This is a genomic window from Sanguibacter antarcticus (genome assembly GCF_002564005.1).
Classification (GTDB): Bacteria; Actinomycetota; Actinomycetes; order Actinomycetales; family Cellulomonadaceae; genus Sanguibacter; species Sanguibacter antarcticus.
The window spans coordinates 3093468-3149221 of sequence record NZ_PDJG01000001.1; the positions used below are offsets into that span (position 1 = coordinate 3093468).

Consider the following 55754-nt stretch of genomic DNA (forward strand, 5'->3'; position numbering starts at 1 on the left):
CTGATGCAGAGAGGCACGACCGCTCATGACCCGTACCGAGCACAGCCCCGCCACCCCCGAGCCCGGGTGCACCGTCCTCGTCACCGGTGCGGGCGGCCCTGCGGGCGTGAGCATCGTCCGCTCGCTCCTCGCGGTCCCTGACGTGACGGTCCTCGCCTCCGACATGGACGCGTTCGCGAGCGGTCTCTACCTCGTCCCCGCAGGCCGCCGCCACCTCGTGCGCCCCGGGCTGGCCCCGGACTTCGTCGACCATCTCCTGGCGCTGTGCCGCGACACCGGCGTCGACGTCCTCTTCCCGACGGTCGACGTCGAGCTCGTGCCGGTCGCTCGTCGGCGCGACGAGTTCGCCGCGATCGGGGTCGCGGTCGCCAGCCCGTCGCTCGACACCCTGGAGCACACGCTCGACAAGTACCTCCTGGCCCAGCGGTGCGCGGGACCCGACCTCCCCGTGCCCCGCACCGAGCTGCTCGGCGTCGCGTACGACTGGGAGTACCCCGTCATCGTCAAGCCACGCTCCGGGAGCGGCTCGCGCGGCGTGCACCTCGTCGAGGACGAGGCCGCGCTGCGGGCGCTCGGCACGGACGCGAGCCAGATCGTCCAGGAGAACCTGCCCGGCGAGGAGTATTCCGTCGACGTCCTCGCGGACCTCGACGGGCGCGTCCTCGCGGCGGTCCCGAGGTCCCGGCTCCGGGTCGACTCGGGGGTCTCGGTCGCCGGCCGCACGATCAAGGACGACGAGCTCCAGCGGACAGCGACCGCGGTCGCGGCGCGCGTGGGCCTGACGACGGTCGCGAACGTCCAGCTGCGCCGCCGGGCCGACGGCACGGCCGCGCTCCTCGAGGTGAACCCCCGCTTCCCGGGGGCGATGCCGCTGACGATCGCTGCCGGTGTCGACATGCCGCGGCTCTGCCTCGACATGGTCCTCGGCAGACCGCTCCCTGCGTCCCTGCCGTTCCGGGAGCTGGCGAACGTCCGCTACCTCGAGGACGTCTTCCTCGACCCGGCCGAGATCCTTCCGGACCTCGCCCCCAGCGACGTCCTCGACCTCGCATGACCAGCGAGGGCACAAGGGTGGACGAGCGCCAGGACCACCACGTCCACTCGACCTTCTCCGACGACGCGGTGAGCACGCTCGACGAGAACGTCGCGGCGGCGTCCGACCGCGGTCTGCGCGTGCTCCGGCTCGTCGACCACGTGCGGCTCAGCACCACGTGGGTGCCCGACTTCCTCGCGGCCGTCGCCGCGCTCGACGTGCCCGACGGTCTCGAGGTCTGCACGGGAGTCGAGGCGAAGATCCTCGACTCCGCAGGCCGTCTCGACCTCCCCGACGGACTGGGGACGCACCCGGGCGTGGACCGCGTGCTCGTCGCCGACCACCAGTTCCCCGGAGCCGACGGCCCGGTGAGCCCGCGCGTCGTCCGGGACGGCATCCTCACACCCCAGGACGCGGCCGACGCTCTCGACGTCGTGGTCACCGCGACCGTCGCCGCGATGCACCAGGTGGACCGTGCCCAGATCGCGCACCTCTTCTCCCTGCTGCCGAAGATCGGTGTGAGCGAGGACCAGGTCACCGACGAGCACGTCGCCGCGCTCGGCGCCGCGGCGGCCGCGACCGGCACGACCATCGAGGTGAACGAGAAGTGGGCCTGCCCGGGCCCCCGCGTCGTCCGCGCGCTCCTCGCAGCAGGTGTCGAGCTCGTCGTCAGCACCGACAGCCACGTCGCCTCAGACGTGGGTCGCTACGCACGCGTGAGCGAGATCCTCCGGGTGGCGGACAGCTCCTGATGGACACCCTCGAGACCATCGTGACCTGGCTGTGCGTCGTCTTCGTGGCGACCGGCGCGGTCCCTGTCGTCGCGGGGGCCTACCAGTTTCTCGTCATCCCGTTCCACGGGCTCCGCAACCACTACGGGCGCACCGCCCCCTACTTCCCGCGCGTGGCCGTCGTGGTGCCCGCCTGGAACGAGGGGGCCGTCATCGCGGCGTCGATCGACCGGCTCATGCGCCTGGAGTACCCGCCCGAGTCGTTGCGCGTGTATCTCGTGGACGACGCGAGCACCGACGACACCCCGGACGTCGCCCGGGCCAAGGAGGTCGAGTACCCCGGCCGGGTCGTGCACCTGCGACGCGAGAAGGGCGGCGAGGGCAAGGCGCACACGCTCAACCACGGCCTGCGGACGATCCTCGCGGACGACTGGATGCAGGCGCTGCTCATCATGGACGCCGACGTCATCTACCAGCCAGACTCGTTGCGCCTCATGACGCGGCACCTGGCGGACCCCGAGGTGGGCGCGGTGACCGCGTACATCACCGAGGGCAGCGACGACCCCAACTACATGACGCGGTTCATCGGCTACGAGTACATCGCCGCGCAGGCGGCCGCACGCCGTGCGCAGAACGTCATGGGCGCGGTCGCGTGCCTCGCCGGCGGCGCACAGCTCCACTCGCGGGAGAACCTCCTCGCGATCGGCGGCGAGATCGACACGACCTCCCTCGCCGAGGACACCTTCACCACCCTGCGCACCCAGATCGCCGGCCGCCGGGTCGTCTTCGAGCCGCACGCGATCGTCCTGGCGGAAGAACCCGGGACCGTCGGCGCCCTGTGGAAGCAGCGGCTGCGATGGTCGCGCGGCAACGTCCAGATCAGCCGCGTGTTCAAGCACCTGTGGTTCCGTCCACGTCGCCAGCACAACCTCGGGTCGATCCCCTTCGGCCTCATCTGGTTCGCCATCCTCCTGCTCCCGGCGACGATGGTGCTCAACACCGCCGGGCTCGTCGGCCTCTACCTGCTCGACAGCGACTACGCGAGGACCGCGTTCCAGGCGACGTGGTTCCTCGCCGGGTCCACGTACGTCTTCCTGACGGCCTTCACGATCATGATCGACCCGGCGACCGGGCGTCGGGCATGGCGCGAGGCGGTCGTCTTCCCCGGGCTCGTGTCCCTGCTCGTCATGACGGTCGCGTTCGCCCCGGAGGTCATCGACACCTACGCGGTGGGCCTGCTGGGGTTCGACCCGTTCACGACGACCCTGTGGACGCTCTTCGTGTACTCGTGGATCTCGTTGTCCATGGTCGGCGCATGGATCGCCAAGCGCGTCGAGACCACCCGCCTCGGCCGGTGGCTCACGCCGCCGCTCGTCTACCTCGTCGGGTACGGCCCGATCCTCTGCGCGATCACGTTCGACGCCTACATCAAGGAGTACCGCGGAGCCGCGCAGGTGTGGGACAAGACAGAGAAGACAGGGCGGGTGCGGACTACATGAGCGTGCAGAAGACGACTCCTCGACGTCGGGAGAAGCGGTACCGCCCGGTCCGCCGGTCCGCCTCAGGGCTGGAGCGCCGCCCGCTGAGGTCTGACCTCGTGGCGCCCACGCGCGAGGCCGAGCGCGAGCTGCGCCGAGACGCCCACGCCGAGCGGATGCTGATGCTCAAGGCCTTGGCGTCGCTCGCGCTCGCCGTCGTGCTCGTCCTCCTCCGGCAGGCCTACTTCGTCTAGCCGTCGGCTGACCGTGCTGCCACCGCGCGTCGCGCCGATCGGTGGGATCCTTCAGAGATGGTCGTCGACGCGAGCCAGGCCTCGTCCCTCCCGACGTGGGTGGAGTGGGTCTCCGCCCTCGCACCGTTCTTCACGCTCCTCGCCGCAGCCGTCGCGGGGACGATCGCCGTCCTCAGCCTGCGCCAGCGTCGGGTCGCCGACGCGAAGTCCGAGTGGTGGACGAGGTTCGCCTGGGCGAGCGACCTGCTCCTCGACCCGCGTGCGGAGCGGCAGGAGATCGGTGTCCGCACCCTCACGCTCCTCGCCCGCAGCGGCCTCGCGCACGCTGAGGAGCTCGAGATCGTCGACGCGGCATGGGGCGAGGTGCTCGTCGAGCCGGGTGTCGTCCCGCTGGGGACAGCGGTACCCGTCTCGCGCGTCCAGGTCCTCGCGGCGCGCGGACGGCAGGTGACCGACGCACGGCTGGGGCGCCCGACAGAGCCGTGGGTGGCCGAGATCGCCGGAAACATCGCAGTCACACGCGCCTGACACCCCGGTCACACAGCGGTGGCAGCATGCGCAGATGACGCTTCGCCTCACAGACTCCCAGTACGGCAAGGCCGAGAGCCGTGTCGTCCGGATCACGCGCGACACACCTCGCCACGAGATCACCGACCTCAACGTGACGACGGCCCTGCGTGGTGACTTCTCTGCCGCATACCTCGTCGGGGACCAGTCCGACGTGCTGCCGACCGACACCCAGAAGAACACCGCCTTCGCGTACGCCAAAGAGGTCGGGATCTCGTCGATCGAGGCCTACGGTCTCGCGCTCGCCCGCCACTTCGTCGACGACGTCGGGCCGGTGCAGGCCGCGCGGATCGAGATCGAGCAGTACGCGTGGGACCGCGTCGTCGTCGATGGCGTGGAGCACGACCACACGTGGGTGAGGTCAGGGGCCGAGGTCCGGACCGCCGCCGTCACGGTGGAGTCGGACGAGGCCGGGCAGCGCGCGCACGTCGTGGCTGGCCTCAAGGATCTCGTGGTGCTCAAGTCGACCGGATCCGAGTTCCACGGGTTCCTCACGGACCCGTACACGACGCTCCAGGAGACGACAGACCGCGTGATGGCGACGTCGCTCGTCGCGCAGTGGAGGATGTCGTCGACGGACGTCGACTGGGACGCGACCTATGCGGGCGTCAAGGCGATCCTCCTGCGCGAGTTCGCGACCGTGCACTCGCTCGCGCTCCAGCAGACCCTGTGGCACATGGGGACCGCGGTCCTCGAGGCGTTCGAGGACATCGCCGAGATCCGCCTGACCGCGCCCAACAAGCACCACTTCCTCGTCGATCTGTCCCCGTTCGGTCTCGAGAACCCCGGCGAGGTCTTCATCGCTGCCGACCGTCCGTACGGCCTCATCGAGGCGACGATCGCCCGTGACGGAGCCCCCGACGCGGGCTCGGCGTGGCGTCCGTCCGGAGGTGTCGCATGACCGACCTCGTCGCGTCCCGTGCCGCGCTGTCCGTGCCGGTCGCACTGTCCACGCCACCCGGCTCGGTTCCGGACCCGCTCCGGGCCGACGAGCGGTGGCTCGCGTGGACCATCAAGCTCGCCGTCGCCAACGTGGCGCAGGGCGGCGGACCGTTCGGCGCGGTCATCGTGCGCGAGGACGAGCTCGTCGCGTCGGGCCAGAACCGCGTCACGCGGGACAACGACCCGACCGCGCACGCCGAGGTCACCGCGATCCGCACGGCGTGCCGTGAGCTCGACACCTACTCCCTCGCGGGCGCGACCCTCTACACGTCCTGCGAGCCGTGCCCGCTGTGCCTGTCTGCCGCCCTGTGGGCCCGGCTGGACCGTGTCGTCTTCAGCGCCGACCGTCACGACGCGGCTCGCGGCGGGTTCGACGACCTGGAGTTCTACGAGCTCTTCGCGCGTGACCGCAGCACGTGGCCGGCGCCCGTCGAGGGCCTGCGGGTCGAGCACTCGGCTGCCCCGTTCGACGCGTGGCTCGCGTCGAGCACCCGCACCGACTACTGACGCGCCCGAGCCCGTCGCGCTGGCGCGTCAGGACGCGTCGCGCTGCCAGTCGGCCACGAGCGAGACGACTCTCTCGACGACGGCCGTGTCGTGGTCGCTGCCCGAGCCGATGAGCGCGTGCAGGTAGAAGCCGTCGCCGACGAGCTGGACCATCCGCGCGAGCACGGGGTCGTCGATGCGGCGCGCGATGGTCTCGTACCAGAAGCTGAACGACTCGGCGAGAGCCGCCTCGACGTCGACCTCGGGGACGCCGGCGAGCCGTAGTGCTGCGAGCACGGTTCGGGTCGAGGGGTCGTCGGCGACCGACGACGCATCGAGGTAGGCGGCGACGACGCCCTGCGGTGCGTCGAGGATCTGCGCTGCCTCGGCGCGGGAGCGGACGACCATCCGGTCGAGGAACCCCTGGTAGAGGGCCTCTTTGGAGCCGAAGTGGTAGAGCAGGCCGCCCTTGGAGACCCCGGCGGTCGAGGCGACGGCCTCGAGCGTGGCTGCGGAGGACCCGCCGCTCAGGAGGAGCGTCTCGAGGGAGTCGAGGAGGAGCTCCCGGGTGGGCTGGGCGTGAGCGGGCCGGGTCGACATGATCACACCCTACCGTCTCTATACCGTCCAGCCGGTACAGTACGTCAGGAAGTACTGACGAGAGAGCGAGACCATGACCGACGACCTGTACCGCGACACCACGACTCGACCGGGTCGTGGCGGCGTGACGACCGCACCGACCGCACCGCCCGCAGCACTGGCACCCCCGCGAGCCGGCCGTCGTGCCTGGCTCGGGCTCGTCGCCCTCATGCTCCCCGTCCTGCTCGTGAGCATCGACAACACCGTGCTGTCCTTCGCGATCCCGCAGCTGAGCGTCGCGCTCTCACCGAGCGCCGCCCAGATGCTCTGGATCGTCGACATCTACCCGCTCGTGCTCGCCGGGCTGCTCGTCACCATGGGGACCCTCGGCGACCGCGTCGGGCGGCGCTGGCTCCTGCTCGTCGGGGCGACCGGGTTCGGGATCGTCAGCGTCCTCGCGTCCTTCGCGACAGACGCCTCGCACCTCATCCTCGCCCGGGCCCTCCTCGGGCTCTTCGGTGCCACGCTCATGCCCTCGACCCTCGCGCTGCTGCGCAACCTCTTCCTCGACGGCAACCAGCGCCGGCTCGCGATCGCCGTCTGGGCGTCCGGGTTCTCGGCAGGCACCGCGCTCGGCCCGATCGTCGGCGGCTGGCTGCTCGAGCACTTCTGGTGGGGCTCCATCTTCCTCATCAACGTCCCCGTGCTCCTCGTCCTGCTCGTCGCCGCGCCCGTCCTCCTCCCCGAGTCGCGCAACCCTCGTGCCGTGCGGCTCGACGCGCTGAGCGTGGGGCTCTCCGTCGTCGCGATGCTGCCGTTCGTGCTCGGCATCAAGCGGCTCGCGAGCGAAGGTGCCGACACGCTCGGCGTCGTCTCCCTCGCGGTCGGGATCGTGCTCGGCGTCGTGTTCGTCCGCCGCCAGATGCGCCTGAAAGACCCTCTGCTCGACGTCGGGCTGTTCCGGAGCCGGACGTTCTCGGCATCGGTGCTCGCCAACTTCATGGCGGTGTTCTCGCTCGCCGGCCTCGTCTTCTTCGTCTCGCAGTACCTGCAGCTCGTCCTGGAGATCTCCCCGCTCGACGCCGGCGCCTACCTCCTGCCGGGGGCGGTCGCCTCGGTGCTCATGGGGCTGCTGGCCGTCGCGCTCGCCCGGGTGGCGCCCATCTGGCTGCTCGTCCCGGCGGGCCTGCTCCTCGCGTCCGCGGGCTACGTCGTCGGCACGACGCTCAGCGGGACCTCGTCCGTCGGGGTCATCGTCGTCGTCTTCGTGCTCGTCGGCAGCGGCGCGGGCCTGGCGGAGACTCTCACCAACGACGCGATCCTCTCCTCCGTGCCTCCTGAGCGTGCCGGGGCGGCGTCAGGGATCTCGGAGACCGCCTACGAGCTCGGTGCGTCCCTCGGGGTGGCGGTGCTCGGCAGCGTCCTCGCGGCGGTCTACCGCACGAGCCTCGTGCTCCCCGCTGGTCTGGACCCGGCGCTGGTCGAGCAGTCGCGAGCGACGCTCGGAGGAGCCGTCGACGCAGCGTCGTCCCTGCCATCGGCGGAGGGCGAGGTCCTCGTCGAGGCGGCCCGTGCGGCGTTCGCCGACGGGGTCGACGTCACGTCGACGATCGGGGCGGTGCTCGCCTTCTTCACCGCGGTCGGGGTCGGGCTGGCGCTGTGGTCGGCCCAGCGGGCCGACCACAGGCGTGCGGCACTGCAGCCCGAGACGGATCAGTCCGTGGTCTCGTCGTAGACGTCGGGGACGCCGTCGCCGTCGGCGTCGCGCTCTTCCATGGCCTCGATGCGCCGGTAGGCGCGGTTGCGAGAACGCAGCAGGACTGCTGCGAGGACGCTCGCGATGACCGAGCCGGCGAGCACACCGACCTTGACGTGCTCGTCGCGCAGCTCGTCGCTGAACGCCAGGTCGCCGATGAGGAGCGACACCGTGAAGCCGATCCCACCGAGCACGGCGACCGCGAGGACGTCGAGCCATCGGAGGTCTGAGTCGAGCTGGGCCTTGGTGAAGCGTGCGACGAGGTACGTGAACCCGAAGATCCCGACAGCCTTGCCGACGACGAGGCCGCTGACGATCCCGAGCGCGATCGGGTCGCTCAGCGCCTCGACGAAACCGTCCAGGCCACCGACGGTGACGCCCGCAGCGAAGAACGCGAAGACCGGGACGGCGAAGCCTGCAGAGATCGGCCGGATGCGGTGCTCGAAGTGCTCGGCGAGACCAGGACCCGCTTCCGGGCCGCCCGCGGCGAGGCTCCGGACGACCGGGACCGCGAAGCCGAGGAGCACACCGGCGACCGTCGCGTGGATGCCCGACGCGTGCACGAGGGCCCACGTCGTGACGGCGAGCGGCACGAGGATCCACCACGAGCTGATCCGTCGCTGGACAGCGACGGTGAACAGCGCGAAGGGGATCGCCGCGAGGAGCAGCGGGCCGACCTGGAGGTCAGCCGTGTAGAAGAGCGCGATGATCGTCACCGCGAGGAGGTCGTCGACCACCGCGAGCGTGAGCAGGAACGTCCGCAGCGCGATCGGCAGGTGCGTGCTCACGACCGCGAGGACGGCGAGCGCGAACGCGATGTCGGTCGCGGTGGGGATCGCCCAGCCGTCGAGCGCGCCGTCGCCGGTGGTGAAGTTCACCGCGACGTAGACGAGCGCGGGGACGATCATGCCGCCGACGGCGGCGAGGATCGGCAGGGCGGCGCGGCGTGGGTCGCGGAGGTCGCCGGCGACGAACTCGCGCTTGAGCTCGAGCCCGACGACGAAGAAGAAGATCGCGAGGAGCCCGTCGGCTGCCCAGGTGCCGAGCGTGAGGTGCAGGTGCAGCGCCTCCGGCCCGATCTCGACGTCGCGCAAGGCGTCGTAGGAGTCCGACCACGGTGAGTTGGCCCAGGTGAGAGCGAGGACCGTCGCGACGAGCAGAAGGATCCCGCCGACGGTCTCCTTGCGGAGGATCTCGGCGATGCGCGCAGTCTCGGGCCATGTGCCCCGGCTGAGCAGGGTCGTCGTTCGTCGTGCAGAGGTCATGTGGGTCCATTTTCGTCGAGGGTCGACAACATTGTTGCCGACCAGACTTCCCGGCGCACCGGTGCCCATCATAGTGACGCGATGTGGGAGCTGCGCGCTAGCGTGGTCTGTCTGGGGATCACCACGAGGAGACCACGCTCAGATCACGGGCACGCTACGAGCAGGGAGCCGAGAGATGTCGACGGTCGCTGGCCTTCCTGGCACGGTTCTCGGGCGGACCGTCCGACGGCCGCTCGTCGTGAGCGCTGCATGAGCGTCGTCGGCCTCGTGCTCGCCGCGGGCGGCGGGCGGCGGATGGGGCGCCCGAAGGCGTTGCTCGACTCCGACGGCGAGAGCTGGCTCGGTCTCGCCGTCTCGCTGCTCGAGAGGGCCGGCTGCGGGCCGGTGCTCGTCACGCTCGGCGCCGAGGCGGACGCGGCGCGCCTGCTCGTGCCGCCTACGGCTCGCGTCGTGGAGGTGGCCGGGTGGGAGCGCGGGATGAGCGAGTCTTTGCGCCAGGGGCTCGACGCCGCAGAGCGGCTCGGCCCGGAGACCGACGCCGTGGTCATCACGCTCGTCGACCTGCCTGCGCTGCGCGACGGCGCGGTCGCGCGCGTCCTGGGCTCCGCCGAGGGCCGTCGCGATGCGCTGCGCCAGGCCTCCTACGACGGCAGGCCCGGACACCCTGTCCTCGTCGGCCGTGCGCACTGGGCGCGGCTGCGTGCCACCCTCGGCGGTGACACGGGCGCGCGCGACTACCTCCGGGCCCACGGTGCGGACGTGATCGACTGCACTGATCTCGGTGGGGGCGAAGACATCGACAGTCGTGAATAATCCACGCATGGCCTCCTCACGTTTTCCGTCCACGGTCGACGACATCACCGTCCGTCTCATCGCCGGTGTCGTCCTCGTCGTCGCGCTGGTGACCCTCGGCACCCAGCAGTGGTGGCTCTACGCCCTCCTCGCCGTCGACTTCACCCTCCGCGCGGTCCTCGGTCCACGGTGGAGCCCGGTCGCGCGCCTGGTCCAGCGCTGGGTCCGGCCACGGGTGCGGGCGCTGCCCGTCCCGACCGCAGGGGCGCCCAAGCGTTTCGCGGCGAGCATCGGCGCCGTCCTCACGGTGGCTGCGACGGCGCTGTGGGTCGTGTCCCTCGCGACCGGCTCGTCCGGGGCGCTCACGGCCGTGGTCGTCATCGGCGTCATCATGGTCGCGTTCCCGGCGCTCGAGTCGATCGTCGGGTACTGCGTCGGGTGCGCCCTGTTCTCGGTCCTCATGCGCGCCGGGCTCGTGCCCGAGGAGGTCTGCCTCGACTGCGCGGACATCTCGCGCCGGATCCCCAAGCCTGCACAGGTATGACCACCGTCGCGTCGTACCCGGTCGAGCAGGTCACGGACGCCGTCGCGTACCACGCCGAAGGACCGGTGTGGTCTGAGACGTGGGGCGGCCTGCGCTGGGTCGACATGCTCGCCGGCGACCTCCTCACCCTCCGGGACGACGCGAGCATCGACCGCCTCCACGTCGGGGACGTGGCCGCGTTCGTGCGCCCACGCACACGCGGCGGGTACGTCGTCGGTGTCGAGCGCGGGATCGCCCTCGCGGACTCTGCGGACGCGGTCCCGGTGCCGTCGGCTCCGCTGTGGACGGACCCGGGCGTGCGCATGAACGAGGGCGGGTGCGACCCGTCGGGCGTCCTGTATGCGGGCTCGATGGGCTACGAGAAGGTCGCCGGCGCCGCGTCGCTCTACCGGATAGACGCCGACGGCGCGGTGAGCGTCGTCCTGGACGACGTGACCGTCTCCAACGGCATCGACTTCTCCCCTGACGGGCGCCTCGCCTACTACAACGACACCCGCACGGGCGGCACCGACGTGTTCGACGTCGTCGACGGCGTCCTCACCGGCCGTCGTCCGTTCCGTTCTGCGGACGGCGCCAACGCGGACGGGCTCACGGTGGACTCGGCCGGCAACGTCTGGGTCGCGCTCAACCACGGCGGGCGCGTCCGGTGCTGCTCGCCCGACGGGGTGGTCCTCGCTGAGGTCGAGCTGCCCGTCCGCCTCGTCACCGCGTGCACGCTCGGCGGCCCGGACCTGCGCGACCTCTACATCACGACGTCGCGGGAGAACCTCGACGACCCCGAGCCTGAGGCCGGCGCCCTCTTCCGCGCGCGCGTCGAGGTCCCGGGCAAGCCGGTCCTGCCCTACGCGGGTTGAACGGCCCGCGCGCCGCGCGGCTCGGTGCCGCGCAGGTCAGTGCCCGCCGCCGAGCTTTCCGGCGAGGCGGGTGTGCCGCTCGGCGCTCTGCTCGTTGAGCCCGATGATCCGCACGGTCTTGCCCTTGCGGGCGTACTTGGTCGTGATCGCGTCGAGGGTCGCGACGGTGGAGGCGTCCCAGATGTGTGCGCCCGACATGTCGATGACGACGTTCTCGGGGTCTCCCGTGTAGTCGAACTGGTAGACGAGGTCGTTGGACGACGCGAAGAACAGCGCCCCGGTCACGGCGTAGACGCGCTCGTTGTCGGAGTCGGACGAGTCCAGGCGGGTGACCTCGGTGAGGTGCGCGACGCGTCGGGCGAAGAGCAGCGTGGCGACGATGACGCCGACGACGACCCCGATGGCGAGGTTGTGCGTGATGACGACGACGGCGACCGTGCCGACCATGACGGTCGTCTCGCTCTTGGGCATGCGGCGCAGGGTATCGATGCGCACGGAGTGCCAGTCGAAGGTCGAGACGGCCACGATGATCATGACGGCCACGAGGGCGGCCATGGGGATGAGTGCGACGACGTCGCCGAGGCCGACCACGAGGGCGAGGAGGAATACCCCGGCGAGGAACGTCGAGATGCGGGTGCGGGCACCGGACGCCTTGACGTTGATCATCGTCTGGCCGATCATCGCGCAGCCACCCATGCCGCCGAAGAACCCGGTGATGATGTTCGCGGCGCCCTGTCCCCAGGCCTCACGGCTCTTGTTCGAGTGGGTGTCGGTGACGTCGTCGACGAGCTTGGCGGTCATGAGGGACTCGAGCAGCCCGACGAAGGCCATCGCGAGCGCGTAGGGCGCGATGATCTGCAGCGTCTCGAGGGTGAGCGGGACGTCGGGGAAGAGGAGCGACGGCAGGGACTCGGGAAGCTCGCCCTCGTCGCCGACGGTCGGGACGTTGAGCGCGAAGGTCACCGTGACGATGGTGAGGAGCACGATCGCGACGAGCGGGGCAGGCACGACGCTCGTCAGCCGTGGCAGGTAGACCATGATCGCGAGGCCGACGGCGATGAGCGGGTAGACGAGCATCGGGACGCCGGTCATGTGCGGGACCTGGGCGAGGAAGATGAGGATGGCGAGGGCGTTGACGAACCCGACCATGACGGAGCGCGGGATGAACCGCATGAGCTTGGCGACGCCGATGACGCCGAGGACGACCTGGAAGAACCCGGCGAGGATGACGGTGGCGAGGAAGTACTCGATGCCGTAGTCGCGGGCCACGGGCGCGATGACGAGGGCGACCGCGCCGGTGGCGGCGGAGATCATGGCGGGGCGTCCGCCGAGGAAGGCGATGGAGACGGCCATCGTGAAGGAGGCGAAGAGCCCCAGGCGGGGGTCGACGCCCGCGATGATCGAGAAGGAGATCGCCTCGGGGATGAGGGCGAGGGCGACGACGAGACCTGCGAGAACCTCGGTGCGCAGCCGTTTGGGGGAGCGCAGCGCGGCCATGACGGAGTTCACCTCGTCGGCTTCCGGCGGTGAGACGTGCACGGGCGGTGGGGTGGTCATGGGGGCTCCATCTGTGGCGTGGTGCGAGTGAAGGGGGAGGGGCCGCGTGGTCACGCGCCGCGCTCGACTCCGACCAACCCTACCCTAACGTGAGGGTAGGGTTACGGGCATGTCTCAGTCACACCTGCACATCGGCGCGGTCGCGGAGGCCACCGGGCTCTCCTTGCGGACCTTGCGCCACTACGACGAGATCGGCCTCGTCTCCCCGTCGATGCGCTCCGAGGGCGGCTTCCGCCTCTACTCCGAGGCGGACCTGTCGCGGCTGCTCCTCGTGCGCCGGATGAAGCCGCTGGGCTTCGCCCTCGAGGAGATGGACGACCTGCTCGCCGTCATCGACGGCCTCGCAGCGACGGCCTCGCCGTCGCCGGAGCTGCACGCGAGGCTCGATGCGTACGTCACGAGCGCGCACGAGCGTCGCGCAGGACTGGCGCGCACGCTCGAGATGGCGGACGAGTTCATCACGCAGCTGCACGCGCGCCAGCAGGTGCCGAGCGTCTCGTAGGCCGCACCGCCTGCTCGCGGCGCCCGGCGCTAGACGAAGTCGGCTGCGCCGAGCGTGAGGAGGTGGTCCGCGATGTCGGTGCCGAGCCGGCGGGCCTCGTCGCGAGAGTTGAGCGTGACCTCGGTCTCGGCAGAGTGGGTCAGCTGCTCCGAGCCGTCGGGACGCGCGACGATCACCTGGAGGGTGAGGACGTCGTCGACGACGCGCGCGTAGGTGCCGACCGGCGCGGCGCACCCGGCCTCGAGCCGGGCGAGCAGCGCACGTTCGGCGGCGACGGCGAGGTGGGTACCGGCGTCGTCCAGCTCGGTGAAGGCCGCGTGGAGGTTCGTCTCGGCGTCCTCCGGTGCGAGGTCGGCGGTACGGCACTCGACGGCGAGGGCGCCCTGCCCGGGAGCCGGTGCCATGACCGACATGTCGATGAGCTCGGTGATGGCGGCGGAGCGCCCCATCCGGTTGAGCCCTGCCGCGGCGAGCACGACGGCGTCGAGGTCGCCGGCGTCGGTCGTCGCCGACGCAGCGGCCACGCGGCCGAGGCGGGTGTCGACGTTCCCGCGGATGTCGACGATCTCGAGGTCGGGGCGGACGAGGCGCAGCTGTGCGGCACGGCGTGGCGACCCGGTGCCGACCTTGGCTCCGTGGGGCAGGTCCGCGAGCCGGTGACCGTCCCGGGAGCAGAGCGCGTCCCGGGGGTCCTCGCGGACGGGCGTGACGTACGTGAGCCCGTCGACGTCGGCTGTCGGGAGGTCCTTGAGCGAGTGGACGGCCACGTCGCAGCGACCGTCGAGGAGCGCGTCGCGCAGCGCGGTGACGAACACGCCGGTGCCGCCCATCTGGGACAAGGAACCGGTGAGGACGTCACCGTCCGTCTTGATGGGGACGATCTCGATGTCGCGACCGGTCAGCTCTCGCAGCCTGTCGGCGACCATGCGGGTCTGGGTGAGCGCCAGGGGGCTGGATCGGGTGCCGATGCGCAGTGCGGGTGTGGTGGCCACGACGTCACGTGTCCTCTCAGGTCAGTTTCTCCGAAAGTAGCACGAAAGAAAGATGTCCGATCTTTTGACCTGACCATCGTTCTGACAGCCGGTCACCTAGGGCGCGGGAATGCATCCAGGCAATGTGTTTCTCATGCCACGTCGGTGCTTTCCCTGTGAATTCGAGTGACGCGCGTCGCACTTTCTTGCGCGTGGGGCACCACCGCTGCCAGCCCTGTGCCCGCGACCCACGCGCCCGTGAGCGCGAGGCCGTCGAGCTGCTCCGTCTCGGCGAGCAGCGCCGCGACCTGCAGCCGGTGCTCCGGTGTCGGCGGCGGCAGCGCGTCGTCCCAGCGCGTGACGAGCGAGGACACGAGCCCTGAGTGCTCGAGCGCAACACCGTAGAGCGCCTGGACGTCCTGCAGCGCCTGCTCGACGAGGGCGTCGTCCGACGCGGGGACGGGGTCGCTCCCGCCGCGTCCGTAGCTGAGACGGACCACGTGGTGACCGTCACCGAACGCCTCGTCGACAGCGTCCTGCAGCCACGGCCACTTCGCCGTCGCGTGCGTCGAGGCCTTCGCGACCGCGGCCGAGCCCGGTGCCACGAGGATGCCCGTGCCGCGGGGAGCGCCGTCGAGCGCAGCCGTGCGCAGGAGCAGCGTGACGAGCCGGATGTCTGTGCCGCGCGGCAGTTCGACGGTGGCGCCGAGGCCGAGGATGCGCAGGGCGTCGTGCGCCGTCGTGGCGACGACGACCCGTCGCGTGCGCACGACGTCGCCGGACGAGGTCCGGACCACCCAGGTGCCAGCGTCTGCGCCGGTGCCTGCGGTGACGGACTCGACTCCGGTCCCCGTCCGCACCTCGCCGTGAGCTGCGACAGCGTCGTGGAGCGCGCCGACGAGCCGGTTCATGCCGCCGGTGATCCCGCGCACGGCGGAGCCGGCCGGAGCCTGCGACCGCAGTGCCCGGACGGCTGCTGTGAGCGACCCGGTGCGCTCGAACGCTGCCCGGAGGCCCGGGGCGACCGCGTCGACCGAGAGCAGCGCGGGGTCGCTCGAGTGGACACCACCTGCGACCGGGGTGACGAGGCGGTCGAGCACCCGGCTGCCGAGGCGCGAGCGGACGAACGTCGCAAGGTTCGTCGTGTCGGTCCAGCCGCGGGGGAGCAGGGCGTCGGCGCCAGCGCGCAGCGCGCCGACCAGCCCGATCGCACGCCTCGTGTCTGGCGCCCACGGGTGGCCCGGGATCCCCAGGACCCCGGTGGCCGGCAGCGGGAACACGCCCGCGGGTCCGCCGGCCCAGGCGCTCCGGCCGCTCGGCTCGGCCGTCTCGAGCCCGAGGTCCGCGACGAGGTCGATCACCGGACGGCTGCGCACGGCGAACGACTCGGCGCCGACGTCGACCGTCACCGAGGCGTCCCCGGACCGCAGCACCCCGGGGACGAGGTAGCCGCCGCACCGGTCGGACGCCTCCAGCACGAGGGGGTGCAGCCCGTGCTGGACGAGGGTGTGCGCCGCGGTGAGGCCGGCGACCCCGCCGCCCACGACGACAGCGTCACGGACCGCGGAGCCCGCATCCTCCCCGGGCACGGCGCCGGTCCGGACGTCGGTCATCAGGAGATGGAGTGCACGAGCTCGACGATGCGGGTGAGGACCGTCGGGTCCGTCTCCGGCGGGACGCCATGACCGAGGTTGACCACGTGGGCGGGCGCGCTGCGTCCGCGCTCGACCACGTCACGGACGTGGGCCTCGAGCACCGGCCACGGAGCGCCGAGGTAGGCAGGGTCGATGTTGCCCTGGAGCGGCGTGGTCCCGCCGAGGAGGGTGTTCGCCTCGTCGAGGGGCGTCCGGTAGTCGACGCCGATGACGTCCGCTCCGACACTGCGCATCGCCGGCAGGAGGTGGACGGTGCCGGTGCCGAAGTGGACGACAGACACGGGCAGGCCGTGCACGTGGGAGAGCGCGCGCGCAGACGACGGTCCGACGTGCGTCTCGTAGTCCGCGAGGCTCAGGCTCCCTGCCCAGGAGTCGAAGAGCTGGGTCGCGCTCGCGCCGGCGAGGACCTGACCGCGTAGGAACCGGCCGGTGACGTCGGCGGCCCAGCCCGTCAGGCGCGACCACGACTCGGGGTCTGCGTGCATCATCGTGCGAGCGGCGAGGTGGTCGCGGGACGGACGCCCTTCGACCATGTAGGCCGCGAGCGTGAACGGTGCACCGGCGAAGCCGATGAGCGGCGTGGTCCCGAGCTGGTCCACCGTGAGCGCGACGGCCTCGCGGACGGGCGCCATCGCTTCGTCCGTGAGCTCCTTCTCGAGGAGTCTGTCAACGTCCTGCGACGTGCGGACCGCAGCACCGAGGACGGGGCCCACGCCAGGCGCGATGTCGACGTCGACACCGGCGAGCCGGAGCGGCACGACGATGTCGGAGAAGAAGATCCCGGCGTCGACGCCGTGCCTGCGCACCGGCTGGAGTGTGATCTCGCTCGCAAGATCAGGCCTCAGGCAGGACTCCAGCATGCCGACGCCCTGGCGCAGGTCGCGGTACTCCGGGAGCGACCGGCCGGCCTGGCGCATAAACCAGATCGGCGTGATCCCGGGGCGTTCGCCTCGAAAAGCCTGGATCAACGGAGCATTTGTGGTGCGGCCGTCGACGAGCGGGTGGGTGTCGGGGAGATTCACCCCTCGATTCTGCCTTTCGAACCCGGAAATGATTAAATCGAACCGCTGTGGTTCTCATGTCGATGACCGCCAGCCACCATGAGCTTGACCTCGAGGCGCTTGAGCAGCTGTCAACCGGCGCGCACTCGATGGGTCGGTCGGCCGTGCAGGCTTGCGAGATGATCACCGGTGCCGTCGTGCTCGCGACGTGCAACCGGTTCGAGGTGTACCTGGATGTTGCTGACCCGCCGAACAGCATCCCGCCGGTGACCGAGCGCGACCTCCAGCACGCTGCCCTCGAGATCGCCAACCTCATCGCGGAGCGTTCCGGTGCCAACCAAGAGGCAGCGCGGTCGGCCTTCACGGTCCGCAGCGGCGCTGACGTCGCCACGCACCTGTTCTCTGTTGCAGCGGGCCTCGACTCGATGGTCGTGGGCGAGCGCGAGATCGCCGGCCAGGTGCGCAGGGCCCTCGACGCGGCCCACGCCGAGCACACCACCAGCGCGCGGCTCGAGCGACTCTTCCAGCGGGCGTCGCGCACGTCGAAGCGGACCAGCCACGAGACGCAGCTCGGTGCCGACGGCCGGTCTGTCGTGTCGGTAGGGCTGGACCTCGCAGAACCGAGCATCCCGCCGTGGCGCCAGACGAGCGCCGTCATCGTCGGCACCGGTGCGTACGCCGGCGCGAGCATCGCTGCCTTGCGAGCGCGCGGCTGCACCGACGTCTCCGTCTACTCCGCATCCGGGCGCGCACCCCAGTTCGCCACCGATCGCGGCGTCGCTGCCGTTACCGACCTCGTCGAGGCGCTGGGCGCGGCCGATCTCGTGGTCTCGTGCAGCGGCGCCGGCGGCCGTCGGGCGGGGCAGGCCGGCGCGGGGCCGCACGCCGTCACGCACTCAGGTGACGCAGCCGACCCGCACGCGAGCGCCTCGACCGACTCGTCCGCGATCGACTACGTCTTGCAGAGCGTCGCCGTGGTCACCGCCCGCGAACAGGCGAGCGAGAGGGCCGGAGAAGAAGGCGCGCAGCGTCCCCTGGTCGTGCTCGACCTCGCTCTCCACCACGACGTGGACCCGCGTGTCGGCGACATCGACAACGTCCTGCTCATGGACCTCGCCACGATCCGTGCGCACGCGCCATCGACCTCCTCGGAGCCCGTGCAGAAGGCGCGCGAGATCGTCCGTGACGCTGTCGTGGACTACATGGACCGCGAGGCGATGCGCTCGGCGGACGCGGTCGTCGTGGCGCTGCGGACGCGGATCGAGTCGGAGCTGGAGCTGGAGCTGGAACGCTCGGCCAAGGAGTTCTCCACGCCGGCGGACCTCGCTGCGCACGCACGCTCTCTGCGACGGCTGGCCGGGGCCCTCTTGCACCGAGGTATCGTCCGGATCCGTGAGGCGGCACGCAGCGGGGAGTCGCTCGACGAGGTCGTCACCGACCTGTCGGAGCTCTCCCGCGCCGGCTGACGTCGCTCCAGACGGCGACGTCGTTCCAGACAGCACAGCGGGCCGCACACGTCGTCGTGTGCGGCCCGCTGCGGGCGTGCTGGTGCGTGCTGTGCTCGGTCAGTCCTGGCTGACGCTGGCGTCGACGCCCTCGAGCAGGTGCTGCACCTCCTCCGGGGTGCTTGCTGCCCGCAGCTGTTCGACCTGCGCCGGGTCGACGAAGATCTGGGCCAGCCGTGAGAGCACCTCGAGGTGGTCGTTGCCCTTCCCGGCGATCCCGACCACGAACTCGGTGGGCTTGCCGTTCCAGCTCACGCCGTCGGGGTAGCGGATGAACGAGATCGCGGTCCGGCGGACGAGGTCCTTCGCCTCGTTGGTGCCGTGCGGGATCGCGAGGCCGCTGCCGATGTGGGTGGAGACGGACAGCTCGCGCTCGTGCATGAAGTCCACGTAGGACCGGGGGACCGCACCAGAGGAGACGAGGAGCTGTCCGGCCTGGGAGATCGCCTCGTCCCGTGACGACGCACGCCCGGAGAGCACGATGGACCCGATGTCGAGGATCGAACCGGTGTGGGCCTGAGCCGTTTCGCTCGGGGCTGCAGTCCCTCCGGCACCCGGGGTGTTCGACTGCTGGAGCATCTCGACGACCTCGTCATAGCGCGGGCTGGCCATGAAGTTGTCCACCGAGACGTGCACGGCGCCGGGCGTCTTCTGCTTGGCGCGCTCGGTGAGGTCCTGGTGCGTGACGACGACGTCGTACGTGTCCGTGAGGCTGGAGATGGCCTTGTTCACGACGGTGACGTCGGCGAACCCGGCTGCCCGGACCTTCTTGCGCAGGACGGACGCGCCCATGGCGGACGATCCCATGCCGGCGTCGCAGGCGAACACGATGCTGGTGATCGGACCGGCCTGGCGACGGTCGCCGGCGAGTGCGGATGAGGCGAGCGAGCGCTTGCCCTTCATCTTCTCCATGTCCGAGGTGGCACCGGCGAGGTCGCCGGTGTCGGACTTGTCGAACCGGAGCAGGACCGCTGCCACGACGAACGTCACCGCAGCAGAGAAGACGACCGAGAGGATGACGCCGACGAGGCTCGAGATCGGAGCCTGGATGAGGACCGCGATGATCGATCCGGGTGCGGCCGGGGCGCGCAGACCGGAGTCGAAGACGAGGTTCGTGGCGACGCCGGTCATGCCTCCGAGGATGACCGCGAGGATCATCTTCGGCTTCATGAGCACGTACGGGAAGTAGATCTCGTGGATACCGCCGACGAACTGGATGAGGATGGCACCGGGTGCGGAGGCCCGGGCGATGCCGACTCCGAAGACGGCGAACGCGAGGAGCAGCCCGAGGCCGGGGCCAGGGTTGGCCTCGATGAGGAAGAGGATCGACTTCCCGTTGGTCGTGGCCTCTGCGGCGCCGAGCGGCGTGAAGACGCCGTGGTTGATCGCGTTGTTGAGGAAGAGGATCTTCGCCGGCTCGACGAAGATCGAGGTGAGGGGAAGGAGGCTGTTCGAGACGAGGAAGTCGACGACCTTCTCGGCGGTCGCGGAGAACGCGGTCACGAACGGACCGGCGACCACGAAGCCGACGATGGCGAGGATCATTCCCCAGATCCCGGCGGAGAAGTTGTTGACGAGCATCTCGAACCCGGGGCGGATCTTGTGCTCCCACAGGGCGTCGAGGCGCTTCATCGACCAGCCGCCGAGCGGGCCCATGACCATGGCGCCGAGGAACATCGGCACGGAGGCGCCGGTGATGGCACCGATCGTGGCGATCGCTCCGACGACGCCGCCGCGGACGGTGTCGTCGTACATCATCCGACCGCCGGTGTAGCCGATGAGGATCGGCAGGAGGTAGGTGATCATCGGTCCGACGATGCCGGTGCCGTCTGCTCCTGCTCCCCAGGCGCCGAACTGCTCGACCATGCCGTAGCTGCCCTCGTACCCGAACCAGCCGCCGACGAGCGTGATCCATCCAGCCTCGATGAAGAGGGCGGTGATCAGACCCCAGGCGATGAATGCGCCGATGTTGGGCAGCACCATGTTCGACAGCGCGGTTCCGAGCTTCTGCACAGCGACGCGCAGGCCCCCCCGAGCCGGGCGCGCATCGGTGGCTTCTGACATATCTCCTCCTTGAGATGGGTGACCGGCCCTGCTCTCACCTGTGAGCTCAGTGACCGACATCACGACTGGCTCTAGTAAACCTCAGATACGGGTCGGTTGCCAACTACTTCCAACTTCGTATCTGCCCGATGATGTGGTTATGATGCAAGAGTCGACGGCGACGCACGTCGTGACACCTACACGAGGAGGACCAATGAAGGTTCTGCGTTTCTATGCGCCCGAGGACGTCCGTCTAGAAGACCGACCGGAGCCCGAGTGTGGCCCGAACGAGGTCAAGCTGCGCGTCCGCAACTGCTCCACCTGCGGTACCGACGTGAAGATCTTCCACAACGGCCACCAGAACCTCAGCCCTCCTCGCACCATCGGCCACGAGATCGCCGGCGAGGTCGTCGAGGTCGGTGCCGACGTCTCCAGCACGTACAACCAGGAGTGGTCCGTCGGCGACCGCGTCCAGGTCATCGCCGCCGTGCCGTGCGGAGAGTGCTACGAGTGCCGCAAGGGCTGGATGGCCGTCTGCGAGAACCAGACCTCGGTCGGCTACCAGTACGAGGGCGGGTTCGCCGAGTACATGATCGTCCCGAGCCAGGTGCTCAAGGTCGACGGCCTCAACCGCGTCCCCGACAACGTCGGCTTCGACGAGGCCTCCGCCGCTGAGCCGCTCGCCTGCGCGATCAACGCCCAGGAGCAGCTCGGGATCGAGGAGGGCGACGTCGTCGTCGTCTTCGGCGCCGGCCCCATCGGGTGCATGCACATCCGCGTCGCCCGCGGCGTCCACAAGGTCGGCGCCGTCTACCTCGTCGACGTCAACGCCGACCGCCTGAAGATGTCCGCTGACGTCGCCAAGCCCGACGCCGTCATCGACGGCTCCAAGGAAGACGTGGTCGCCCGCGTCATGGAGCTCACCGGCGGCCGCGGAGCGGACGTCATCATCACGGCCACCGCAGCCAAGGTCGCTCAGGAGCAGGCGATCGCCATGGCCGCCCGCAACGGTCGCATCTCGTTCTTCGGCGGACTGCCCAAGACCGACCCGGTCATCGCGTGCGACTCCAACGTCGTGCACTACCGCCAGCTCCACATCCACGGTGCCAACGGCTCAGCACCGGAGCACAACAAGCGCGCTCTCCAGTACATCTCGACAGGACAGGTGCCGGTCAAGGACCTCATCACGCACCACATCCCGCTCAGCGACGTGCTCAGCGCCTTCGACCTCGTCCGCAGCGGCGAGGCCATCAAGGTGACTGTCGAACCCTGACCAGCAGCGACGCGTAGCATCGCTTGTCGACAGCAGAACAGCGTGGGGGAGCGAGCGAGGGAACAGGGTGTACGCAGAAGAGCGCCAGCAGGCGATCGCGGAGCTCGTGCAAGCACGAGGCCGAGCGTCCGTCAACGAGCTGGCGAAGGACTTCGCCGTCACGACGGAGACCGTTCGACGGGACCTCAGCGTCCTCGAGGTGGCACGGATCGTGCGCCGTGTGCACGGTGGCGCGGTCCGAGCCGCCTCGGTGGTCGTCACGGAGCGCGGTCTGGACGAGCGTGACGCCACGCAGGCCCGGGAGAAGGAACGCATCGCGCGTGCCGCCCTGGGCCTGCTGCCGGCCGACGGGGGCAGCGTCCTCATCGACGCCGGCAGCAGCACAGGGCGGTTCGCCGACCTGCTGCCCCTCGACACGCGGCTGGCCGCGTTCACGCACGGTGTCCCGATCGCGTCCCGCCTCGCGGCCCTCCCCGGGGTCGAGCTCCACCTGCTGCCGGGGCGGGTCCGCACTACCACGCAGGCCGCCGTCGGCTCCGAGACCGTCCAGGCGGTCGAGAACCTCCGGGTCGACGTCGCCTTCCTCGGCGCCAACGGCATCAGCGTCGAGCACGGGTTCTCGACCCCGGACCCCGAAGAGGCGGCCGTGAAGCGCGCGATCGTGCGCGCTGCACGGCGCGTCGTGGTGCTCGCGGACTCGACGAAGTTCGGCCTCGACGCGACGGTGAGCTTCGCCCTGCTCGAGGACGTCGACGTCGTGGTGACCGACGCCGTGACGGCGGACCTGCCCCTCAACGTCCTCCGGGACGCAGGTATCGAGGTCGTCATCGTCTGACGTCGACGTTCCGCGCTAGTCTTCGGACCGTGCGTCTGGGCGTCATCGACATCGGTTCCAACACCATCCACCTCGCGGTCGTGGATGCGGTCCGTGGCGCCCGCCCGGTGCCGGCCGCCTCGCAGCGCACTGTCGTGCGCCTCATGCGCTATCTCGACGACGACGGAGCGATCAGCCCCGAGGGCGTCGAGGCGCTCACCGACGCCGTGGCGACCGCGGTCGAGGCCGCCCGGTCCCACGCTGTCGACGAGGTACTCGCGATCGCGACCTCAGCCGTGCGCGACGCCACGAACGGGCCCGAAGTGCTCGCGGTCCTCGAGCAGACCATCGGGTCGCCCCTGCGGGTCCTGTCCGGAGAGTCCGAGGCCCGGCTGACGTTCCTCGCCGTGCGCCGCTGGTACGGCTGGGGCGCGGGTCGGCTCCTCGTCCTCGACATCGGTGGTGGCTCGCTCGAGGTCGCTGCGGGGTCGGACGAGGAACCCGAGGTCGCGATGTCCCTGCCCCTCGGCGCTGGTCGGCTGACCCGTGCCCACCTGCGCCACGACCCGCCGCTGGCGACCGAGATGAGCACGTTGCGCGAGGTGGTCCAGCACGAGCTCGAGAGCGTCCGTGACGCGTTCGCCGACCAGCCGGCGCCCGACCACGTGGTCGTGACCTCGAAGACGTTCCGGTCGCTCGCGCGCCTTGCCGGCGCCGAGGTCGACGCTGTGGGCCCGGCCGACACGTGGCGCATGCGGCGCGCCGACCTCAAGGGCTGGGTCGGTCGACTGGCAGCGATCCCTGCGGAGCAGCGCGAGTCGTTGCCCGGGATCACAGCCGAGCGGACCCACCAGATCGTCGCCGGAGCGCTCGTCGCTCACCAGACCATGAAGGCGCTCGGCGTCGACGAGGTCGAGGTGTGCCCGTGGGCGCTGCGCGAGGGCGTGCTCCTGCGCAGGCTCGACCAGCTCTAGGGATCAGTCCTCTCCCGTGAGCGGCCCGCCGACCCGGTACTGGCCTTGGTCGTTGAGGACCTCGACCGGCACGGACAACGCCTCGCCGCCCGACGTGAACGTGCACTCGAACCGTTCGCCCGCCTGCGCCGAGATCTCGTCCGGGCACTCGACGGCGGCGACGTCCGTCAGCTCGAAGTCGTCCGTGAGGACCTCGCGGACACCCGAGTCGAGAGCCCCCTCGGCGAACAGCGGCGCGGCCGTGAAGGTCCCCGTCGCGGCGAGGGTCGCAGGCACCGACACCGCGACCGTCATGAGTGCCGTCACCGCGATCGTCGTCCCGAGGCCGGCGCGTGCGTCTCCACCCGAGCGTGCGTCCCGACCCGAGCGCGCGGACCTGCCGGGGCGTCGTTTCTTCGGCGAGGCGGGCGCCGGGGCGAAGCTGGCCGGCATGACGTGCGGCGGCGCTGACGGAGCAGGCACGCCGTAGGCCTCTGCGGAGGTGGACGCCCACACAGCGCGGCGCTGCGGCGGCACCTGCTGGGGTGGCGCAGACCGCGGTGGCGGCGGGGGCTGAGGTGCGGGAAGGCGTACCGCCGGTCCAGCAGGAGGCTTCATGAGAGGAGGTTGCGGCACCCAGGACGTCCGGGCGGGGGCCGCGTAGTGCGGTTCCACAGGCGGCGGCGGAGGATAGACCGGCTCGGGGTAGGCCGTCTCCGGGTAGTCCGGCTCGGGATAGCCGTACGCCGGGGAGTCCTCGGGGACCTGACCGTACGGCGTGGGCGTGCTCATGTCAGGTTTCCCATCTCGATGTAGAACGCGTCGACCTCGTCCGCCGGGACGACGGTGACGTCGGCGGATGCGGGTGCTGTCGGAAAGTCCTTGCGGGTGGCCTTGCCGGTGATCTCGAAGCCCGACTGGATGACGAGGTCGTGAGCCCCGGCGGTCCCCCGGACCGTGCCGTTGAGCTCCATCTTGAGGAGCTGTCCGTCGGCGTCCTGCCAGAGGCTGACCGGGATGAAGGACTCGAGCATCTCGGCGCTCATCTCGGCGACGGTCTCGGGCGGCAGGTTGAGGATCCTGGCGTCCTCCAGCACGGCGGCCAGCGTCACCTCCGTCTCGGAGAACACGCTCCCGTCGTCCTCGGTGTGCACGGACCGGCGCATCTCGGCGCCTCGCTCCGAGTCCGCGGTGCTCGTGATCGCGTCGCGGACCTCGCAGACGGTCTGGAAGCCGTCGACGAAGCACATGGTGCGCAGGCCGGCGGTCAGGTCGCCTTCGCCCGGGTCTCCGTAGACGGTCGGGACCTCGACCCACGGGGTCGGTGCGAGCCCGGCGTAGCCGTCGCCGAGCAGGAGATAGTCGACCGCCTCTCCGCCGATGTGGAGCGTGTCGACGGTGTAGCCGTCGTCGGCGTCGGTCTGCTGGATGAAGACGGACGCCGGGTTGCCGCGGATCGCGACGACCGACTGCGACCCCGTGCTCTCCTCCCCGTAGGTGGCGTGGAGGTAGGAGATCCCGGTGCTGTCCGTCGAGGAGTCAGACCGGAACGGGCTCGACCCTTCGATCGCGGAGTCGAGCAGGGCCAGCTGGGCGTCGAAGCGTTCTGCGGCGCGGGCGTCGACCACGTCCCAGTCCGGGAACGCGTCGCCGTCCACGGGTTCGCTCGCGCACCCACCGAGCACGGCGACCAAGCATGTCGCGAGCAGCGCCCGGGCGACGGACCGGCCGCGCATCACAGCCCGCCTGCCGCGGTGAAGATGTCGAGGGCGCTGGCGCCGAGCGGCATCCCGCCGAGGTCGTGCTCGCCGCGGAAGGAGGTCGTGGCGACGAGGTATCCAGAGCCTGTCGCGGGGTCGTAGTTGGTCAACCACGCTCCACCGGAGGCGCCTTGCGTCATGTCGCACTCGATCCCGTACGCGCCGCGCACGGAGGTGAACCAGTCCTCGCTCGCGCAGTACCTCTCGGAGGTGCCGTCGAACGGCTCGGCCGACGGGTAGCCGACGACCACGATCTCCTCGGCGGGCGTCCCGAACGAGATGCCCTGTCCGCCGGTGACGTCCTGGATGTCGAGGCCCGAGTCCTCGTCGGGCGCCATGGTGAGGAACGCGAAGTCGTACGCCCAGCCGGCGCCGCTGATCGCCCCGTCCGCGTCGACCGAAGCGGTGTCGGCGAACTCTTGCGGGCCGTGGGCGGAGAGCGCGAACCAGCGGCCGTAGGGAGCCACCGCGCTGTCGTCGGAGTCGTGGGGCACGAACATGACGTTGGTGCCCCACCCCGTGTCGCCGGCGAAGTCCCAGAGGCAGTGGGCGGCGGTGATCACGGTGTTCTTGGACGCGGAGGACACGACCGTCGCCGAGCAGACGTAGTCGCCGTCGTCGAAGGTGATGTACAGGCGCCCGAGCGTCGACTCGGCAAGGCCGGTGGCCGCGAACTCGTCCCCTGCGGTCGTGTTCGGCAGCTGTGCACCGACAGGGTTCACGGGGCCGGTGCTCGGGTCCACGAGGACGCCCGTCGCGGCGTCGGGAGCGGTGCCGACGCCGGTGTCGTCGGTGTCCGACGGTGTGGTCTCTTTCGGTTTCGCGTCCTTACGACGATCGTCGGTCCAGTAGTCGTTGATGTCCTGTGACGAGTCGTCGTAGTCGTGGCGCAACGAGACGGTGTCCGACTCGATGGGTGGGCCGATCTGGGAGTTCTTGACCCCGGCGACCGGCTCGCCCTCGATGGGGTCAGCGCACCCTGCTACGACAGCGAGCACGAGCAGCAGCGCTGCGGTGTGCGTCCTCGTGCGGCGGGCCGGTCCGGTACGCGATGTCGCCACGGGGCGCGAGCGGAGGGGAAAACGCATAGCGTGAGGATCCCACGGAATGAGAACACCGACGTGGGCCGTCCGGACGGTGCTGTTGCCGTGAGGTCACGGCTGTGCATGTGAATCGTTTAACTATCGTCTCGTCTTCATGCATCGTGGGTATCTTGACCACCGGATGGAGATCTCCCTCCATCCGGTGCAGGGCGGCTGGCTAGGGGCTGGCTGTCGGGAACTGGGGTGGCATGAGCGAGTCAGACGATCAACAGGTCGACCAGGTGGAGTCCGTGACGCGCAGGGTGCAGAGCGCGGACCGGTCTCGGGCGCGGTACGACGCGTTCTTCGGCGATTCTTCGGCTTTCTCCGACCCCAACCATGTCTGGGACGAGATGAACGGCGGTCCGCTCGACGAGCCGTGACCTTCTCGCCGGGCACAGGACGCCGTCGTCCCTACGATGGATCCATGGACTGCGACGTCGTGGTGGTGGGGGCCGGCATCGCCGGTCTGGAGTGCGCGAGGAGCCTGCACGAGCACGGTGCCGCGGTGCGCGTGGTCGAGTCTGGGGACGCGGTCGGCGGCCGGGTGCGCTCGGATGCCGTCGACGGTTTCACGGTCGACCGGGGCTTCCAGCTGCTCAATCCTGCCTACCCGGCGGTCCGTGCGCGCGTCGACGTCGGTGCGCTCGACCTGCGCCCGCTCCTCCCTGGGGTCGCGGTGCGGCGCGACGACCGGCTCGCGCTCCTCTCCGACCCACGCCGCGCGCCACGCCTCCTCGGCCAGACGCTGCGCAGCGGCTACGTGCGCCCGCTCGAGCTCGCGGCGCTCGCCCGCTGGGCCGCGCCCGCGCTCGGCCGGGCGAGCCGTCTCGTCGACGGAGCCGACGAGACGCTCGCGAGCTCGCTCGACCGCGCGGGCGTCGACGGGCGGATCCGCCACGAGGTTCTCGCGCCGTTCCTCGCCGGTGTCCTCGCTGAGGACGACGGCACGACGTCGGCCGCGTTCGTGCGTCTTCTCGTGCGGATGTTCCTGCTCGGTACGCCGGGCGTCCCAGCAGGTGGGATGTGCGAGCTCCCTGCCCAGCTGGCCCGCGACCTGCCCGACGTAGTGCTCGGCACCCGGGTCTTGTCGGTCGAGCGGACCGGGAGCGGCACGGGGCGAGGGGGCGTGCGGGTGCGGACCGTCGGTGGTGAGATCACGGCGCGCGCCGCCGTCGTCGCGACGGACCCGGCGACGGCCGAGGCTCTCGTCGGTGTGCGCGCGCCGGCGACGAAGGGCCTCGTGACGCACTGGTATGTCACGGACGAGGCTCCGCGCACAGATGCGGCCATCGTCGTGGACGGGCGTCGGCGCGGCGGGTCCCGGCCTGGCCCTGTCGTCAACGCCGCCGTCATGAGCAACGCCGCACCCACGTATGCGCCGCCCGGGCAGCACCTCGTCCAGGTCACGTGCCTGCTTGGTGCGGAGCCGCCCGCGGAGAGTGAGGTGCGGCGCCAGGCCGGCGAGATGTTCGGGGCGAGCACGTCGAGGTGGCACGAGATCGCGCGCCACGTCGTCCCCGGGGCTCTGCCGGTCCAGCCGTCGCCGCTCGTCGCGCGCCAGGAGGTCGACCTCGGTGGTGGGGTGTACGTCTGCGGCGACCACCGGGACACCGCGTCGCTGCAGGGAGCCCTCGTGTCCGGCGCTCGGACTGCCGACGCGGTCCGACGCCGGCTCGGCGGAGGCTCTGCCGAGGACCTCGGGCTCGAATCCAGGGTCCGCTGGTGAATCGTTTCACCACCCTATCGATATGTCCGGTTGACGCCTAGACTCTCGACGGCACAGGCCTCCCGCACGATTGCGGGAGCACACCTACCGAGAGGACCATCGTGGTATATCGGATCAATCGGCGCACAGGCGCCGTCCTCACCGCAGCAGCGGCTCTGGGCTTCGTCGGCCCCGCGCCGGCGACCGCCGCCGTCCTCCCGACCGCCGACGCCGTCGCTGTAGCCACGCAGGTCGAGGCAGAAGACTTCACCGACTACGAAGACAGCTCGAGCTGGCACTCGGGAGACTGCGGCTCTGGCCCGGTCGACATGCAGGTCACCTCGGACACGGGCGGCGGCTGCAACGTCGGGTGGACGAAGGCCGGAGAGTGGCTCGAGTACGACATCACGACGGCGAACGCCGGGACCGTGGACCTCGCGCTCCGCGTGGCAGCCAAGAATGATGGCAAGCGCGCGCAGGTCTCCATCGACGGGACCGTCGCAGGCGTCGTCACCGCGAGCGGCGAGGGCTGGCAGTCGTGGACCACCGAGACCATCTCCGGGGTCGAGACGAGCTCCGGGAGCCACGTCGTCCGGGTGACGTTCCTGGACGGCGACATGAACCTGAACTGGCTCTCCTCTGCGGAGCTCGAGACGGTCGACCCTGCGGAACAGGACTTCACTGACGGGTTCCTCCTCTCGCACGACTTCGACGACGACGACATGGGCCCGTTCGTCAGCTGCACGACGAAGAGCCCGAACTACGCGAAGGCTGTCGACGGGCGCTTGGAGACCCACTGGTACGAGACGTCCTACGACGGCAGCAGGATGACGAAGGGAGCTGAGGCCTGCGGTGACCCGGAGGTCGTCGGGAACGACGTCGGCTACCTGACGTACAAGCACGCGTGGATGGGCTTCACCCTGAACCTCGACGAGGGTTTCGTGGCTGAGAACCCCTACACGCAGGCCGGGCTCGCGCAGGTCTTCGGGTTCGACGACAGCCTGGGCATGTCGAGCTGGACTGCGCTGCTGGAGTACACCGACGGTGACCTGACCTGGGTCGACAGGATCGACATGGGCATGAACCGGCAGAACGCCGTCATCATGGAGGACGTCCCCCGGGACCAGGACCTGCAGATCATCATCCACGTCGAGCTGTCGAAGGCCGACAAGGGCACGGTCGAGGTGTACGTCGACGGAGACCTGAAGTACAGCCGGTACGACGCCAACGTCGGTATGGGGACCTTCACGGACGACGACGAGCAGGCCGATGTCTCGTACACCGAGTTCAAGATCGGACAGTACGACCACACGGACTCTGAGTACGTGAGCGGCGAGGAGCGGATCGTCTACTACGACAACGTCTCCTGGTTCAACGGAGAAGACGGCTACGACGTCGTCGATCCCTCGAAGGGCTGACGCGACAGCGTCGCACCCGTGAACGACGAAGGGCCCCCGGTCTGCTGGGGGCCCTTCGTCGCGTGCGGGCTAGAGGTAGTCGGCCACCAGCTGCTCGGCGAGGCCCACGTAGGACCCGGGCGACATTGCGGCGAGGCGTGCGGCGAGGTCGTCGGGCAGGCTGAGGCCCGCGATGAACGTCCGGAGGTCGTCGCCGTCGATGCGGTGACCGCGGGTGAGGTCCTTGAGGCGCTCGTACGGGTTCTCCATGCCGGTGACGCCGGCGACGGACGCAGCGCGCATAGCCGACTGGATCGCCTCCCCCAGGACCTCCCAGTTGCCGTCGAGGTCGACCGCGAGCAGCTCGTGGTTGACGGCGAGCGCGGTGAGACCGCGGCGCACGTTGTCGATCGCGAGGAGCGAGTGGCCGAACGCCGGACCGATGTTGCGCTGCGTCGTGGAGTCCGTGAGGTCGCGCTGCATCCTGCTCGTGACGAGCGTCGCGGAGAGCGTGTCGAGCAGCGCGCAGGAGATCTCGAGGTTGGCCTCGGCGTTCTCGAAGCGGATGGGGTTGACCTTGTGCGGCATCGTCGAGGAGCCGGTCGCGCCCGGGACGGGGATCTGCTGGAAGAACCCGAGCGAGATGTACGTCCACACGTCGGTCGCGAGGTTGTGGAGGATCCGGTTGAACCGGGCGACGTCCGCGTAGAGCTCGGACTGCCAGTCGTGGCTCTCGATCTGGGTGGTGAGCGGGTTCCACGTGAGGCCGAGGCCTTCGACGAACGCCTTCGAGACCGCGGGCCAGTCCGTCCCGGGGACGGCGACGACGTGCGCGCCGTAGGTGCCGGTCGCTCCGTTGAGCTTGCCGAGGTACTCGGCGCCCTCGACGCGGCGGACCTGACGGCCGAGGCGGTGCGCGAGGACCGCGAGCTCCTTGCCGACCGTGGTCGGGGTCGCGGGCTGGCCGTGGGTGCGGCTGAGCATCGGGACGCCCGCGTGCTCGTGCGCCATCGCCGAGATCTGCTCGACGAGGTTGCGCGCGGCCGGGAGCCACACGTCCTGGACCGCGCCCTGCACCATGAGGGCATAGGAGAGGTTGTTGACATCTTCGCTCGTGCACGCGAAGTGGACGAGCTCGCCGACACCGGGCAGCACCGTGTCGGCTCCGACCATCCCCGGCGCCGCGGCCAGGCGTCGCTTGAGGAAGTACTCGACGGCCTTGACGTCGTGGACGGTCTCGCGCTCGATCTCGGCCATCTCCGCGATCCCGACCGCGCCGAAGTCGTCGACGACCGTGCGCAGGTACGTCTTGTCCGCGTCGCTCAGGCGCGGCGCACCGGGCACGACGGGGCCCTCGGGCGTGCCGTCCGTGAGCGCGATGAGCCACTCGACCTCGACGTGCAGGCGTTCCCTGTTGAGCGCCGCCTCCGACAGGTGGTCCACGAGCGGTGCGACGGTCGAACGGTAGCGACCGTCGAGCGGCCCGAGGGCGATGTGGGGCGTGACGTCCGCAAGGCTGGCGCGCGTCGAGACGGGGTGCTGGGAGCTGTTCGGCATGGGCGTCATCCTCCCACGGGAGGCCGCCACGATGCCGGAACGTCCGGAAGGTGCTGTGCACAGGGCAGGGTGCGTCTGTGCTGCTCCCCAGCGGAAGGTCGGTCGGCTCCCCAGCCTGCTCGGAGGCCCCTACCGTCGCGGCATGCCCCTGACCCACGACATCAGCAGCCTCACGGCCACCCTGACCCTCGTCGAGCTGGACGTGGCCGACGCGGCGGCCGCGCTGAGCAGCGCGAGCCTCGTCGACTGGGTCTCGACGTCCGCGAGCCTCTATCAGGAGGTCCTGGCCGCAGCGGCCCTCCAGCTGACGAGCCTCGACACCGTGCTCGACAACGCTCGGACGTCGCTCACGAGCGCCGCCGCGAGCGCCACCGCATGAGCAGCGACGGCTCCGACACCGGGCACGCGACGAGCGACATCACCCGGATCACCGTGACCGGTGGCGTCTCCCCGATGAGCGCCGACACCACCGACATGGCGCAGGCCGCCCTCCTCGTGTCGACCGCTGCGAGCCGGCTCGCGTCCGCGCGGCTGCACTGTCTCCAGCTGGCTGCGCGCATCGCGGACATCGAGGCGCTGCGCTGGTTCGGGTGGGGAAGCATGGGCGACGAGGCGCCCGGATCTGCTGCCATGGTCCACCTCGACCTGGCGCAGTCGAGCGCGAACCTCGCCGCAGCGGCCCTCGCGCTCCAGATCGCGGACCTCGACGAGCTCGCGGCGAGCACTCTCGGTGCCGCCGACCTCTACAGCGAGGCGGAGGCGTCCGCGGGGGAGCAGATGCTCGACGTCGCCGGGGGACTGGCGAGCTGGTTCGTGCTCGCACCCGTGGGCCTCGTCGCGACGCTCGCGATCGGCACGGCACAGTCGGCGGGCACCTCCTGGTGGGATCGTGCGGCAGGGGGCGCGAGCGCCGTCCTGGGTTCCGCACGGCTGCTCCGGGACCCGTTCTCGACGCCCGGGGTCGACGACGCCTCCGCCGTCCTCGGTGCGGGGTACGGCCTGCTCGCGCAGAACACCGGACTGGCGTCGCTGCGGCTCAAGAATCTCCGCGGGCTCCCGCTGACGCCACAACCCAGGCTCGACTACCGCCCGGGCCACCTCGTCGAGACGACGACGACGGTCGCACCGATCACCTCGGTCCTCGACGCAGCCGACGCGGTCGCCGACCTCCCCGAGCGCAGCGTGAGCGTGCTGCGCACGACCCATCTCGACGGCACCGAGACGTGGGCTGTGTTCGTCCGTGGGACAGACGACTGGGCACCCGGCTCCACCAGCCCCTTCTCAGGGGCAGCGAACCTCGACCTCTTGTCGGGCGCACCGAGCGACGGCATGGCGCTCGTCGAGTCGGCGCTCCAGCAGGCGGGCGCACCCGTAGGCGCCGCGGTCGGGCTGTACGGGCACAGCCAGGGCGGGATCGTCGCCATGCGCCTGTCCGACGACCCGGCGTTCCGGCGCCGCTACGACCTGCGGTCCGTCACGACCTTCGGGAGCCCCGTCGCGACGCTCACGCAGTCCACGCCTGTCCCCACGCTCCACGTCGAGAACAACCAGGAGCTCGTCTCGAGCGCCGACGCCTCCGTCTCGCCGGGAAGCACCCAGCGCGTCACGGTGAGCGCAGACCTGCCGGACGGCCACGACGGCTCGGCCCACAGCATGGGCACCCACCGGCAGGTCCTCGACGCAGCGATCCGGAGCGGAGACCCCGCGGTGGCCGTCGCGGTCGAGCAGCAGCAAGCCGTGCTCGGCGGGCCGGCCTACGCAGGCTCGACGACCCTCCCTCTGCCCGATGTTGAGATCACTGTCTTCAGCCCCGGAGCAGCACCAGGCCCGATCGCGACCCCGCCCGCGCTCGTCGCTCCCACCGATGGGCCCAGTGTTCTGACCGACCTCTGGGCAGCACCCGAACCGCTCCGGACCCCGGAGCTGCCACGGACCGCATCAGGCGAGATCGACTGGGCGGAGGCCACCCGTCGTTCCCTGCCGGGGAACGCCCCAGCGCAGGCCAGCAGGTGAGCCGCTTGTCGCACGCCGACGCCGAGCGCTACGTTGGCCTCGCTCAGAGCCGAGCAGACGGACACAGAGGAGTGGTCGCGATGACCGAGCACGTGCTCGTCGACCGGGAGGCGGGCGTCCTCACGCTCCGCCTCGACCGGCCGGACAAGAAGAACGCCCTGACGCCGGCCATGTACTCGGCGCTCGCGGACGCGCTCGTGCACGCAGGCACAGACCCGCAGGTCCGGGTCGTCGTCATCACCGGAGGACCCGACTGCTTCACGAGCGGCAACGACATCGACGACTTCCTCCATACCCCGCCCGTCGATCAGAGCAGCCCGGTCTTCCTGTTCATGTGGGCGCTCTTCGACTGTCGCAAGCCCGTCGTTGCAGCCGTCGCGGGCCCGGCTGTCGGCATCGGGACCACCCTGCTGCTGCACTGCGACCTCGTGTACGTGGCACAGGACGCGACCCTGCGCATGCCGTTCGTCAACCTCGGGCTCTGCCCCGAGTACGGCGCGAGCCTCATCGTCCCGCGGCTCGTCGGGCACGCCCGCGCCTCGCGGCTGCTCCTGCTGAGCGAGGCGTTCACCGGCCAGCAGGCCGCGGACTGGGGGATCGCGAGCGAAGCGCTCCCGAACGGGCCCACAGCCCTGGCCCGCGCCCAGGAGGCAGCCCGGGCGCTGGCGGCGCTCGCCCCGGGCGCCGTCACCGACAGCAAGCGGCTCGCGCGCTCGCCCGGCCGCGAGGAGCTGCGTCAGGTCATCGTCGACGAAGGTGCGGTCTTCGCGGAGCGCCTGCGCTCACCAGAGGCCGTCGAGGCGCTCTCCGCCTTCGTCGAACGGCGTGCCCCGGACTTCTCCGGCTTCTGACCAGGCGTGCGCCCGCGGTACGACGCGGTACGACTCGCGGGCCGCCCGCCGGCGGGGCAAGGTCAGCGTCGCTCGGAGCGTTCGGGCACCACGAGCGAGATGATCATGCTCAGGACCGACACGACGAGCGCCCCGACGAGAGCCCACCCGAACCCGTCCACCCGCAGGCCCCAGTCGGTCTGCTCGGTGATCCACGCGGTGAGCAAGACCATCAGGGCGTTGACGACGAGCGTGAACAGCCCGAGCGTGAGGATGTAGAGCGGGAAGGAGAAGAACTTCAGAACAGGTTTGACGACAGCGTTGACCAGCCCGAAGACGAGAGCGACCGCGAGGAAGACGACCACCCTGCCGCCCGTGGTGCTCTCGCTGACCACCTCGAAGTGATCGCCCAGCAAGAGTGTGGTCAACCAGATGGCCACGGCATTGACGAGGATGCGCACGAAGAAGCTCATCGCTGAATCCTCCCACCGCGCCCGTGCTCCTGTCCTCTTTCTCGGGACCGAGGTCCGTGACGGCCCAAGGTCTCGTCGCCGTGCGCGCGGGAGGTGGGAGACTGTCCGCGTGAGCTCGCGACGCGTCCCCCTCCGCCCTGCCATCAGCGCCCTCCCGGTCTACGTACCAGGAGCCCGACCCAAGGTGGGAGCAGCTGCCTACAAGCTCTCGTCGAACGAGAACCCGTACCCGCCCCTGCCGTCCGTGCTGGCTGCGATCATCGACGCCGCCTCGGACGTCAACCGCTACCCGGACATGTTCGCCACCGAGCTCACCGAGACGATCGGGGCCGAGCTGACCCAGACTCTCAGCCCCGAGGCGCACGACGCCAAGGGCGACATCACTGCGGCCCAGGTCGTCGTCGGCAACGGGTCGGTCGCCGTCCTCTCGCACGTCCTCGAGGCCGTCGTCGACGCCGGTGACGAGGTCGTCTACCCGTGGCGCTCGTTCGAGGCCTATCCCATCGTCGTGAGCGTCGCCGGCGGGATCTCCGTGCAGGTGCCGCTCGCTGAGCACGGGCGCCTCGACCTCGACGCCATGGCTGCGGCGGTCACCGAGCGGACCCGGGTCGTCATGGTCTGCACCCCGAACAACCCCACCGGCACGTCCGTCACGCAGACCGACCTCCTCGCGTTCCTCGCGAAGGTGCCCTCAGACGTCCTCGTCATCGTCGACGAGGCCTACCTCGAGTTCGTCCGGTCCGACGACGCGGTCGACGGCCTGGCAGCGCTCGCCGCGCACTCGAACGTCGTGGTGCTGCGGACGTTCTCCAAGGCCTACGGGCTCGCCGGCCTGCGGGTCGGCTACGCGGTCGCCCGTCCCCGGCTGGCTGCAGGCATCCGCGCAGCGTCCACACCCTTCGGCGTCTCCCACGTCGCTCAGCAGGCCGCGCTCGCCTCGATCCGCGCCAAGGACGAGCTCCTGCGCCGGGTCGACTCCCTCGTGGAGGAGCGGGCCCGGATGCTCGACGGACTGCGTGCCCAGGGCTGGGACCTGGTCGACACCGAGGCCAACTTCGTGTGGCTGCCGCTCGGCGAGCGGACCGCAGCCTGTGCGGTGGAGGCGTCGGACGCCGGTGTCATCGTGCGGCCTTTCGCCGGCGAGGGGATCCGTGTGAGCGTGGGCGAGACCGAGGCGACCGACATCTTCCTCGCCGTCGCTGCCGGGTGGCGCTGAACCTCACCACTGCGTCAGCGGGTGAACCCGGGCGGAGTTCGGCCCTTTCTCGTCGTGGATGCTGGCTTGTGTCCTGTGCCTCTCGGTAGCGTGCAGTGACACTCTTATCCGTTCGACGATCGAGGCCTCATGGACTTCTTGACCGCTGCGACCCAGGCCGACGATCTCCCCGTCGGGCTTGCGGTGTTCTTCATCGCTCTGTACCTGGCGATCATCGTCGCCACGTTCTGGGTGTACTCCCGGATCCCGGCCAAGGCGGGGTACCCGTGGCCGTGGGTCTTCATCCTGCTCGTGCCCATCGCGAACATCGTGTTCGTCTGCCTCTTCGCCTTCAAGCCGTGGCCCATCGAGCGCGAGCTCGCTGCGACGCGCGCCGCGCTCCAGGCCGCGACCGGCAGCGGATACCCCCGAGGCCAGTTCGGCGGGCAGTCTGCAGGGCAGTTCGGCGGGTCGTCTACCGGCCAGTTCGGCGGGTCGTACACCGGCCAGCCGGGCGGCTCTGAACCGGGCGGATACGTGGGCGGCTACGACCAGGGCGGGTCCGTGAGCGGCTACGGCCAGGGGACGACCGGCGGGTACGGCCAGGGCGGGTACACACCGCAGCCGCCGTCGGACAACCCGTACAGCCCGAAGTCGTGACCCTCGTCTGACAGAGCTCTTTGGAGGATTCCTCTGAATCGTCCGGTGCGATCTGCCGTCTTCGGTGGTGGGCAACCTACGGTTCCGTAGCCTACGCTGGCGTAGCCTACGGGAACGTAGGTTAGTGGTGCTGGGAGCCCCGGCGTCACAGGTACCGTCGCAGGGTGCCCCCACCTGGGTGCCGAGACCGGAGGAGAGCGAGTGACCGATCTGATGCAGTCGACGCAGGCACCAGAGACCACCGACGACACCCCCATGCAGATCGTCGCACCAGACGGTCGTCGGGTCACGTCTGAGCGCAACGCTCCGTACCGGGCGCGCCTCGCCGGGCTCGACGACGACGACCTGCGCGGCTTTTACCGCGACATGATGCTCGTCCGCCGCTTCGACACCGAAGCCACAGCGCTCCAGCGGCAAGGAGAGCTCGCTCTCTACGCGCCCCTCCTCGGCCAGGAGGCCGCCCAGATCGGGTCAGGCCGCGCGCTGTCACCCCAGGACATGGCGTTCCCGTCGTACCGCGAGCACGGCGTGGCGTACACGCGCGGCGTCGAGCTCCCGCACCTCCTCCAGCTCTTCCGCGGCGTCGACCACGGCGGGTGGGACTCCGAGGCACACCGCTTCCACCTCTACACGCTCGTCATCGGCTCACACACCCTCCACGCGACCGGCTACGCCATGGGCGTGCAGCGCGACGGGCTCGTCGGCACCGGCGACACCACCCAGGACACCGCCGTCATCGCATACTTCGGCGACGGAGCCACCTCGCAGGGCGACGTGAGCGAAGCCCTCGGATTTGCCGCTGTGAACAACGCACCCGTGGTGCTGTTCTGCCAGAACAACCAGTGGGCCATCTCCGTACCGACCTCGAAGCAGTCCCGCGTCCCGCTCTACCGACGCGGCCACGGCTTCGGCGTGCCGAGCGTCCGCGTCGACGGCAACGACGTGCTCGCCTGCTACGCCGCGACGACCGAAGCGCTCGAGCGCGCCCGCACCGGCGGCGGCCCCACCTTCATCGAGGCCGTCACCTACCGGATGGGCGCACACACCACGTCCGACGACCCCACCCGCTACCGCACCTCCGCCGAAGAGGACTACTGGCGCGACCGCGACCCCATCGACCGCCTCCGCATCCTCCTGCGCACCGAAGGCCTCTGGGACGACGAGGCCGAAGCAGCGCTCGCCGTCGAGGCCGACGCGCTCGGCGAACGCGTCCGCACCTACGTCCGAGGCCTCGGACGCCCGGCGGCCTCGTCGATGTTCGACCACGTCTACGCGACCGAGAACTCGCTCGTCACGGAGGACCGCACCTGGTTCGCCGACTACGAGGCGTCCTTCACCGACCAGGGAGGCGCTCGATGACCGCCCAGACCACCACGCCCGCGTCGACGGCCACGCAGCTGCCGTTCGCGAAGGCCATCAACGCGGGGCTCGACGCCGCGCTCGCGGGAGACCCGAAGGTCCTCCTCATGGGCGAGGACATCGGTCCCCTCGGTGGTGTCTTCCGTGTGACGGACGGCCTGCAGGCCACGTACGGCGAGGACCGTGTCGTCGACACCCCGCTCGCGGAGTCCGGCATAATCGGCACGGCGATCGGCCTCGCGCTGCGCGGCTACCGACCGGTGTGCGAGATCCAGTTCGACGGGTTCATCTTCCCCGGCTTCGACCAGATCACCACGCAGCTCGCAAAGATGCACTACCGCTCCAGCGGCCGCCTCACGGTGCCTGTCGTCATCCGTGTCCCGTACGGCGGCGGCATCGGTGCCGTCGAGCACCACAGCGAGAGCCCCGAGGTGCTCTTCGCGCACACACCCGGGCTCCGTGTCGTGTCTCCGGGCTCGCCCCAGGACGCGTTCGTCATGATCCAGGAGGCGATCGCCTCGCCGGACCCGGTGCTCTTCTTCGAGCCGAAGGGGCGCTACTGGGAGAAGGGCGCGGTGGACCTGTCCACCGGGCCGTACGCCTCAGGCGGGACGAGCGCGCAGGCGCCCGCGGAGGCGGACGCCTTCGACACGCTCAACAAGGCCGTCGTCGCGCGGCCGGGCACGGACCTCACCCTCGTCGCGTACGGCGCGACGGTCGCCACCGCGCTCAAGGTCGCAGCCTCTGCAGCGTCCGAGGGGACGAGCATCGAGGTCATCGACCTCCGGTCCATCTCGCCGCTGGACACCACCACCGTCGTGGAGTCCGTGCGCCGGACTCACCGCTGCGTCGTCGTCCACGAGGCCCCGACCTTTCTCGGGTCCGGCGCGGAGATCGCGGCGCGCGTCACCGAGCAGTGCTTCTACGAGCTCGAGGCGCCCGTCCTGCGCGTCGGCGGATTCCACACGCCGTACCCGGTCGCGAAGATCGAGCACGAGTACCTCCCCGGCCTGGACAGGGTGCTCGACGCCGTCGATCGAGCACTAGCGTTCTGACGAGCACCGCCCCGCACCCGACCTCACGACGACCCGCTTTGCCGAAGGAGCACCATGCCGACCTTTGAGCGCTTCAACCTGCCGGATGCCGGCGAGGGCCTCACGGAGGCCGAGATCGTCACGTGGCACGTCGGCGTGGGGGACACCGTGACGGTGAACCAGGCGATCGTCGAGATCGAGACCGCCAAGTCGCTCGTCGAGCTGCCCTCTCCGTACGCGGGGGTCGTCACCGAGATCCTCCAGCCGATCGGCACGATGGTCGAGGTCGGTGTCGCCATCATCGTCATCGACACCGACCCGACGGGGGCCGCCACGGCGCCGAGCGCACCGGACGGAGCCGAGGCCGGGAGCACGTCTGAGAGCACGGCTGAGAACGTCGTCGCGAACGCCGGGACCACCGGTAGCACGGACAGCGCCGAGAGCGGCGCTGTGCTCGTCGGGTACGGGATCGCCGCGGGCAGCACCACGCGCCGTGCGCGTCGCGCCCAGGAACCTGCGGCGCCCGCCACGCCTGCGCCTGCGCCGGCCACACCGGCGCGGTCCGTCGCGCCCGGCCGATCGCCCGTGCAGGTCGCTGCCGAGACAGAGCCGACGCCGGTGAAGACGCCTGCGCCCGCGCTCGCACCCGTCGCGACCGTCGGTGCCCCGAGCGCCGCGAAGATCCCCGTGGTCCAGTCGGTCACGCAGGTCGCACCGCGGCCCGGCACGCTCGCCGTCCGCGCGAAGCCGCCGGTCCGCAAGCTGGCACGGGACATGGGCGTCGACCTCTCGAGCGTCCACGCGACCGGGCCGGGCGGGATCGTCACCCGCGAGGACGTCCTCGCCTACAGTGCGCAGGCCCAGCCGCGCACGCTGGCGACGTACATCGACGACGACACCCCGTGGCTCGCCTCCGGTCAGGTGTCCTCCGACGGTCGTCAGACGCGGGTCCCGGTGAAGAGCGTCCGCAAGCGCACGGCCGAGGCGATGGTCTCGAGCGCGTTCACCGCCCCGCACGTGACCGTGTTCCAGACCGTCGACGTGACGAAGACGATGCGCCTCGTGGCCCGGCTGCGCGAGGACCGCGAGTTCGCCGACGTGCGCGTCACGCCGCTCCTCATCACGGCCAAGGCGCTCCTCGTCGCGGTGAACCGCCACCCCGAGGTCAACGCGAGCTGGGACGACACGACTCAGGAGATCGTCTACAAGCACTACATCAACCTCGGCATCGCGGCATCGACCCCCCGTGGGCTCGTGGTCCCGAACATCAAGGACGCTCACCGCCTCGGGCTCAAGGGCCTCGCGCAGGGGATCGCGGCGCTCACCGCCACGGCCCGTGCCGGCAAGACGAGCCCGTCCGACATGTCCGACGGCACCATCACGATCACCAACGTCGGTGTCTTCGGGATCGACACCGGGACACCGATCCTCAACCCTGGCGAAGCGGCGATCCTCGCGTTCGGTGCCATCCGTGAGCAGCCGTGGGTGCACAAGGGCAAGATCAAGAAGCGCTGGGTCACGCAGCTCGCGCTGAGCGTCGACCACCGTCTCGTCGACGGAGCCCTCGGCGCCCGCCTGCTCTCCGACGTCGCCGCAGTCCTCCAGGACCCGGCCCACGGACTCGTCTGGGGCTGAGCCCAGCCCACCGTCGGCCCCGTCACCGGACCAGACCTCCAGACCAGACGCTCCCGCCCCCTACCAGGTGCGCGTACCGGCACGCCTGCAAGGTGCGCCTGCCGGCACGCCTGCCGGGTGCGCCTGCCGGGTGCGCCTGCCCGCTCGTTTGTCCAGCTCGGGCGCTTGTTGCGATCTCGGGCATTCAAAGGCCCGAGATCGCGACAAGTGCCCGAAGTCAGCGCTCGCGGAGCGAAAAGGTCAGTGCTCTCGGAGCCACAGACTTGAGGCTCTGTCGCCTGGAGGTCAGGGCTCTGTGCTTGGCGTGGACTCAGGGATCACGAGGCAGACAGGTGCCGAGAGGCACAGACGGTCGCGGGAGGTCGCGGACGGTCCCCGACGGTCCCCGACGGGCGCCGAGCTCAGGAGGTCAGCGCAGGAGCGCTGATCGGGGACCCGTCGTCGGTCGGGCGGTCTGCGTCGAGCTTCGCGTAGGCGGCCAGGTCCGTGTAGAGCTCGTCGGTGAGCGGGTTCTTCTTGCGCGTGACGATCCGGTGCACCTGGTACGCGGCCACGGCGACGTTCGCGAGGAGGGCGACGAGGCTCACGAGGAACAGCGCGGTCGTGTTGTGCGAGGACTGCACCGCGAAGGTCGAGTCGGTGACGAACGCCGGGAAGGCCATCGTGAACATCATCCAGAACGCGAGGGTCTGCGCGCGGTGCTGGAGCCAGGCCCCCTTGCGGAGGAAGAACGCCGGGATGGTGCACGAGACGAGGAGCGCGGCGCCGGCATAGAACGAGTGGTCGCCGACGCAGTTGTACACGTACGCGAAGTTCCACAGGTCGTACGCGATGATCCAGAACCAGAGCATGTCGGGCCAGATCATGTCCTTGGTCCGGCCTCGCGTGATGTAGATCCCGGCCCATCCGCAGATCGTCAGGAGGTTGAGCAGCCCGGCGATGCCGTTCATGATGTTCCACGAGCCGCCGACCATCATGACGCCGTCGATGAGCCCGTTCATCGAGTACACCTGGAAGTCACGGATGACGGCCTCGAAGATGTTCAGCGCGAGGATCGCGGCCGGGAACATCAGCGCGTACTTGTTCTTCGCGATGCGCGGGACGTAGCGCAGCGCCATGAAGCCGAGGCACCCGGCGAGCGCCGAGTACACCTTGACCCAGTGGAACCATGTGCCGGTGCTCGATCCTGCCCCGGCGGTGGTGGGCCACACGAAGATGGTGAGCATGAGCGGCAGCGCCACGAACAGGCACAGCCCGGCCCACTTGCTCTGGCGGGCGATCTCGTTGGCGAGCATGAGCGCGGCGACGACCGCGACCCACATGAGCGCGGAGTACCACGGGACGGATTCGAACAGGAACATCGGTTGTCTCCTCAGACGTGGACGAGCGGTAGCGCAGACCCCCTGCTGGTGTGTCCCCGAGGCGGGGCATCAGGAAGGGATGCTGTCGCTGCCTCCCTGCTCGAGGCGCAGCGTCTGGCGCACGAGGTCTTTGAGGCGGTCGTCGGAGATGGTCGGGTGCGACCTCGTGAGGCCGATGAGCCCGTAGATGAGGACGTAGAACGTCTCGTAGACGTTCTCGATCTGGATCTTGTGGTGCCGTGCGTACGCCTCGACGGTCGTCGTGCGGAAGCAGTCGACCATCGCGCCGACGGCTCGGTCGATGAAGCGGTTGTAGAGCCGGGCGTCCTCGATCCGGGGGAGGCCGCCCACGGGGTTGGTCGCCGAGCGGACGTGCCGGCGGAACATCGCGATGCAGTCGGTCAGCGCCTGCTCGATGTTGCCGACCTCGCGCTGGGCGTCCCACTCGCGGATGCTCGCGACGAACTCGTCGATGTGCTGCTCGAGCACCACGTCGACGAGCGTGTCCTTGTCGGTGAAGTAGTGGTAGACGAGGCCGCGCGTGATGCTCACGCGTTCGGCGACGTCGGAGATCGACGTGCGGGCGATGCCCTTCTCGGCGAAGAGTGCGCGGGCGGCGACGAGGATCTCGTCTTTGCGTTCGTCGGGATGCTTCGACGTGCGCGGGGCCGGTGGGGGGAGCGCCTCGTCCGGGCTGTCGGTGCGGCCGTCGTGGTTCGCCATCGTGTCCCTGCGCTCGTCCTCGGGGCTGCGTGCCCCGGTGGTGCTGCTGTGGGTGTGACCAGCATCGATACCTGACCGTAGACTCCCGTTGACACTGTGTCAACGGGGCTGTGGTCGGGGTCGGGAACCTCACCGGGATGCTCAGGACGAACCCGACTAGGTGTTGTGGGTCATGACGTTGGTGACACGCCGGGGGGTGGGCGTGAGGAAGGGGTAGGTCCCGGTCTTGCAGGATGGAAGTACTCCTACATCCGCCTGCTTGAAGGACCTACCCCTCATGACCCACGCTAATGCCCCGTTGACCCCTGCCGGAAGACTGCGCCTGGTGCAGCGCTGCGAGTACCGTCCGATCGCTCACGTCGCGGCCGAGGCGGGCGTCGCCCGCCAGACGGTGACGAAGTGGTTGCGCCGCTACGAAGCCGTCGGGGAGGTCGGTCTGGTCGACCGGTCCAGCGCCCCGCACTCGTCCCCGACCCAGACCCCGCCCGAGGTGGTCGTACGGATCGAGGAACTGCGCCGCACCCACAAGTGGACGGCCCGACAGATTCATCTCGAGCTGGTCCGTGAGGGTCATCAGATCGCGCCGGTGACGGTCGCCCGCTGGTTGCGCCGGTTGGGCATCTCCAGGCGCCGGGACATCGACCCCACCGGCGCCTCCAACCGCGTGATCCGGCGGATCGTGGCACGCTATCCCGGTCACATGGTCCACCTAGACGTCAAGAAGGTGGGGCGCATCCCCGACGGTGGCGGCTGGCGAGCCCACGGGCGCGGATCCGAAGCCGCGAAGGCGGTGGACCGGGCCAAGACGAAAGGCGCCCGCGCCGGCTACGTCTATCTGCACTCGGCGGTCGATGGGTTCTCCCGCCTGGCCTACACCGAGGCCCTGCCCGACGAGAAGGCCGCCACGACGATCGGGTTCTGGGCCCGGGCGAGGATCTTCTTCGCCGCCCATGGCATCGACCGGATCACCCGGGTCGTGACGGACAACGGGTCGAACTACCGCGCGAAGGACTTCACGCGCTCGATCCTGGCTTCTGCGGCCAGGCACCAGCGCATCCGGCCCCACACCCCCAAACACAACGGCAAGGTCGAGCGCTACAACCGGACCCTGGCCGAAGAGCTTCTCTACGCCCGCGAATGGACCTCAGAAGCTCAACGCGCCGCCGCACTCGACGTCTGGAACATCCACTACAACTACCATCGACCCCACACTGCAACCGGAAACCAACCCCCAGCCTCACGCCTCCGAGCAGGTGTCACCAACGTCATGACACAGAACAACTAGGCTCGATGAGGGGTGCTGCACGGAGCGCACCCGTCTCCCGTGAGGAGCCGACGATGACCATCTGGACCTGCAGCACGTGCGCGATCGAGCACCCGGACACCCCAGAGCCACCACCCGTCTGCGAGATCTGCCTCGACGAGCGCCAGTGGGTTCCCCCCACAGGGCAGCAGTGGACCACCCGCGAAGAGCTGGCGCGGACAGGACATCGCATCCATGTTCACGAGCTGGAGCCCGACCTCTACGCCGTCGAGTGCGGGCCCTCGATCGGCATCGGGCACCGCGGCCTCCTGCTGCGGACCCCTGCTGGCAACGTCCTCTGGGAGCCTCCAGGCTTCATCGACCCAGAAGGCGTCGCGGCCGTCGCCGCGCTCGGTGGCGTCCACGCCATCACCGCGAGCCATCCGCACCTCACCGGATCGTCCATCCAGTGGAGCCACGCCTTCGACGACGCACCCGTCTACGTGGCCGCCGCGGACGAACGGTGGATCCGGCGCCCCAGCCCCGTCGTCCAGCTCTGGGAAGGTCAGGTCGACCTCGTGCCCGGGGTGCAGATGCACCAGACCGGCGGCCACTTTGCCGGCAGCAGCGTCCTCCACTGGCCGGCAGGCTCCGACGGACAGGGGGCATTGCTCACCGGTGACACCATCGGTGTCGGCGCGGACGGCTCAGCCCACGTCATGCGCAGCTTCCCCAACTTCATCCCGCTGCCCGAACGCATGGTGCGACGCATCCTCGACGTCACGCTCCCGCTCGCGTTCGAGCGCGTCTACGGTGCGTTCCGGGTGATCGAGACCGACGGTCACACCGTCGTAGAGCAGTCGCTGCGCCGCTACATCAGGTGGTTGCGCGGGGAAGATCCCGAGTGAGCGCGAGCTCGAACACGTCCCCCATCGCGGTGAAACCGATCTTCTCGTAGTACGGCGCCGACACCCCGCGCCGGGTCACGACCGACGTGTACCCGTGCTCAGCGAGCAGCCGCGACCGGCGGAACACGAACTCGCCCGGCGTGAAGTCGCGGAACCGCTCGGTCACGTAGTCGAGATCGATCTGCGCGACCCCAGCCCCCAGGTCGTGCAAGAAGACGTACCCGACCGTCTCGTCGCCGTGCAGCACGAGAAAGGCCTCGCCGGACCCCGACCGTTCCGCGACGAGCTTCTCCACCTCGAGCCCCGGGTTGAAGCGCACGATGTCCGCGCCGTGCTCAGCGAGCAGATGACGCAGGTAGGGGTCGTCGGGCCGGATCTCCACCACCGAGTACGACGTCGCAGAATGACGCGACCTCAGCATCCGCTGCAGATACACGAGATTGATGACGCACAGGACAGCGTTGAGGCCCACCATGGGCCACACGCCGATGATCGCGTTGAACGCCAGCAAGATCGCCGAGCCCAGGAGGTTGAAGAGCCGCAGGCGCAAGATGCGCGACTGCAGCAACGACCACACGAGAATGGCAGAGCCGACCCAGCCGACGAGGTCGATGAGGGACATGTACCGGTCCTTCAGATCACGGCCGAGAGCCGGGCTCGGCACCGATGCCGAGAGCCATGACGATACCAACTCAGCGCCGTCCTGGACCAGGACCAGCACCCAGACGACGCCGCCGACGCGCGCTGGCACGTGCGTCCCGTTCTCACAGACGCCGCCGACGGCGTGTGCGGAGACGGTTACGGTCGATTAACTCCCGGACGCATCCGGGCGAAACACGCGATACCTAGCCTTCTCGATAGCGCCCGACCGTCCGGGCCGGCTACCGAGGAGGCCGCAATGACCGTTCCGCCGACGACAGTCACCCCGAGCACGACCACCGACACCGAGGCGCTCAGCCCCTCTGCACCCGCCGCACCACCGGCGCGCTCGCCGCGCACCGGACGCTGGATCGACCACTGGGACCCAGAAGACCCGACCTTCTGGCACGACGGCGGCCAGCGCATCGCCAAGCGCAACCTGTGGATCTCCGTGTTCGCCGAGTTCCTCGGCTTCGCGGTCTGGGCGACCTGGAGCATCGTCGTCCCGCAGCTCGGCAACGCCGGGTTCGTGCTCTCCATCGACCAGCAGTTCTGGCTCATCGCGGTACCGAGCCTCGTCGGTGCGACCCTGCGCATCCCCTACACGTTCGCCGTCCCGATGTTCGGCGGCCGCAACTGGACGATCGTCTCCGCACTCCTGCTCCTGCTGCCCACCGGGGCGCTCGCGTGGGCCGTGCAGCGGCCCGAGACCTCCTTCGGCGTGCTGCTCGTCATCGCGATGCTCGCAGGCGTCGGCGGCGGCAACTTCGCGTCCTCGATGGCGAACATCTCGTTCTTCTACCCGGAGAAGGAGAAGGGGCGGGCGCTCGGCTTCAACGCCGCCGGCGGAAACCTCGGGACGGCCGCGGTGCAGTTCGCGGTGCCGCTCGTCATCGTCGCCGGCGCAGGCATCGCCCTCGAGCGCGCCGGCCTCATGATGATCCCGTTCATCCTGCTCGCGGCCTTCCTCGCGTGGCGCTACATGGACAACCTCACCTCCGCCCGTGCCGACTACCGCACCTTCGCCGCCGCGACGCGCAACCGCCACACGTGGATCATCTCCTTCCTCTACATCGGCACGTTCGGCTCGTTCATCGGCTACGCCGGTGCGTTCCCGACGCTCCTCAAGAACCAGTTCCCCGAGGTCACGCTCTCCATCGCGTTCCTCGGTGCGCTCGTCGGGTCGCTCGCCCGGCCCTACGGCGGGATCCTCGCCGACAAGATCGGCGGTGCACGGGTCACCATCGCGTCGTTCGGCGTCATGGCCGTCGGGGCGTTCGGTGCCGTGCAGGCGCTCGGCAGCCACAGCTTCCCCGTCTTCCTCGGCTCGTTCCTCCTGCTCTTCATCGCGTCAGGCGTCGGGAACGGCGCGACGTACCGCATGATCCCAGCCGTCTTCCAAGCAGGCGTCGTCGACCCGGAGGCCAAGGCCAAGGCGCGCAAGTCCGCCGCCGGGTGCATCGGGATCGCCGGATCGATCGGCGCCTTCGGCGGGTTCCTCATCCCGCGCGGCTTCGCGCTCTCCACCGAGCTCGCAGGCAGCCTCGTCCCCGCCCTGTGGGCGTTCATCGGCGTGTACGTCGTCATGGCGCTCACGGTCTGGGCCGTGTACCAGCGACGCGGCTCGGCGATGGCCGCAGAGAGCATCTGAGCGAGCCCGTGCCAGCCACCCCTGCCACGCCCGTCCCGGCCGTCGCGCCCGGACCGACGTCGACCCACTGCCCCTACTGCGCCCTGCAGTGCGCGATGACGCTCGAGCCCGCCGCCGTGACGGGGGCAAGGCAGGACGCGGGTGGGCAGGCAGCCGCCGGTCCGGTGGCGCTCGGACTGCCGAGCGTCGTCGTGCAGGGCCGAGAGTTCCCGACGAACCGGGGCGGGCTGTGCCAGAAAGGCTGGACCAGCGCGAGCGTCCTCACCGCGCCGGACCGCCTCACCACCCCGCTCGTGCGGGGCGCGGACGGCGAGCTGCACGCAACGACGTGGGACGACGCGCTCGACCTCGTCGCAGCCCACGCCCGGCAGACCGCCGCCGACCACGGGCCCGACGCGGTCGCCGTGTTCGGCGGCGGCGGCCTGACGAACGAGAAGGCCTACGCGCTGGGCAAGTTCGCGCGCACCGTCCTGCGGACCGCGAACATCGACTACAACGGACGCTTCTGCATGGCGAGCGCCGCCGCCGGCGCCAACCGGGCATTCGGCATCGACCGGGGTCTGCCGTTCCCGCTCGCCGACGTCGGAGGGGCCGAGGCCGTCCTCCTGCTCGGCTCCAACCTCGCCGAGACCATGCCACCGGCCGTCCAGCACCTCGCCGGAGCACGTGACCGCGGCGGGCTCGTCGTCGTCGACCCGCGGCGCAGCGCCACCGCCACCCTCACCGAGAACGGCGCAGGTGCCCACCTCCAGGTGGTGCCCGGCACCGACCTCGTCGTGCTCCTCGCGCTCCTCCACGTCGTCTGGGCGGAAGGCCTCGCCGACAGCGCGTACCTCGCCGACCGCACGACCGGGTCCGACGCCGTCCGCCGGTCGGTCGCCGCCTGGTGGCCCGAGCGCGCAGAGCAGGTGTGCGGCGTCGCCGCCGACGAGCTCCGTCGCGTCGCCCGGCTGCTCGCTGGCGCGAGCCCCCTCCACGGCGGTGCAGGGGCGTACGTCCTCACCGGCCGCGGCGTCGAGCAGTCCACCCAAGGGACCGCGACCGTCACCGCAGCCATCAACCTGTCGCTCGCGCTCGGCCTCCCCGGCCGACCAGGCAGCGGCTACGGCACCATCACCGGCCAGGGCAACGGGCAGGGCGGGCGCGAGCACGGGCAGAAGGCCGACCAGCTCCCCGGCTACCGCAAGATCGACGACCCGGCCGCGCGAGCGCACGTCGCCGCCGTCTGGGGAGTCGACCCCGACTCGCTGCCCGGACCGGGCCTGCCCGCCGTCGAGCTGCTCAGGCGCCTCGGCCAGCCCGCGCAGCCTGCGTCGCCCGGCCACCCCGGCACGCCTGCCGGTCCCCGGATGCTCATGGTCCACGGCTCGAATATCGTCGTCAGCGCACCGAACTCTCAGACCGTCACCGCCAACCTCGACGACCTCGACCTCCTCGTCGTGTGCGATGTCGTCCCGTCCGAGACCGCCCGGCTCGCCGACGTGGTCCTCCCCGTCACGCAGTGGGCCGAAGAAGAAGGGACCCTCACGTCCCTCGAAGGCAGGATCATCCGACGACGCCGCGCCGTCGCCGCTCCCGACGGTGTGCGCTCGGAGCTCGAGATCTTCGCCGCGCTCGCGGACCGCCTCGGGTCCTCGGTCCACTTCAGCACGGACCCGGCCGAGGTGTTCGACGAGCTCGCCCGCGCCAGCGCAGGCGGGACCGCCGACTACTCGGGCCTCAGCCACGCCCGTCTCGACAAGGACCCGAACCTCTTCTGGCCGGTCCCGGCGAGCGCCCCCACGGTGCTGGGAAGGAGCTCCGCCGTGTCCTCGAGTTCGGGCATTCGTCCCGACCTCGGGCCTACGAACGCCCGAGATCGAGCCGAATGCCCGAGCTCGACGGGCAGCTCGAGGTCGATGCTCAGGGCGTCGGGGGGCTCGGGAGTCGGAGCTGGGCGTTCCGGAGGTGCGGCCGAGCACGGGGCGGTCGAGGCGCTGCACCCGGGGTCGCCTCGGCTCTTTCTTGACAGGTTTCCTACGCCCGACGGGCGGGCCCGGATGGTTGCCGTCGACCACGCGGGGCCGAGCGACGACGTGCGCGCCGACGCCCCGATCTACCTCGTCACGGGGCGGGTGCTCCAGCACTACCAGTCCGGGGCGCAGACCCGGCGGGTCGCAGAGCTCGTCAAGGCAGCGCCGGAGCCTTTCGTCGAGATCCATCCCGTCCTCGCACAGTGCCTCGGGATCGAGGACGGTGCGTCCGTGCGGGTCGCATCGAGCAGAGGAGCTGTCGTCGCGCCGGCGCGCCTCACGACCACGGCCCGCCTCGACACCGTCTTCATGCCGTTCCACTGGGCAGGCACCGGCAGCGTCAACCGCGTCACGACAGACGCGACAGACCCGATCTCGGGGATGCCCGAGTTCAAGGTCTGCGCGGTCGACGTCAGCCTCGCGGGCACCGTCGTCCCGCCGCCCGACAGCGTCGCGCGCGCCCCCCACCACCTCGCGGAGGTCCGCACATGAGCAACGACCACCCCACCGGCCGGGCTGAGCACACCGACCCCACCGACCGCACCGACCGGGCCACGCCTCGGACCCGGGTCGTCGTCGTCGGCAACGGGATGGTGGGCTCGCGGTTCGTCGACGACCTGCTCTCCCGCGACGGCGACGCGCGCTTCGAGGTCACCGTGCTCGGCGCGGAGGGCTACGAGCCGTACAACAGGGTGCTCCTCAGCGAGGTCGTCGCGGGCAAGGTCGACGTCGCGTCCCTCGCGCTTCCGGCGCTCACGCACGAGCGGTCTACCGTCCGGCGCGGTGCACAGGTGCTGCACATCGACCGCCGCACGCAGCAGGTCCTCGCGGACGACGGCACCGCGCACCGGTACGACGTGCTCGTCCTCGCCACCGGCTCGGCAGCGCGCATCCCGGCCGTCCGCGGGCTCGGCGACGGACTGCCCGCCGGGGTCCACGCCCTGCGGACGCTCGACGACGCGCGGGAGATCGTCGCCGCGTCCGTCAACGCGCGGCGTGCCGTGGTCGTCGGCGCCGGGGTCCTCGGCCTCGAGGCCGCGTGCGGCCTCGCGCGGCGCGGCCTCGCCGTGACTGTCGTGCACAGCGGCGCGAGCCTCATGGACCGTCAGCTCGGCGTCGACGCGGCGCTCGTCGCCGCCAGCACGCTCGCGCAGCTCGGTGTCGACCACCGGGTCGACGCGCGCACCGACGAGGTCCTCACGTCCGTCGGCCGGGTCACCGGCATCCGCGTCGGGGCCACGAGCAGACCGGACGACCCGGTGAGCGAGACCCTCCCCGCAGACCTCGTGGTCCTCGCGTGCGGGACTGTCCCCGAGACCGGCATCGCCACGGCTGCAGGCCTCCCGGTGGACCGCGGCATCGTCGTCACCGATGCCCTGAGCAGCCCGGCCGACCCGCGGATCTTCGCCATCGGTGACTGCGCCCAACCTCCTGAGGGCGCGAGCGGGCTCATCGCGCAGGGCTGGGACCAGTCGCGCCAGCTCGCGAGCCACCTCGCCGCGCGGGTCGTCGACGAGAGCCGGTTCGGCCGCGTGCGCCTCGGTGGCGCACGGCTCGCGCCGCACCGGCCGAGCCTCGCGCTGCGGCTCAGCCTCGACCCCGGCCGCACCGACGGCCCGAGCGTCCTCTCCCGCCGGGTCGACGCTGTTCCCGGCGGCGGTGCCGGGGACATGACACGCGGCACGGACGTCGTCCGCCTCAAGGCCGCCGGGCTCGACGTCGTGAGCATGGGCGTCTGCGGCGCACGGCGCAGGCCGTCGCCGGGGGAGCGGACCGTCCGGCTCTCCGACCCGGATGCGGGCCGGCACGTCGAGGTCACTGTCGCGGGCGGGGTCGTCGTCGGCGCGACATGCGTCGGCGCACCCCAGATCGGCGCTGATCTCACAGTCGCGTACACGCGGCGGACCCCCGTCCCCGCCGACCCGGCCTACCTGCTGCTCCAGCCCGTCGCGTCCGCAGCCTCGGCCGCGACCGACCCCACGCACATGCCTGACCGCACGACCGTCTGCCGCTGCAACGGCGTGAGCAAGGGCGACATCGTCGAGTGCTTCCACGGCGGCGCCGCCACGGTGGCTGACGTCGCGAAGGCCACGCGTGCCACCACCGGGTGCGGCGGGTGCACCCAGGTGGTCTGCGGCATCGTCGACTGGCTCTCGGCGAGCACACCGGGAGCCGAGGAACAGGGTGCCGACGATCAGAGCGTCGACGAGCTCCCTGCTGACGAGGCCGGAGCCGACCTGTCTTCCACGCGCGAGCGAGAGTCCGGACGCCTCAGCGGGGCCGCGGCGACCGCCTGAGCGTCGCCGCGGTTACCACCAGGCAAACAGTGCGTTTCGCCCCTGGACGGGAGCGTCTGCGACCGGAAAGGTGGTCGCAGGGCCGGACAGCGGTCAGGCCCCCGAGGAGCGCCGTCGCCTGTGCGTGCCGGTCCCACGACAGACCGGAGCACCGATGATCGTGCCGACCCGCCAGCGACGCCACCGCGCGCTTCTCCTCCCGCTCACCCTTCTCGTCGCGCTCCTCACCGTCGCGCTGCCCTCGACCCCGCTCGGCGCGGCGATCGGCGGACCGACCGCAGCCCAGGCTGCCACCCCCATCACCGTCGCGACAGCGCGCACGACCCAGAACGGCTCGACAGCGACCGTCCGTGGCTACGTCGTCGGCCAGCCCACGGCCTCGGCGACGGTCGTGCGCAGCGGCTTCCCGTCCGACTACGCGCTGGCGCTCGCGGACACGCCGACGCAGACGGACACGACGACGATGATCTACGTCCAGGTCCCGAGCGCGTCGCGCGCAGCCTGGGGCCTCCGGACCAACCCGGGCCTCCTCGGCACCCAGATCGACGTCACCGGGTCGCTCTCCGCCTACTTCGCCCGCCCCGGCGTGACGAGTGCGAGCGCGTTCGCGCTCGTCGGGACCGGTGACGGTGGCGGCACGCCGGGCGGCGGGACGGGTGGTTCGACCGAGCACGACGCGATGTACTACGCGTCGGCACTGGGCCTGTCCGGCCCGCAGCTCGAGGCCGAGCTCCACGAGATCATCTCGACGGGCACACGGACGGTCTCGTACGCCACCGTGTGGACCGCGCTGCAGGTGACCGACCAGGACCCGGCCAGCTCGGCGAACGTCCTCACCCTCTACGGCGGGTTCTCCATGAGCAAGACGAACAACGGTGGCGGTGTGGACCAGTGGAACCGGGAGCATGTGTGGCCACAGTCCCACGGTGGCTTCGGCACGGCCGCGGGGCCGGGCACGGACCTGCACCACCTGCGGCCGACCGACGTCACTGTGAACTCGGCTCGAGGCAACCTCGACTTCGACGAGGGCGGTACGCAGAACACCGAGGCTCCTGGCAACTTCGCCGACTCGAACTCGTGGGAGCCGCGGGACGCGGTCAAGGGCGACGTCGCACGGATGATCCTCTACATGTCCGTGCGCTACGAGGGCGGGGACGGCTGGCCGGACCTCGAGGTCAACGACGCCGTGTCCAACGGTTCGGCGCCGAACGTCGGGCGGCTCTCCGTGCTCCTCGACTGGAATGCGCAGGACCCGCCGGATGCGTTCGAGAAGCGCCGCAACGACATCATCTTCGAGACCTACCAGGGCAACCGGAACCCGTTCGTCGACCACCCGGAGTGGGCGGATGCCATCTGGTGAGCGCGCTCAGCTGGTGAGCGCGGCCGCGGACGACCGACCGGTGCGCGGCGTGCCGCTCACACCTCACGGGGGCCCGGTGCGACGAGTGAGAAGAGTGTTACGGCAGAGAAACTCCGCGCGCGCTCGGGGGAAACTCCCGTTTCGTAGCGTTCTCGCCATGGCAGAGAACCTCGCACCCAGCAAGCACGTGGTGGTCGTCGGCGGCGGCATGGTCGCGCAGCGCCTCGTCGAGGCGCTGCGCGCCCGTGACGAGGCGGGCGCGTGGCGCGTGACCGTCTTCGCCGAGGAGCCGCGCTACCCGTACGACCGGGTGGCGCTCACGTCGTACTTCTCTGCCCGGGACGCGGACGAGCTCAACCTCGGCGACCCGGAGCTGTGGACGGACGAGCGGGTGACGCTCGTCCGGGACTGCCGCATCGACACGATCGACCGCGAGGCCCAGCAGGTGACCGACCGTCTCGGTCGCACGTGGGACTACGACGAGCTCGTGCTGGCGACCGGGTCGGACGCGGCCATGCCGCCCATCCCGGGCAACGACCTCCCGGGCGTCTTCGTCTACCGCACGATCGACGACGTGGCTGCGCTGCGCGGCTGGGTCGAGGAGCGGCGCACGCGGCTCGCCCGCCCGGTGCGCGGCGCGGTGATCGGCGGCGGGCTCCTCGGGCTCGAGGCGGCCGGTGCGCTCCGGGCGCTGGAGGCCCAGGCGACCGTCATCCAGTTCGGGACGCACCTCATGAACGCGCAGATCGACCTCGGTGGTGGCGAGGCGCTCAAGCGCCTCATCAACGGCATGGGGATCGCGGTCCGTGTGAGCACCGCGACGAAGCAGATGAAGGCGGCGCGCAGCACGGGGGACGTCGGGCGTCTCGACTTCGTCGACGGAGGCAGGCTCGACGTCGACGTGGTCGTCGTCGCGACGGGTGTGCGGCCGCGCGACGACCTAGCCCGCGACGCTGGTCTCGAGATCGGTCCGCGCGGCGGGGCCGTCGTCGACCTCTCCTGCCACACGGCGGACCCGCACATCTGGGCGGTCGGTGAGGTCGCGTGCATCGAGGGGCAGTGCATCGGTCTCGTCGCGCCGGGCTATGCGATGGCCGAGGTCGTCGTGGACCGTCTCCTCGGCGGCGCGGCGACGTTCCCTGGCGCAGACACTGCGACGAAGCTCAAGCTCCAGGGGGTCGACGTCGCGAGCTTCGGCGATGCGTTCGCCCGGACCGAGGGCGCGATGGAGCTCGTCTACGCCGACCCGGTCGCCGGCGTCTACAAGAAGCTCGTCCTGTCCGACGACGCCCGCACGCTCCTCGGTGGCGTCTTCGTCGGCGACGCCTCCGCCTTCGCCGGTCTGCGACCGCTCGTGGGACGCGAGCTGTCCGGCGACCCGGGTGCCTACCTCCTCCCCGAGGGCTCGGCACCGGCGCCCGGCGGTGACCTTCCCGACGACGCCAACGTCTGCTCCTGCAACAACGTCTCGGCAGGCACGGTCCGCGGCGCCGTCACCGAGCACGGCTGCACCGACCTGGCGGCCGTCAAGGCGTGCACCAAGGCGGGCACGAGCTGCGGGTCCTGTCTCCCGCTCGTGAAGAAGATCGTCACGACCGAGCTCGAGAAGTCGGGCGTCGAGGTGAGCAAGGCGCTCTGCGAGCACTTCGACCTCTCCCGCGCCCAGCTCTTCGACGCCGTCCGGGTCACCGGGCTGCGGACCTTCAGCGAGATCATCGCCCGCCACGGGCGGGGTGGGCGCGGGTGCGACATCTGCAAGCCGGTCATCGCGAACATCCTCGGCTCGACCGGTCCGGAGCACGTCCTCGCCGGCGAGATGGCCACGCTGCAGGACACGAACGACCACGTCATGGCGAACATGCAGAAGGACGGCTCGTACTCGGTCGTGCCGCGCATCGCTGGTGGCGAGATCACTCCCGAGGGGCTCATCGCCATCGGTGCGGTCGCCAAGGAGTTCGGTCTGTACACGAAGATCACCGGTGGCCAGCGCATCGACATGTTCGGGGCGCGGATGGACCAGCTCCCGGCCATCTGGACCCGGCTCGTCGACGCGGGCTTCGAGTCCGGCCAGGCGTACGGCAAGTCGTTGCGCACCGTGAAGTCCTGCGTCGGGTCCACGTGGTGCCGCTTCGGCGTCCAGGACTCCGTGGGCCTCGCGATCGAGCTCGAGAACCGGTACCGCGGGCTCCGGTCGCCGCACAAGTTCAAGCTCGGTGTCTCGGGGTGCGCGCGCGAGTGTGCGGAGGCTCGCGGCAAGGACGTCGGCGTCATCGCGACGGACAAGGGCTGGAACGTCTATGTCGGTGGCAACGGCGGCTTCACCCCGCGCCACGCCCAGCTCCTCGCGGAGGACCTCGACACCGAGACCCTCGTGCAGACGATCGACCGCTACCTCATGTACTACATCCGCACAGCCGACAGGCTGCAGCGTACGGCGCCGTGGATGGAGGAGGTCGAGGGCGGCCTCGAGGGTGTCCGCCAGGTGATCGTCGAGGACTCTCTCGGCATCTGCGCCGATCTCGACGCGGCCATGGCTGCGCACGTGGGCACCTACCAGGACGAGTGGAAGGCGACGCTCGACGACCCGGAGAAGCTCCGTCGCTTCGGCTCCTTCATCAACGCCCCCGAGACGCCCGACCCGTCGTTCGCCTACGTGGCCGAACGCGGCCAGCGCCGCCCGGCGACCGCCGCGGAGCGCGAGGACGGCTCCGTGCTCATCGCAGGAACGACCCTGGAGGTCCGGTCATGACGCTCGACACCCCGATCGTGCCCCGTCCCGTCGACGCGCAGCGGTGGCTGGCGGTGTGCCGGCTCGACGACCTGGTCCGCGAGCGTGGTGTGGCCGCCCTCGTCGACGGTGAGCAGGTCGCCGTCTTCCGTCTCGCCGACGACGTCGTCCACGCCGTCCAGCAGCTCGACCCCTTCTCTGGGGCGTACGTCATGGCGCGGGGTCTCGTCGGCACCCGGGGCGACGCCCCGACCGTCGCGTCGCCGATGTACAAGCAGATCTTCGACCTGCGCGACGGCCGCTGCCTCGAGGCGGTCGGTGCGCAGCCGCAGGACCTGCGGACGTGGCCGGTGCTCGTCGAGGACGGTGTCGTCCACCTCGGGCGCTCCGTCTGAGGAGCGGCGCCCGTCACCAGCTCTTCGTGGTGCCGCCGCCCTGGTCGTTCAACCAGCCCTCGGTGTCCCGGCGCTCGTCCTCACCTTGCTGGTTGCGCTGCTCGAGGTCTTCGCGACGCTGCTCTTCGGGGGTCAACGGTTCGCCCGTCTCGGGGGTCGACGGCTCGCCCGTCTGCGGG

At 70.5% G+C, this 55754-nt stretch carries 52 protein-coding genes (2 of these 52 cut by a window edge); 36 read left to right on the forward strand and 16 right to left on the reverse strand.

Annotated elements, in window-relative coordinates; genetic code table 11:
- The 8 genes in view from ATL42_RS14135 to ATL42_RS14170 are tightly spaced (at most 57 nt apart) and all read left to right on the forward strand, a layout consistent with a single transcriptional unit that may run on beyond the window.
- Nucleotides 1–29, forward strand: the final stretch of a protein-coding gene (locus ATL42_RS14135; RefSeq protein ID WP_281254308.1) for a response regulator. Its footprint begins 1135 nt before the window's first position; 29 of the gene's 1164 nt are visible here — the last part of the coding sequence; its start codon lies off the left edge, out of view; the stop codon is at nucleotides 27–29.
- Nucleotides 26–1054 carry an ATP-grasp domain-containing protein gene (locus tag ATL42_RS14140; RefSeq protein ID WP_098455898.1) on the forward strand — a complete coding sequence of 343 codons (1029 nt, stop codon included), beginning with the start codon at nucleotides 26–28 and terminating at the stop codon, nucleotides 1052–1054. The genes ATL42_RS14135 and ATL42_RS14140 overlap by 4 nt, the downstream gene beginning before the upstream one ends.
- 17 nt (nucleotides 1055–1071) lie before the next feature.
- Nucleotides 1072–1785 (forward strand): PHP domain-containing protein, encoded by a 714-nt coding sequence (locus tag ATL42_RS14145; RefSeq protein ID WP_425443204.1) that lies wholly within the window; start codon nucleotides 1072–1074, stop codon nucleotides 1783–1785.
- Entirely contained in the window at nucleotides 1785–3263 is a 1479-nt protein-coding gene (locus tag ATL42_RS14150) for a glycosyltransferase family 2 protein (RefSeq protein WP_098455900.1), read from the forward strand. Before ATL42_RS14145 ends, ATL42_RS14150 begins: the two co-directional genes overlap by 1 nt.
- Nucleotides 3260–3496, forward strand: coding sequence for a hypothetical protein (locus ATL42_RS14155; protein WP_143556779.1), 237 nt, complete (start codon nucleotides 3260–3262; stop codon nucleotides 3494–3496). Before ATL42_RS14150 ends, ATL42_RS14155 begins: the two co-directional genes overlap by 4 nt.
- Before the next feature lie 57 nt (nucleotides 3497–3553).
- Nucleotides 3554–4024, forward strand: a complete 471-nt coding sequence (locus ATL42_RS14160; protein WP_098455902.1) for a hypothetical protein — start codon at nucleotides 3554–3556, stop codon at nucleotides 4022–4024.
- A gap of 34 nt (nucleotides 4025–4058) precedes the next feature.
- On the forward strand, nucleotides 4059–4964 hold the full coding sequence (gene pucL, locus ATL42_RS14165; protein WP_098455903.1) for a factor-independent urate hydroxylase: 906 nt from the start codon (nucleotides 4059–4061) through the stop codon (nucleotides 4962–4964).
- Nucleotides 4961–5512 (forward strand): nucleoside deaminase, encoded by a 552-nt coding sequence (locus tag ATL42_RS14170; protein WP_098455904.1) that lies wholly within the window; start codon nucleotides 4961–4963, stop codon nucleotides 5510–5512. The genes pucL and ATL42_RS14170 overlap by 4 nt, the downstream gene beginning before the upstream one ends.
- 27 nt (nucleotides 5513–5539) lie before the next feature.
- On the opposite strand, the gene ATL42_RS14175 is transcribed toward ATL42_RS14170, so the two are convergent.
- Entirely contained in the window at nucleotides 5540–6091 is a 552-nt protein-coding gene (locus ATL42_RS14175) for a TetR/AcrR family transcriptional regulator (protein ID WP_098456598.1), read from the reverse strand.
- Nucleotides 6092–6164: 73 nt separating this feature from the next.
- On the opposite strand from ATL42_RS14175, the gene ATL42_RS14180 reads away from it, so the two are divergent.
- Entirely contained in the window at nucleotides 6165–7805 is a 1641-nt protein-coding gene (locus ATL42_RS14180; RefSeq protein ID WP_098455905.1) for an MFS transporter, read from the forward strand.
- Here ATL42_RS14180 and nhaA read toward each other — a convergent pair.
- Complete coding sequence (nhaA, locus tag ATL42_RS14185) at nucleotides 7784–9091, reverse strand: Na+/H+ antiporter NhaA (RefSeq protein WP_098455906.1); 1308 nt, start codon at nucleotides 9089–9091, stop codon at nucleotides 7784–7786. The two genes, ATL42_RS14180 and nhaA, sit on opposite strands and share 22 nt — an antisense overlap.
- 249 nt (nucleotides 9092–9340) lie before the next feature.
- Between nhaA and ATL42_RS14190 the strand changes: the two genes are divergently transcribed.
- Genes ATL42_RS14190 through ATL42_RS14200 form a run of 3 tightly spaced genes read left to right on the forward strand, consistent with a single transcriptional unit; the run spans nucleotide 9341 to nucleotide 11281 of the window.
- On the forward strand, nucleotides 9341–9904 hold the full coding sequence (locus ATL42_RS14190) for a nucleotidyltransferase family protein (RefSeq protein ID WP_098455907.1): 564 nt from the start codon (nucleotides 9341–9343) through the stop codon (nucleotides 9902–9904).
- Nucleotides 9905–9911: 7 nt separating this feature from the next.
- A complete protein-coding gene (locus tag ATL42_RS14195) occupies nucleotides 9912–10427 on the forward strand; it encodes a DUF4395 domain-containing protein (protein WP_098455908.1) in 516 nt (171 codons plus the stop codon).
- Complete coding sequence (locus ATL42_RS14200; protein ID WP_098455909.1) at nucleotides 10424–11281, forward strand: SMP-30/gluconolactonase/LRE family protein; 858 nt, start codon at nucleotides 10424–10426, stop codon at nucleotides 11279–11281. Before ATL42_RS14195 ends, ATL42_RS14200 begins: the two co-directional genes overlap by 4 nt.
- A gap of 36 nt (nucleotides 11282–11317) precedes the next feature.
- Here ATL42_RS14200 and ATL42_RS14205 read toward each other — a convergent pair whose 3' ends face one another.
- Nucleotides 11318–12838 carry a SulP family inorganic anion transporter gene (locus ATL42_RS14205; protein ID WP_098455910.1) on the reverse strand — a complete coding sequence of 507 codons (1521 nt, stop codon included), beginning with the start codon at nucleotides 12836–12838 and terminating at the stop codon, nucleotides 11318–11320.
- Between the two features lie 109 nt (nucleotides 12839–12947).
- Between ATL42_RS14205 and ATL42_RS14210 the strand changes: the two genes are divergently transcribed.
- A complete protein-coding gene (locus tag ATL42_RS14210; RefSeq protein WP_098455911.1) occupies nucleotides 12948–13340 on the forward strand; it encodes a MerR family transcriptional regulator in 393 nt (130 codons plus the stop codon).
- A 29-nt stretch (nucleotides 13341–13369) separates the two neighbouring features.
- Here ATL42_RS14210 and hemC read toward each other — a convergent pair whose 3' ends face one another.
- The 3 genes from hemC to hemE all read right to left on the reverse strand — a co-directional run bounded on the left by hemC (nucleotide 13370) and on the right by hemE (nucleotide 16988).
- Complete coding sequence (gene hemC / locus ATL42_RS14215) at nucleotides 13370–14332, reverse strand: hydroxymethylbilane synthase (RefSeq protein ID WP_098455912.1); 963 nt, start codon at nucleotides 14330–14332, stop codon at nucleotides 13370–13372.
- Between the two features lie 131 nt (nucleotides 14333–14463).
- On the reverse strand, nucleotides 14464–15924 hold the full coding sequence (hemG, locus tag ATL42_RS14220) for a protoporphyrinogen oxidase (RefSeq protein WP_098455913.1): 1461 nt from the start codon (nucleotides 15922–15924) through the stop codon (nucleotides 14464–14466).
- A complete protein-coding gene (gene hemE / locus ATL42_RS14225) occupies nucleotides 15924–16988 on the reverse strand; it encodes a uroporphyrinogen decarboxylase (RefSeq protein ID WP_098455914.1) in 1065 nt (354 codons plus the stop codon). The genes hemG and hemE overlap by 1 nt, the downstream gene beginning before the upstream one ends.
- Nucleotides 16989–17050: 62 nt before the next feature.
- Here hemE and ATL42_RS14230 point away from each other — a divergent pair, with 62 nt between their 5' ends.
- Nucleotides 17051–18433: a glutamyl-tRNA reductase gene (locus ATL42_RS14230; protein WP_169925444.1), complete on the forward strand. Its 1383-nt coding sequence runs from the start codon at nucleotides 17051–17053 to the stop codon at nucleotides 18431–18433.
- 99 nt (nucleotides 18434–18532) lie between these two features.
- Here the strand turns inward: ATL42_RS14230 and ATL42_RS14235 are convergent, their stop codons facing one another.
- Nucleotides 18533–20536, reverse strand: a complete 2004-nt coding sequence (locus tag ATL42_RS14235) for a PTS mannitol transporter subunit IICBA (protein ID WP_098455916.1) — start codon at nucleotides 20534–20536, stop codon at nucleotides 18533–18535.
- 193 nt (nucleotides 20537–20729) lie between these two features.
- On the opposite strand from ATL42_RS14235, the gene ATL42_RS14240 reads away from it, so the two are divergent.
- The 3 genes from ATL42_RS14240 to ATL42_RS14250 all read left to right on the forward strand — a co-directional run bounded on the left by ATL42_RS14240 (nucleotide 20730) and on the right by ATL42_RS14250 (nucleotide 23576).
- Nucleotides 20730–21788: a zinc-dependent dehydrogenase gene (locus ATL42_RS14240; protein WP_098455917.1), complete on the forward strand. Its 1059-nt coding sequence runs from the start codon at nucleotides 20730–20732 to the stop codon at nucleotides 21786–21788.
- Nucleotides 21789–21855: 67 nt separating this feature from the next.
- Nucleotides 21856–22623 carry a DeoR/GlpR family DNA-binding transcription regulator gene (locus ATL42_RS14245; protein WP_098455918.1) on the forward strand — a complete coding sequence of 256 codons (768 nt, stop codon included), beginning with the start codon at nucleotides 21856–21858 and terminating at the stop codon, nucleotides 22621–22623.
- Nucleotides 22624–22652: 29 nt separating this feature from the next.
- A complete protein-coding gene (locus tag ATL42_RS14250; protein WP_098455919.1) occupies nucleotides 22653–23576 on the forward strand; it encodes a Ppx/GppA phosphatase family protein in 924 nt (307 codons plus the stop codon).
- Nucleotides 23577–23579: 3 nt separating this feature from the next.
- Here ATL42_RS14250 and ATL42_RS14255 read toward each other — a convergent pair whose 3' ends face one another.
- From ATL42_RS14255 to ATL42_RS14265, 3 genes are read right to left on the reverse strand one after another with little or no spacing between them, the layout of a single operon-like run.
- Nucleotides 23580–24347: a DUF4333 domain-containing protein gene (locus ATL42_RS14255; protein ID WP_098455920.1), complete on the reverse strand. Its 768-nt coding sequence runs from the start codon at nucleotides 24345–24347 to the stop codon at nucleotides 23580–23582.
- Nucleotides 24344–25291, reverse strand: a complete 948-nt coding sequence (locus ATL42_RS14260) for a hypothetical protein (RefSeq protein ID WP_098455921.1) — start codon at nucleotides 25289–25291, stop codon at nucleotides 24344–24346. The genes ATL42_RS14255 and ATL42_RS14260 overlap by 4 nt, the downstream gene beginning before the upstream one ends.
- Nucleotides 25291–26403, reverse strand: coding sequence for a trypsin-like serine peptidase (locus ATL42_RS14265; protein WP_098455922.1), 1113 nt, complete (start codon nucleotides 26401–26403; stop codon nucleotides 25291–25293). Before ATL42_RS14265 ends, ATL42_RS14260 begins: the two co-directional genes overlap by 1 nt.
- A gap of 203 nt (nucleotides 26404–26606) precedes the next feature.
- On the opposite strand from ATL42_RS14265, the gene ATL42_RS16500 reads away from it, so the two are divergent.
- The 3 genes from ATL42_RS16500 to ATL42_RS14275 all read left to right on the forward strand — a co-directional run bounded on the left by ATL42_RS16500 (nucleotide 26607) and on the right by ATL42_RS14275 (nucleotide 29523).
- Nucleotides 26607–26780 (forward strand): hypothetical protein, encoded by a 174-nt coding sequence (locus tag ATL42_RS16500; protein WP_169925445.1) that lies wholly within the window; start codon nucleotides 26607–26609, stop codon nucleotides 26778–26780.
- Between the two features lie 44 nt (nucleotides 26781–26824).
- On the forward strand, nucleotides 26825–28126 hold the full coding sequence (locus ATL42_RS14270; protein WP_098455923.1) for an FAD-dependent oxidoreductase: 1302 nt from the start codon (nucleotides 26825–26827) through the stop codon (nucleotides 28124–28126).
- A 101-nt stretch (nucleotides 28127–28227) separates the two neighbouring features.
- On the forward strand, nucleotides 28228–29523 hold the full coding sequence (locus ATL42_RS14275) for a carbohydrate-binding domain-containing protein (RefSeq protein ID WP_098455924.1): 1296 nt from the start codon (nucleotides 28228–28230) through the stop codon (nucleotides 29521–29523).
- 69 nt (nucleotides 29524–29592) lie between these two features.
- Here the strand turns inward: ATL42_RS14275 and purB are convergent, their stop codons facing one another.
- Entirely contained in the window at nucleotides 29593–31059 is a 1467-nt protein-coding gene (gene purB / locus ATL42_RS14280; protein ID WP_098455925.1) for an adenylosuccinate lyase, read from the reverse strand.
- A 142-nt stretch (nucleotides 31060–31201) separates the two neighbouring features.
- On the opposite strand from purB, the gene ATL42_RS16275 reads away from it, so the two are divergent.
- The 3 genes from ATL42_RS16275 (at nucleotide 31202) to ATL42_RS14295 (ending at nucleotide 33923) form a co-directional block, all read left to right on the forward strand.
- Nucleotides 31202–31438, forward strand: coding sequence for a hypothetical protein (locus tag ATL42_RS16275; protein WP_143556780.1), 237 nt, complete (start codon nucleotides 31202–31204; stop codon nucleotides 31436–31438).
- Nucleotides 31435–33072 carry a hypothetical protein gene (locus ATL42_RS14290; RefSeq protein WP_098455927.1) on the forward strand — a complete coding sequence of 546 codons (1638 nt, stop codon included), beginning with the start codon at nucleotides 31435–31437 and terminating at the stop codon, nucleotides 33070–33072. Before ATL42_RS16275 ends, ATL42_RS14290 begins: the two co-directional genes overlap by 4 nt.
- Before the next feature lie 80 nt (nucleotides 33073–33152).
- Nucleotides 33153–33923 carry an enoyl-CoA hydratase-related protein gene (locus ATL42_RS14295; protein ID WP_098456599.1) on the forward strand — a complete coding sequence of 257 codons (771 nt, stop codon included), beginning with the start codon at nucleotides 33153–33155 and terminating at the stop codon, nucleotides 33921–33923.
- 62 nt (nucleotides 33924–33985) lie between these two features.
- Here the strand turns inward: ATL42_RS14295 and ATL42_RS14300 are convergent, their stop codons facing one another.
- The gene (locus ATL42_RS14300; protein WP_098456600.1) at nucleotides 33986–34375 is read right to left on the reverse strand and encodes a phage holin family protein; all 390 of its coding nucleotides are present in this window, start codon (nucleotides 34373–34375) and stop codon (nucleotides 33986–33988) included.
- Nucleotides 34376–34484: 109 nt separating this feature from the next.
- Here ATL42_RS14300 and hisC point away from each other — a divergent pair, with 109 nt between their 5' ends.
- From hisC to ATL42_RS14325, 5 genes are all read left to right on the forward strand, one after another.
- On the forward strand, nucleotides 34485–35591 hold the full coding sequence (hisC, locus tag ATL42_RS14305; protein WP_245862591.1) for a histidinol-phosphate transaminase: 1107 nt from the start codon (nucleotides 34485–34487) through the stop codon (nucleotides 35589–35591).
- A gap of 129 nt (nucleotides 35592–35720) precedes the next feature.
- Nucleotides 35721–36230 (forward strand): hypothetical protein, encoded by a 510-nt coding sequence (locus ATL42_RS14310; RefSeq protein ID WP_098455929.1) that lies wholly within the window; start codon nucleotides 35721–35723, stop codon nucleotides 36228–36230.
- A gap of 213 nt (nucleotides 36231–36443) precedes the next feature.
- Nucleotides 36444–37589: a pyruvate dehydrogenase (acetyl-transferring) E1 component subunit alpha gene (gene pdhA, locus ATL42_RS14315; RefSeq protein ID WP_098456601.1), complete on the forward strand. Its 1146-nt coding sequence runs from the start codon at nucleotides 36444–36446 to the stop codon at nucleotides 37587–37589.
- Nucleotides 37586–38644 (forward strand): alpha-ketoacid dehydrogenase subunit beta, encoded by a 1059-nt coding sequence (locus ATL42_RS14320; RefSeq protein WP_098455930.1) that lies wholly within the window; start codon nucleotides 37586–37588, stop codon nucleotides 38642–38644. The genes pdhA and ATL42_RS14320 overlap by 4 nt, the downstream gene beginning before the upstream one ends.
- Nucleotides 38645–38698: 54 nt before the next feature.
- On the forward strand, nucleotides 38699–40258 hold the full coding sequence (locus tag ATL42_RS14325) for a dihydrolipoamide acetyltransferase family protein (protein WP_098455931.1): 1560 nt from the start codon (nucleotides 38699–38701) through the stop codon (nucleotides 40256–40258).
- Nucleotides 40259–40659: 401 nt separating this feature from the next.
- On the opposite strand, the gene ATL42_RS14330 is transcribed toward ATL42_RS14325, so the two are convergent.
- Together ATL42_RS14330 and ATL42_RS14335 are read right to left on the reverse strand one after the other, a co-directional pair.
- A complete protein-coding gene (locus tag ATL42_RS14330) occupies nucleotides 40660–41619 on the reverse strand; it encodes a DUF5692 family protein (RefSeq protein WP_098455932.1) in 960 nt (319 codons plus the stop codon).
- A 69-nt stretch (nucleotides 41620–41688) separates the two neighbouring features.
- Nucleotides 41689–42342: a TetR/AcrR family transcriptional regulator gene (locus ATL42_RS14335; RefSeq protein ID WP_098455933.1), complete on the reverse strand. Its 654-nt coding sequence runs from the start codon at nucleotides 42340–42342 to the stop codon at nucleotides 41689–41691.
- A 277-nt stretch (nucleotides 42343–42619) separates the two neighbouring features.
- On the opposite strand from ATL42_RS14335, the gene ATL42_RS14340 reads away from it, so the two are divergent.
- Nucleotides 42620–43627: an IS481 family transposase gene (locus ATL42_RS14340; protein ID WP_098455934.1), complete on the forward strand. Its 1008-nt coding sequence runs from the start codon at nucleotides 42620–42622 to the stop codon at nucleotides 43625–43627.
- A 53-nt stretch (nucleotides 43628–43680) separates the two neighbouring features.
- Nucleotides 43681–44493 (forward strand): MBL fold metallo-hydrolase, encoded by an 813-nt coding sequence (locus tag ATL42_RS14345; RefSeq protein ID WP_098456603.1) that lies wholly within the window; start codon nucleotides 43681–43683, stop codon nucleotides 44491–44493.
- On the opposite strand, the gene ATL42_RS14350 is transcribed toward ATL42_RS14345, so the two are convergent.
- Nucleotides 44462–45115, reverse strand: a complete 654-nt coding sequence (locus ATL42_RS14350; RefSeq protein ID WP_098456602.1) for a hypothetical protein — start codon at nucleotides 45113–45115, stop codon at nucleotides 44462–44464. The two genes, ATL42_RS14345 and ATL42_RS14350, sit on opposite strands and share 32 nt — an antisense overlap.
- A gap of 276 nt (nucleotides 45116–45391) precedes the next feature.
- On the opposite strand from ATL42_RS14350, the gene ATL42_RS14355 reads away from it, so the two are divergent.
- The 6 genes from ATL42_RS14355 (at nucleotide 45392) to nirD (ending at nucleotide 55575) form a co-directional block, all read left to right on the forward strand.
- Nucleotides 45392–46783, forward strand: coding sequence for an MFS transporter (locus ATL42_RS14355; protein ID WP_098455935.1), 1392 nt, complete (start codon nucleotides 45392–45394; stop codon nucleotides 46781–46783).
- Between the two features lie 95 nt (nucleotides 46784–46878).
- Nucleotides 46879–49287, forward strand: a complete 2409-nt coding sequence (locus ATL42_RS14360) for a molybdopterin oxidoreductase family protein (protein ID WP_098455936.1) — start codon at nucleotides 46879–46881, stop codon at nucleotides 49285–49287.
- The gene (locus ATL42_RS14365) at nucleotides 49284–51092 is read left to right on the forward strand and encodes an FAD-dependent oxidoreductase (protein ID WP_098455937.1); all 1809 of its coding nucleotides are present in this window, start codon (nucleotides 49284–49286) and stop codon (nucleotides 51090–51092) included. Before ATL42_RS14360 ends, ATL42_RS14365 begins: the two co-directional genes overlap by 4 nt.
- 154 nt (nucleotides 51093–51246) lie before the next feature.
- A complete protein-coding gene (locus ATL42_RS14370; protein ID WP_098455938.1) occupies nucleotides 51247–52452 on the forward strand; it encodes an endonuclease in 1206 nt (401 codons plus the stop codon).
- Nucleotides 52453–52609: 157 nt separating this feature from the next.
- Nucleotides 52610–55201, forward strand: coding sequence for a nitrite reductase large subunit NirB (gene nirB, locus ATL42_RS14375; protein ID WP_098455939.1), 2592 nt, complete (start codon nucleotides 52610–52612; stop codon nucleotides 55199–55201).
- The gene (gene nirD, locus ATL42_RS14380) at nucleotides 55198–55575 is read left to right on the forward strand and encodes a nitrite reductase small subunit NirD (RefSeq protein ID WP_098455940.1); all 378 of its coding nucleotides are present in this window, start codon (nucleotides 55198–55200) and stop codon (nucleotides 55573–55575) included. Before nirB ends, nirD begins: the two co-directional genes overlap by 4 nt.
- Before the next feature lie 13 nt (nucleotides 55576–55588).
- On the opposite strand, the gene ATL42_RS14385 is transcribed toward nirD, so the two are convergent.
- Nucleotides 55589–55754 carry the 3' portion of a hypothetical protein gene (locus ATL42_RS14385; RefSeq protein ID WP_098455941.1) on the reverse strand. The gene runs 926 nt beyond the window's last position, so 166 of the gene's 1092 nt are visible here — the last part of the coding sequence; its start codon lies off the right edge, out of view — the gene reads right to left on this strand; the stop codon is at nucleotides 55589–55591.

Bases quoted from the DNA above. Each gene is read 5' to 3' on its own strand.
- ATL42_RS14140 (WP_098455898.1), top strand. From the start codon at position 26: ATGACCCGTACCGAGCACAGCCCCGCCACCCCCGAGCCCGGGTGCACC.
- ATL42_RS14150 (WP_098455900.1), top strand. From the start codon at position 1,785: ATGGACACCCTCGAGACCATCGTGACCTGGCTGTGCGTCGTCTTCGTG.
- ATL42_RS14155 (WP_143556779.1), top strand. From the start codon at position 3,260: ATGAGCGTGCAGAAGACGACTCCTCGACGTCGGGAGAAGCGGTACCGC.
- ATL42_RS14160 (WP_098455902.1), top strand. From the start codon at position 3,554: ATGGTCGTCGACGCGAGCCAGGCCTCGTCCCTCCCGACGTGGGTGGAG.
- pucL (WP_098455903.1), top strand. From the start codon at position 4,059: ATGACGCTTCGCCTCACAGACTCCCAGTACGGCAAGGCCGAGAGCCGT.
- ATL42_RS14170 (WP_098455904.1), top strand. From the start codon at position 4,961: ATGACCGACCTCGTCGCGTCCCGTGCCGCGCTGTCCGTGCCGGTCGCA.
- ATL42_RS14175 (WP_098456598.1), bottom strand. From the start codon at position 6,091: ATGTCGACCCGGCCCGCTCACGCCCAGCCCACCCGGGAGCTCCTCCTC.
- ATL42_RS14180 (WP_098455905.1), top strand. From the start codon at position 6,165: ATGACCGACGACCTGTACCGCGACACCACGACTCGACCGGGTCGTGGC.
- nhaA (WP_098455906.1), bottom strand. From the start codon at position 9,091: ATGACCTCTGCACGACGAACGACGACCCTGCTCAGCCGGGGCACATGG.
- ATL42_RS14190 (WP_098455907.1), top strand. From the start codon at position 9,341: ATGAGCGTCGTCGGCCTCGTGCTCGCCGCGGGCGGCGGGCGGCGGATG.
- ATL42_RS14195 (WP_098455908.1), top strand. From the start codon at position 9,912: ATGGCCTCCTCACGTTTTCCGTCCACGGTCGACGACATCACCGTCCGT.
- ATL42_RS14200 (WP_098455909.1), top strand. From the start codon at position 10,424: ATGACCACCGTCGCGTCGTACCCGGTCGAGCAGGTCACGGACGCCGTC.
- ATL42_RS14205 (WP_098455910.1), bottom strand. From the start codon at position 12,838: ATGACCACCCCACCGCCCGTGCACGTCTCACCGCCGGAAGCCGACGAG.
- ATL42_RS14210 (WP_098455911.1), top strand. From the start codon at position 12,948: ATGTCTCAGTCACACCTGCACATCGGCGCGGTCGCGGAGGCCACCGGG.
- hemG (WP_098455913.1), bottom strand. From the start codon at position 15,924: ATGACCGACGTCCGGACCGGCGCCGTGCCCGGGGAGGATGCGGGCTCC.
- ATL42_RS14230 (WP_169925444.1), top strand. From the start codon at position 17,051: ATGACCGCCAGCCACCATGAGCTTGACCTCGAGGCGCTTGAGCAGCTG.
- ATL42_RS14235 (WP_098455916.1), bottom strand. From the start codon at position 20,536: ATGTCAGAAGCCACCGATGCGCGCCCGGCTCGGGGGGGCCTGCGCGTC.
- ATL42_RS14240 (WP_098455917.1), top strand. From the start codon at position 20,730: ATGAAGGTTCTGCGTTTCTATGCGCCCGAGGACGTCCGTCTAGAAGAC.
- ATL42_RS14255 (WP_098455920.1), bottom strand. From the start codon at position 24,347: ATGAGCACGCCCACGCCGTACGGTCAGGTCCCCGAGGACTCCCCGGCG.
- ATL42_RS14260 (WP_098455921.1), bottom strand. From the start codon at position 25,291: ATGCGCGGCCGGTCCGTCGCCCGGGCGCTGCTCGCGACATGCTTGGTC.
- ATL42_RS14265 (WP_098455922.1), bottom strand. From the start codon at position 26,403: ATGCGTTTTCCCCTCCGCTCGCGCCCCGTGGCGACATCGCGTACCGGA.
- ATL42_RS16500 (WP_169925445.1), top strand. From the start codon at position 26,607: ATGAGCGAGTCAGACGATCAACAGGTCGACCAGGTGGAGTCCGTGACG.
- ATL42_RS14270 (WP_098455923.1), top strand. From the start codon at position 26,825: ATGGACTGCGACGTCGTGGTGGTGGGGGCCGGCATCGCCGGTCTGGAG.
- purB (WP_098455925.1), bottom strand. From the start codon at position 31,059: ATGCCGAACAGCTCCCAGCACCCCGTCTCGACGCGCGCCAGCCTTGCG.
- ATL42_RS16275 (WP_143556780.1), top strand. From the start codon at position 31,202: ATGCCCCTGACCCACGACATCAGCAGCCTCACGGCCACCCTGACCCTC.
- ATL42_RS14290 (WP_098455927.1), top strand. From the start codon at position 31,435: ATGAGCAGCGACGGCTCCGACACCGGGCACGCGACGAGCGACATCACC.
- ATL42_RS14295 (WP_098456599.1), top strand. From the start codon at position 33,153: ATGACCGAGCACGTGCTCGTCGACCGGGAGGCGGGCGTCCTCACGCTC.
- ATL42_RS14300 (WP_098456600.1), bottom strand. From the start codon at position 34,375: ATGAGCTTCTTCGTGCGCATCCTCGTCAATGCCGTGGCCATCTGGTTG.
- ATL42_RS14310 (WP_098455929.1), top strand. From the start codon at position 35,721: ATGGACTTCTTGACCGCTGCGACCCAGGCCGACGATCTCCCCGTCGGG.
- pdhA (WP_098456601.1), top strand. From the start codon at position 36,444: ATGCAGTCGACGCAGGCACCAGAGACCACCGACGACACCCCCATGCAG.
- ATL42_RS14320 (WP_098455930.1), top strand. From the start codon at position 37,586: ATGACCGCCCAGACCACCACGCCCGCGTCGACGGCCACGCAGCTGCCG.
- ATL42_RS14325 (WP_098455931.1), top strand. From the start codon at position 38,699: ATGCCGACCTTTGAGCGCTTCAACCTGCCGGATGCCGGCGAGGGCCTC.
- ATL42_RS14330 (WP_098455932.1), bottom strand. From the start codon at position 41,619: ATGTTCCTGTTCGAATCCGTCCCGTGGTACTCCGCGCTCATGTGGGTC.
- ATL42_RS14335 (WP_098455933.1), bottom strand. From the start codon at position 42,342: ATGGCGAACCACGACGGCCGCACCGACAGCCCGGACGAGGCGCTCCCC.
- ATL42_RS14340 (WP_098455934.1), top strand. From the start codon at position 42,620: ATGACCCACGCTAATGCCCCGTTGACCCCTGCCGGAAGACTGCGCCTG.
- ATL42_RS14345 (WP_098456603.1), top strand. From the start codon at position 43,681: ATGACCATCTGGACCTGCAGCACGTGCGCGATCGAGCACCCGGACACC.
- ATL42_RS14350 (WP_098456602.1), bottom strand. From the start codon at position 45,115: ATGTCCCTCATCGACCTCGTCGGCTGGGTCGGCTCTGCCATTCTCGTG.
- ATL42_RS14355 (WP_098455935.1), top strand. From the start codon at position 45,392: ATGACCGTTCCGCCGACGACAGTCACCCCGAGCACGACCACCGACACC.
- ATL42_RS14360 (WP_098455936.1), top strand. From the start codon at position 46,879: ATGACGCTCGAGCCCGCCGCCGTGACGGGGGCAAGGCAGGACGCGGGT.
- ATL42_RS14365 (WP_098455937.1), top strand. From the start codon at position 49,284: ATGAGCAACGACCACCCCACCGGCCGGGCTGAGCACACCGACCCCACC.
- ATL42_RS14370 (WP_098455938.1), top strand. From the start codon at position 51,247: ATGATCGTGCCGACCCGCCAGCGACGCCACCGCGCGCTTCTCCTCCCG.
- nirB (WP_098455939.1), top strand. From the start codon at position 52,610: ATGGCAGAGAACCTCGCACCCAGCAAGCACGTGGTGGTCGTCGGCGGC.
- nirD (WP_098455940.1), top strand. From the start codon at position 55,198: ATGACGCTCGACACCCCGATCGTGCCCCGTCCCGTCGACGCGCAGCGG.